This is a genomic window from Streptomyces sp. NPDC002825, assembly GCF_040295385.1.
Lineage (GTDB): Bacteria > Actinomycetota > Actinomycetes > Streptomycetales > Streptomycetaceae > Streptomyces.
Genome location: NZ_JBEOVH010000042.1, coordinates 1 through 56,797 on the forward strand (window position 1 = coordinate 1; position 56,797 = coordinate 56,797).

49 protein-coding genes and 6 pseudogenes (1 of these 55 cut by a window edge) are annotated in these 56,797 nt (G+C 71.0%); 25 read left to right on the top strand and 30 right to left on the bottom strand.

The window, feature by feature from the left end:
- On the bottom strand, nt 1–945 hold a 945-nt coding region (locus ABT041_RS35170), incomplete at its 3' end, for a formyltransferase family protein (RefSeq protein WP_351192252.1).
- 259 nt (nt 946–1,204) lie between these two features.
- Between ABT041_RS35170 and ABT041_RS35175 the strand changes: the two genes are divergently transcribed.
- The 3 genes and pseudogenes from ABT041_RS35175 to ABT041_RS35185 all read left to right on the top strand — a co-directional run.
- Nucleotides 1,205–1,588, top strand: coding sequence for a hypothetical protein (locus ABT041_RS35175; protein ID WP_351192254.1), 384 nt, complete (start codon nt 1,205–1,207; stop codon nt 1,586–1,588).
- A gap of 61 nt (nt 1,589–1,649) precedes the next feature.
- Entirely contained in the window at nt 1,650–2,189 is a 540-nt protein-coding gene (locus ABT041_RS35180; RefSeq protein ID WP_351192256.1) for a hypothetical protein, read from the top strand.
- 103 nt (nt 2,190–2,292) lie between these two features.
- Nucleotides 2,293–2,391: pseudogene (locus ABT041_RS35185) on the top strand (IS481 family transposase); the annotation flags it as partial.
- A gap of 71 nt (nt 2,392–2,462) precedes the next feature.
- Here ABT041_RS35185 and ABT041_RS35190 read toward each other — a convergent pair.
- Entirely contained in the window at nt 2,463–4,739 is a 2,277-nt protein-coding gene (locus ABT041_RS35190) for an MMPL family transporter (RefSeq protein WP_351192258.1), read from the bottom strand.
- Between the two features lie 175 nt (nt 4,740–4,914).
- Here ABT041_RS35190 and ABT041_RS35195 point away from each other — a divergent pair, with 175 nt between their 5' ends.
- Nucleotides 4,915–6,087 (top strand): sensor histidine kinase, encoded by a 1,173-nt coding sequence (locus ABT041_RS35195; protein WP_351192260.1) that lies wholly within the window; start codon nt 4,915–4,917, stop codon nt 6,085–6,087.
- Nucleotides 6,062–6,724, top strand: a complete 663-nt coding sequence (locus ABT041_RS35200) for a response regulator (RefSeq protein ID WP_351192262.1) — start codon at nt 6,062–6,064, stop codon at nt 6,722–6,724. Before ABT041_RS35195 ends, ABT041_RS35200 begins: the two co-directional genes overlap by 26 nt.
- A 321-nt stretch (nt 6,725–7,045) precedes the next feature.
- Here the strand turns inward: ABT041_RS35200 and ABT041_RS35205 are convergent, their stop codons facing one another.
- Together ABT041_RS35205 and ABT041_RS35210 are read right to left on the bottom strand one after the other, a co-directional pair.
- A complete protein-coding gene (locus ABT041_RS35205) occupies nt 7,046–8,110 on the bottom strand; it encodes a polyprenyl synthetase family protein (RefSeq protein WP_351192345.1) in 1,065 nt (354 codons plus the stop codon).
- 95 nt (nt 8,111–8,205) lie between these two features.
- Nucleotides 8,206–9,357: a tetratricopeptide repeat protein gene (locus ABT041_RS35210; protein ID WP_351192263.1), complete on the bottom strand. Its 1,152-nt coding sequence runs from the start codon at nt 9,355–9,357 to the stop codon at nt 8,206–8,208.
- Nucleotides 9,358–9,662: 305 nt separating this feature from the next.
- Between ABT041_RS35210 and ABT041_RS35215 the strand changes: the two genes are divergently transcribed.
- Nucleotides 9,663–10,238 (top strand): hypothetical protein, encoded by a 576-nt coding sequence (locus ABT041_RS35215; RefSeq protein ID WP_351192265.1) that lies wholly within the window; start codon nt 9,663–9,665, stop codon nt 10,236–10,238.
- On the opposite strand, the gene ABT041_RS35220 is transcribed toward ABT041_RS35215, so the two are convergent.
- The gene (locus tag ABT041_RS35220) at nt 10,228–11,214 is read right to left on the bottom strand and encodes an aldo/keto reductase (RefSeq protein WP_351192267.1); all 987 of its coding nucleotides are present in this window, start codon (nt 11,212–11,214) and stop codon (nt 10,228–10,230) included. The genes ABT041_RS35215 and ABT041_RS35220 overlap by 11 nt on opposite strands.
- 361 nt (nt 11,215–11,575) lie before the next feature.
- On the opposite strand from ABT041_RS35220, the gene ABT041_RS35225 reads away from it, so the two are divergent.
- The gene (locus tag ABT041_RS35225) at nt 11,576–12,178 is read left to right on the top strand and encodes a TIGR03086 family metal-binding protein (protein WP_351192269.1); all 603 of its coding nucleotides are present in this window, start codon (nt 11,576–11,578) and stop codon (nt 12,176–12,178) included.
- A gap of 284 nt (nt 12,179–12,462) precedes the next feature.
- On the opposite strand, the gene ABT041_RS35230 is transcribed toward ABT041_RS35225, so the two are convergent.
- From ABT041_RS35230 to ABT041_RS35250, 5 genes are all read right to left on the bottom strand, one after another.
- Nucleotides 12,463–14,049: a phospholipase D-like domain-containing protein gene (locus tag ABT041_RS35230; protein ID WP_351192271.1), complete on the bottom strand. Its 1,587-nt coding sequence runs from the start codon at nt 14,047–14,049 to the stop codon at nt 12,463–12,465.
- Nucleotides 14,050–14,825: 776 nt separating this feature from the next.
- Nucleotides 14,826–15,710: a 2-oxo acid dehydrogenase subunit E2 gene (locus tag ABT041_RS35235; RefSeq protein ID WP_351192273.1), complete on the bottom strand. Its 885-nt coding sequence runs from the start codon at nt 15,708–15,710 to the stop codon at nt 14,826–14,828.
- 73 nt (nt 15,711–15,783) lie between these two features.
- Nucleotides 15,784–16,203 (bottom strand): hypothetical protein, encoded by a 420-nt coding sequence (locus ABT041_RS35240; protein WP_351192275.1) that lies wholly within the window; start codon nt 16,201–16,203, stop codon nt 15,784–15,786.
- Between the two features lie 93 nt (nt 16,204–16,296).
- Nucleotides 16,297–16,425, bottom strand: coding sequence for a hypothetical protein (locus ABT041_RS35245; protein WP_351192277.1), 129 nt, complete (start codon nt 16,423–16,425; stop codon nt 16,297–16,299).
- A gap of 22 nt (nt 16,426–16,447) precedes the next feature.
- Entirely contained in the window at nt 16,448–17,122 is a 675-nt protein-coding gene (locus ABT041_RS35250) for an SRPBCC family protein (protein ID WP_351192281.1), read from the bottom strand.
- Between the two features lie 581 nt (nt 17,123–17,703).
- Here ABT041_RS35250 and ABT041_RS35255 point away from each other — a divergent pair.
- Nucleotides 17,704–18,369 (top strand): hypothetical protein, encoded by a 666-nt coding sequence (locus tag ABT041_RS35255; RefSeq protein ID WP_351192347.1) that lies wholly within the window; start codon nt 17,704–17,706, stop codon nt 18,367–18,369.
- A gap of 6 nt (nt 18,370–18,375) precedes the next feature.
- Here the strand turns inward: ABT041_RS35255 and ABT041_RS35265 are convergent.
- The 3 genes and pseudogenes from ABT041_RS35265 to ABT041_RS35275 form a co-directional block, all read right to left on the bottom strand.
- A pseudogene (locus tag ABT041_RS35265) lies at nt 18,376–18,964 on the bottom strand (winged helix-turn-helix domain-containing protein); the annotation flags it as partial.
- An 83-nt stretch (nt 18,965–19,047) separates the two neighbouring features.
- Complete coding sequence (locus ABT041_RS35270) at nt 19,048–19,860, bottom strand: hypothetical protein (RefSeq protein WP_351192283.1); 813 nt, start codon at nt 19,858–19,860, stop codon at nt 19,048–19,050.
- A 32-nt stretch (nt 19,861–19,892) separates the two neighbouring features.
- On the bottom strand, nt 19,893–20,108 hold the full coding sequence (locus ABT041_RS35275) for a hypothetical protein (protein ID WP_351192285.1): 216 nt from the start codon (nt 20,106–20,108) through the stop codon (nt 19,893–19,895).
- Between the two features lie 1,087 nt (nt 20,109–21,195).
- On the opposite strand from ABT041_RS35275, the gene ABT041_RS35280 reads away from it, so the two are divergent.
- Entirely contained in the window at nt 21,196–21,501 is a 306-nt protein-coding gene (locus tag ABT041_RS35280; RefSeq protein ID WP_351192287.1) for a putative quinol monooxygenase, read from the top strand.
- A 300-nt stretch (nt 21,502–21,801) separates the two neighbouring features.
- Nucleotides 21,802–22,023 (top strand): annotated as a pseudogene (locus ABT041_RS35285) (heavy metal translocating P-type ATPase); the annotation flags it as partial.
- 159 nt (nt 22,024–22,182) lie between these two features.
- Here the strand turns inward: ABT041_RS35285 and ABT041_RS35290 are convergent.
- The 3 genes and pseudogenes from ABT041_RS35290 to ABT041_RS39145 all read right to left on the bottom strand — a co-directional run.
- Nucleotides 22,183–22,431: pseudogene (locus tag ABT041_RS35290) on the bottom strand (ATP-binding protein); the annotation flags it as partial.
- Nucleotides 22,428–22,760 carry a hypothetical protein gene (locus ABT041_RS39140; protein ID WP_502976675.1) on the bottom strand — a complete coding sequence of 111 codons (333 nt, stop codon included), beginning with the start codon at nt 22,758–22,760 and terminating at the stop codon, nt 22,428–22,430. The gene ABT041_RS39140 and the pseudogene ABT041_RS35290, both read right to left, overlap by 4 nt.
- Before the next feature lie 88 nt (nt 22,761–22,848).
- Nucleotides 22,849–23,262: pseudogene (locus ABT041_RS39145) on the bottom strand (hypothetical protein); the annotation flags it as partial.
- A gap of 15 nt (nt 23,263–23,277) precedes the next feature.
- Here ABT041_RS39145 and ABT041_RS39150 point away from each other — a divergent pair.
- From ABT041_RS39150 to ABT041_RS35320, 5 genes are all read left to right on the top strand, one after another.
- Nucleotides 23,278–23,442: a hypothetical protein gene (locus tag ABT041_RS39150; RefSeq protein ID WP_502976676.1), complete on the top strand. Its 165-nt coding sequence runs from the start codon at nt 23,278–23,280 to the stop codon at nt 23,440–23,442.
- Nucleotides 23,443–23,815: 373 nt separating this feature from the next.
- On the top strand, nt 23,816–23,941 hold the full coding sequence (locus ABT041_RS35300) for a hypothetical protein (RefSeq protein ID WP_351192349.1): 126 nt from the start codon (nt 23,816–23,818) through the stop codon (nt 23,939–23,941).
- Nucleotides 23,942–24,450: 509 nt separating this feature from the next.
- Complete coding sequence (locus tag ABT041_RS35310) at nt 24,451–24,816, top strand: hypothetical protein (RefSeq protein ID WP_351192289.1); 366 nt, start codon at nt 24,451–24,453, stop codon at nt 24,814–24,816.
- A gap of 464 nt (nt 24,817–25,280) precedes the next feature.
- Nucleotides 25,281–25,496 carry a hypothetical protein gene (locus ABT041_RS35315; protein ID WP_351192291.1) on the top strand — a complete coding sequence of 72 codons (216 nt, stop codon included), beginning with the start codon at nt 25,281–25,283 and terminating at the stop codon, nt 25,494–25,496.
- A 250-nt stretch (nt 25,497–25,746) separates the two neighbouring features.
- Entirely contained in the window at nt 25,747–26,208 is a 462-nt protein-coding gene (locus tag ABT041_RS35320) for a hypothetical protein (RefSeq protein ID WP_351192293.1), read from the top strand.
- Between the two features lie 666 nt (nt 26,209–26,874).
- On the opposite strand, the gene ABT041_RS35325 is transcribed toward ABT041_RS35320, so the two are convergent.
- From ABT041_RS35325 to ABT041_RS35350, 6 genes are all read right to left on the bottom strand, one after another.
- Complete coding sequence (locus ABT041_RS35325; RefSeq protein WP_351192295.1) at nt 26,875–28,569, bottom strand: serine/threonine-protein kinase; 1,695 nt, start codon at nt 28,567–28,569, stop codon at nt 26,875–26,877.
- A 252-nt stretch (nt 28,570–28,821) separates the two neighbouring features.
- Entirely contained in the window at nt 28,822–29,148 is a 327-nt protein-coding gene (locus ABT041_RS35330; RefSeq protein ID WP_351192297.1) for a YdhR family protein, read from the bottom strand.
- 219 nt (nt 29,149–29,367) lie between these two features.
- On the bottom strand, nt 29,368–29,583 hold the full coding sequence (locus ABT041_RS35335; protein WP_351192299.1) for a DUF6243 family protein: 216 nt from the start codon (nt 29,581–29,583) through the stop codon (nt 29,368–29,370).
- A 286-nt stretch (nt 29,584–29,869) separates the two neighbouring features.
- On the bottom strand, nt 29,870–30,313 hold the full coding sequence (locus ABT041_RS35340) for a DUF2267 domain-containing protein (RefSeq protein WP_351192301.1): 444 nt from the start codon (nt 30,311–30,313) through the stop codon (nt 29,870–29,872).
- Nucleotides 30,314–30,376: 63 nt separating this feature from the next.
- A complete protein-coding gene (locus tag ABT041_RS35345; protein WP_351192303.1) occupies nt 30,377–30,772 on the bottom strand; it encodes a DUF2267 domain-containing protein in 396 nt (131 codons plus the stop codon).
- A 96-nt stretch (nt 30,773–30,868) separates the two neighbouring features.
- On the bottom strand, nt 30,869–31,300 hold the full coding sequence (locus ABT041_RS35350; protein ID WP_351192305.1) for an Hsp20/alpha crystallin family protein: 432 nt from the start codon (nt 31,298–31,300) through the stop codon (nt 30,869–30,871).
- Between the two features lie 128 nt (nt 31,301–31,428).
- On the opposite strand from ABT041_RS35350, the gene ABT041_RS35355 reads away from it, so the two are divergent.
- Complete coding sequence (locus tag ABT041_RS35355) at nt 31,429–32,052, top strand: type III effector protein (RefSeq protein ID WP_351192307.1); 624 nt, start codon at nt 31,429–31,431, stop codon at nt 32,050–32,052.
- A 60-nt stretch (nt 32,053–32,112) separates the two neighbouring features.
- Nucleotides 32,113–32,268 (top strand): annotated as a pseudogene (locus ABT041_RS35360) (protein kinase family protein); the annotation flags it as partial.
- Nucleotides 32,269–32,395: 127 nt separating this feature from the next.
- On the opposite strand, the gene ABT041_RS35365 reads toward ABT041_RS35360, so the two are convergent.
- A complete protein-coding gene (locus ABT041_RS35365; RefSeq protein WP_351192309.1) occupies nt 32,396–33,694 on the bottom strand; it encodes a cation:proton antiporter in 1,299 nt (432 codons plus the stop codon).
- A 730-nt stretch (nt 33,695–34,424) separates the two neighbouring features.
- On the opposite strand from ABT041_RS35365, the gene ABT041_RS35370 reads away from it, so the two are divergent.
- Together ABT041_RS35370 and ABT041_RS35375 are read left to right on the top strand one after the other, a co-directional pair.
- Nucleotides 34,425–35,267, top strand: coding sequence for a hypothetical protein (locus ABT041_RS35370; protein WP_351192311.1), 843 nt, complete (start codon nt 34,425–34,427; stop codon nt 35,265–35,267).
- Nucleotides 35,268–35,368: 101 nt separating this feature from the next.
- Nucleotides 35,369–35,956, top strand: coding sequence for a potassium channel family protein (locus ABT041_RS35375; RefSeq protein ID WP_351192313.1), 588 nt, complete (start codon nt 35,369–35,371; stop codon nt 35,954–35,956).
- A gap of 266 nt (nt 35,957–36,222) precedes the next feature.
- Here the strand turns inward: ABT041_RS35375 and ABT041_RS35380 are convergent, their stop codons facing one another.
- From ABT041_RS35380 to ABT041_RS35395, 4 genes are all read right to left on the bottom strand, one after another.
- Nucleotides 36,223–38,847, bottom strand: a complete 2,625-nt coding sequence (locus ABT041_RS35380; RefSeq protein ID WP_351192315.1) for an RICIN domain-containing protein — start codon at nt 38,845–38,847, stop codon at nt 36,223–36,225.
- A gap of 38 nt (nt 38,848–38,885) precedes the next feature.
- On the bottom strand, nt 38,886–41,249 hold the full coding sequence (locus ABT041_RS35385) for a non-reducing end alpha-L-arabinofuranosidase family hydrolase (RefSeq protein ID WP_351192317.1): 2,364 nt from the start codon (nt 41,247–41,249) through the stop codon (nt 38,886–38,888).
- Nucleotides 41,250–41,726: 477 nt separating this feature from the next.
- A complete protein-coding gene (locus ABT041_RS35390) occupies nt 41,727–43,307 on the bottom strand; it encodes a sigma-70 family RNA polymerase sigma factor (protein WP_351192319.1) in 1,581 nt (526 codons plus the stop codon).
- A 216-nt stretch (nt 43,308–43,523) separates the two neighbouring features.
- A complete protein-coding gene (locus ABT041_RS35395) occupies nt 43,524–45,914 on the bottom strand; it encodes a hypothetical protein (RefSeq protein WP_351192321.1) in 2,391 nt (796 codons plus the stop codon).
- A gap of 203 nt (nt 45,915–46,117) precedes the next feature.
- Here ABT041_RS35395 and ABT041_RS35400 point away from each other — a divergent pair, with 203 nt between their 5' ends.
- From ABT041_RS35400 to ABT041_RS39155, 6 genes are all read left to right on the top strand, one after another.
- Nucleotides 46,118–46,639 carry a hypothetical protein gene (locus tag ABT041_RS35400; RefSeq protein WP_351192323.1) on the top strand — a complete coding sequence of 174 codons (522 nt, stop codon included), beginning with the start codon at nt 46,118–46,120 and terminating at the stop codon, nt 46,637–46,639.
- A 465-nt stretch (nt 46,640–47,104) separates the two neighbouring features.
- Nucleotides 47,105–47,866, top strand: a complete 762-nt coding sequence (locus ABT041_RS35405) for a peptidoglycan-binding domain-containing protein (protein ID WP_351192325.1) — start codon at nt 47,105–47,107, stop codon at nt 47,864–47,866.
- Between the two features lie 17 nt (nt 47,867–47,883).
- The gene (locus ABT041_RS35410) at nt 47,884–48,642 is read left to right on the top strand and encodes a D-Ala-D-Ala carboxypeptidase family metallohydrolase (protein ID WP_351192327.1); all 759 of its coding nucleotides are present in this window, start codon (nt 47,884–47,886) and stop codon (nt 48,640–48,642) included.
- Between the two features lie 342 nt (nt 48,643–48,984).
- Nucleotides 48,985–49,341: a SpoIIAA family protein gene (locus ABT041_RS35415; RefSeq protein WP_351192329.1), complete on the top strand. Its 357-nt coding sequence runs from the start codon at nt 48,985–48,987 to the stop codon at nt 49,339–49,341.
- Nucleotides 49,342–49,619: 278 nt separating this feature from the next.
- The gene (locus ABT041_RS35420) at nt 49,620–52,052 is read left to right on the top strand and encodes a SpoIIE family protein phosphatase (protein ID WP_351192332.1); all 2,433 of its coding nucleotides are present in this window, start codon (nt 49,620–49,622) and stop codon (nt 52,050–52,052) included.
- A 9-nt stretch (nt 52,053–52,061) separates the two neighbouring features.
- Entirely contained in the window at nt 52,062–52,313 is a 252-nt protein-coding gene (locus tag ABT041_RS39155) for a hypothetical protein (protein WP_502976674.1), read from the top strand.
- Here the strand turns inward: ABT041_RS39155 and ABT041_RS35425 are convergent.
- The 3 genes from ABT041_RS35425 to ABT041_RS35435 form a co-directional block, all read right to left on the bottom strand.
- On the bottom strand, nt 52,286–53,344 hold the full coding sequence (locus ABT041_RS35425) for a hypothetical protein (RefSeq protein ID WP_351192334.1): 1,059 nt from the start codon (nt 53,342–53,344) through the stop codon (nt 52,286–52,288). The genes ABT041_RS39155 and ABT041_RS35425 overlap by 28 nt on opposite strands.
- A 145-nt stretch (nt 53,345–53,489) precedes the next feature.
- The gene (locus ABT041_RS35430; RefSeq protein WP_351192337.1) at nt 53,490–54,860 is read right to left on the bottom strand and encodes a DUF5685 family protein; all 1,371 of its coding nucleotides are present in this window, start codon (nt 54,858–54,860) and stop codon (nt 53,490–53,492) included.
- A gap of 175 nt (nt 54,861–55,035) precedes the next feature.
- Nucleotides 55,036–56,797, bottom strand: the 3' portion of a protein-coding gene (locus ABT041_RS35435; RefSeq protein WP_351192340.1) for an ATP-binding SpoIIE family protein phosphatase. The gene runs 47 nt beyond the window's last position; the window shows 1,762 of its 1,809 coding nt (coding positions 48–1,809); its start codon lies beyond the right edge, outside the window — the gene reads right to left on this strand; it ends in the stop codon at nt 55,036–55,038.

Genomic DNA, 56,797 nt, shown 5'->3' on the forward strand with positions numbered 1-56,797 from the left:
CCCCACGCTTTCCGTTTTTCCCGCGTTTACCACACCCACCCAAAACCCGGGCCCCCCCCCCTCCCCCCCACCCCCCGCCCCCCGCCCCCCCGGCGCCGGGTCGACGGGTGCCGGCAGTTCGGGGAGCTCCGGCAGCCGGCCCGCGAGGGCGAGGGTGGCGGGGAGCTTGCAGGCACGCGGCATGCCCGGGCCGGTGCGGGCACGGACTTCGGGGATCCACACCGCGCCGTCCACGGTGGCGCGGCAGACCGCGCCCGCCCGGGTGGCCAGCAGAGCACCGGGCCGCCCGCGCAGACCGTCCTCCGCGTGGCCGCCGTGCAGGAACCACTCGGCGCCGAGCAGCCGGTCCGGTACGCCGGGCTGCGAGTCGGCGGCCCGCAGGGTGCGCAGGACGGTCCCGGTGGTGTCCTCGCCCCACGAGATCCGGCGCTCCTCCTGGCGGAGAGCGGGTCGGGCGCGGATCTCGCCGGTCTGCGGACGCGGTGCCGCCCCGGCGGCGACCCTCTCGACGGCGCGGAGCACGGCGGCCACGGCGGCGTCGGACAGCTCGTTGCGGTACAGATCGCTCTTGCCGACCTCCGGCACGCGGAAGGTCGCGGATGCCCAGACGTCGCCCGCGTCCATCTCCTCGTCGGCCTGGAGAACGGTGACGCCCCACTCCTCGACCCCGTCGTGGATCGCGTGGTCCAGCGAGGACGGGCCGCGGTCGCCCACGGGTCCCGGGTGCACGATCAGGCAACGGTGCGCCGTCCACACATCGCGGGGCACGACGGCCTTCAACATGGGGGCCACGACCAGATCGGGCGCGTGGCGTGCCACGGCCTCGCGCACGGCGGCCCCGCCGGGGGTGACCTCCACGGGGACGGTGTGCCCGCGGTCGCGCAGCTCGACCAGGACGCGCTGGGTGAGGCTGTTGAAGCTGCTGGCGACGAGCAGGATGCGCATGGGCGGCCTTTCCGGGTCGCGGGAGGGGGTTCGGCCCTGGGAACCGCGGTCCACCAACCGCCTGCGATCATGGGGCAGCACGAGGGGGGCACCGGGGTGGCGGAGCCCGCACCTCACCCGTTCGAGGTGTGCGTCCGGCCGATTGGCGGCCCGATCGCCGCAGTGGGCCGTCCAGGAGACGCGCCATGTGCCTCGTGGGAAGATCGGAGTCCAAGGGTTTGCGAACGCATGCCCCTCGCACGGACAGGCAGGTCGGCTCATGGCCGAAACACCGAAGTCCTCCAGGCCCTCGCGCGGCGAGCCGAGCCGCGACGGTATGGCCGGACAGCACGGCTGGTCCCCTGATGTGGACGAAACGCGACAGCAGGAGAATCCGAGCGCTTCGCGTTCCTTCCACCCCGAGAAGCACGCGCCCCCGCCCGGCAAGGGACGGAAGATCGCCAAGGAGGAAGAACGGAACGTCCCCGGCGCCACCGTTCACAGCGACACGGCCAGAGGCGAGAAGCGAGGCCGCTCGTCGGAGAAGGGCGTGCGCGACACCGGCCGAAGGGGCCGGACACAGCGCCCCAGCGGCACGAAGGACGACTCGGCGTTCACCGGTGTGAACCCGGACGACGACTCCTCCGGTCCCCGCCCGGGCTGACACGACGCCGAGAACGGAAACTTTAGTTTACTTAGGCAGGTTCGGAAACTACAGTTGTCGCATGACAGCCGCTGAGATCACCCCAGAAGAGCAGGCAGAGCTCGACAAGGCCCTGTACGACGCCCTGAACCCCCTGGCATCGTCCATCCGCTCCCGGCAGACGGGGCTGCCCGCCGACCGTATGTGGGAGGCGGATCCTGTCGAAGTGGCGCTGTCCGTCCTGGCCGCGTGGAAGGTGATGGACGGGGAGGTCAAGCGACTCACGGAGCAGGCTGCAGCTACCGCCGGTTCCTACGGCGCGAGTTATGAGCAGTTGGGAGCTGTCTGGGGCATCACCCGGCAGGGCGCCCGCAAGAAATGGCCCGAGGCCGTCAGCCGCCCGGCACCCGCGACCGTGGGCAAAAGCACGCTTGCGCTGTTCGGAGGGAGTGCCGAGCTGGTGCGGTCGCCTTCCGGTGATTGGGGCTGGACCGGGCGAGGCGCTGACGGGGTGTCCGCCGCGGCCGCCGATGGGGAGCCGTACGCCACCGCCGAAGAAGCAGCGGCCCACGCGGGCGCATTCCTTAGAGAACACGCCCTCGACACCGGCGATCAGCCCTAGATGTATTGATCACGAGCGTTGTCGACACAGTCGTGGTCTTGAACATGGCGAAGACTTCCGGTGTGGTGGGAGCTGTCTGGGAACTCACCTCACGGAGGTCTTCGTGGCCCACCGTAACGCCCGGCTGACCGTCTTCGGTAGGAGACTGCTGGTCGCACGTGTCTGCTCAGGCCGTCCGGTCGCTCATGTGGCCGCCGAGATGGTGGTCGGCGACGTGCGGCGATGCCCGAGCCCACCGCGACGCGGCCGGGACGCACCTCGACGAGGACGTCGTCACCGCCCTGGAGAAAGCCGCGGCCGGGGGGAAGGCGGGGCCTCACCCGTGGATTCCGCGTCCGTGTCGTCGGTGCCGATCGGGCCGCGGGGAAGCATCCGGTCCAGCCACTTCGGCAGCCACCAGTTGGTCCGGCCGAGGAGTGTCATGGTCGCCGGTACGAGCACCATGCGTACGACCGTGGCGTCGATGAAGATCGCCGTGGCCAGGCCGAGCCCGAACATTTTGGTGGAGGGGTCGTCGGCGACGGCGAAGGACAGGAAGACCGCCACCATGATGAGGGCGGCCGAGGTGATGATCCGGGCGGTGCCCGAGACGCCCTCGACGATCGCCGTGCCGTTGTCGCCGGTGCGCAGGTACTCCTCGCGTACGTGGGAGAGGAGGAACACCTCGTAGTCCATCGACAGGCCGAACAGGATGGCGAAGAGGAACATCGGGATGAACGACACGATCGGGACCGTCGCTTCCAGCCCGATGAGTGCGCCTCCCCAGCCCCACTGGAAGACCGCGACCATGATGCCGTAGGCCGCGCCGATGCTCAGCAGATTCAGCAGTACCGCCTTGAGCGGTACGAGTACGGAGCGGAAGACCAGCATCAGCAGCAGGAACGACGTCGCCAGCACGGCGGCGACGAGCACCGGCAGGCGTTGGCTGGTGCGTCGGCCCACGTCGGACAGGCTCGCGGCGGCGCCGCCGACGTGGGCCCTGGCCGGTCCGTGCGCGATCGCCGTGGGCAGCACGTCGGTGCGCAGCCGGGCGATGGTGTCGGCCGTGGCCTTGTCCTGAGGGCTGGTCGTCGGAAACACCACGAGGGTCGCGATGCCGGTGGCCGGATCGATGTGCGTCGGCGCGACGGATGCGATGCCCGGATCCGCCGCGACCGCCCTGACGAGTCGGTCCAGCACTCCGGGATCGCCGGTGGGGTCCGCGGCGATGACGAGGGGACCGTTGGTGCCCGGGCCGAACCCCTCGGCGACGAGGTCGTAGGCCCGGCGCTCGGTACGGCCGTGGGGCAGTGAGCCGTCGTCGGGCAGGCCGACGCGCAGGCCGAGCACGGGCAGCGTCGCGGTCAGCAGCAGCCCCGCCGCCCCGACCGCGTACGGCACCGGGTGCCGGCTGACGTGCCCGATCCAGCGACGCCACCCGGCGGCGTGGGCGGCGCCCGCCGCCGGGTCCCGCCGTGCGATTCGGGCCGGCTTCCTGGTCTGCAGAGCCCGGCCGATCCGGCCGGGCCGGGCCAGGCGCGGGCCCGCCGCACCGAGAAGGGCCGGGAGCAGCGTCACCGACGCGAGCACCATCGTCAGAACGACGATCGAGACGGCAACCCCGCCCACCGTCATGAAGGGCACGTTCGCGACCGCCAGGCCGAGGATCGATACGACGACGGTGCCGCCGGCGAAGACCACCGGCCGCCCGGCCGTGGCCACCGCTCGCCCGGCCGCCTCGCGGGGATCGAGCCCGCGCGCGAGATACCCCCGGTGCCTGGCGAGCACGAACAGCGCGTAGTCGATGCCCACTCCGAGCCCGACCATGCTGCCCAGGACGGGTGCGAAGGTCGGGACGTCCGTCACCCCCGCCAGTACCGTCATCGTGGCGACCCCGACGGTCAGCCCGAAGACCGCCATGCCGATCGGCAGCGCGGCGGCGACGAGCGAACCGAACGCCAGGAACAGGATCGCGGCCGCGGCGAGGAGGCCGATCAGCTCGCTCACGCCGCCGCCGGGGTCGGAGAAGGCGTAGAAGAGGTTCCCGCCCATCTCGATGCGCAGGGGCAGTTCGGCGCGCAGCCGGTCGCCGAGTTCGACGAGGGCGTCGAGGTCCTCGGCCGACAGCCGGCTCTGGTCGGGATACTGCACCCGGACGACCGCGATGCGCCCGTCGGCCGAGACGAGGCCGCCGCCCACGGCGGTGTCCCCGCCCGCGTCGAGGGCCCCCGCCGGGTCGCTCGTGCCGAGCACGTGCGGCAGCCGCTTCACCTCGGCCCGCAGCCGCGTGAGAGCGGTACGCGCGTCGTCGTCGAGGAACGTCGCACCGTCGTCGAGGGGGGTGACGACCACTTGGGCGGTCATCCCCTCCTGGCCGGTGCCCGCCCGCTCGATCAGTTCCGCGGCCCGCTGGGAGTCCAGTCCCGGAGCGGTCATCGAGTCCGCGGTCCGCCCACCGAAGGCGACGGCGGCGAGGACGGCGAGCGTGGCGGCGATCAGCCATGCCGCGATCACCCGCCACGGATGGCGGGCGGCGCTTGCGCCCAGGCGCAACAGGGCTTTCGAGAGCATCGGGTCCTCCAACCACCTCGTCGGCCGTCCTTGTACGGCCGCCAAGATCGAGGCTCGTCGCCACGGCGCTCCGCGACATCGGCCCGCGGGCCGCGGATCCGTCGGCCCCGGGGCGGAGTGACGACCCGTCCTTTCGGCCGATGCGCGGCACGCCGCGGCCCCTAGGCTGAGAACCGTGCTCCGAGACGACCTGCGAACCCTGTGGACCGAACCCCGGCCGCCCGACGCGCCCGCCCGGGTGTGGCGGGACTGGGCGCTGCTCGCCGCGAGCCTGGGCGCTGTGGTGCTGGAGGCCACCCTGCGCGAGAACGTCGCGTGGCGGCCGGTGGCGGTGGTGTTCGCCGTATGGCTGTGCCTGCTGCCCTTGTGGCGCCGGACCCGCCCGCTGGCGATGGTCACGCTGGGGTTCGGCTCGGTGATCCTGCTCCAGCTGGCCTCGCTGGTCGCCGCACCGCGCGAGCACATCGGCCTGGACGCCAGCATGGTCGTGCTCGTGCTGGTGTACGCGCTGCCGCGGTGGGGATCGGGACGGGACGTCGTGCTGGGCGGCGCGGTGATCCTCACGGCCTTCGCGCTGGGGGTCGTCGCGGATGACACCCCAGCCGCCGAACAGGTCGGGGGCTTCGTCTTCCTGTCGCTGCCCGGCTTGATCGGGGCCGCCGTGCGGTTCTGGGGGACCGCTCGCGAGCGGCAGTTGGAGCAGGTACGCTCCCGCGAGCGTGAGCAGCTCGCCCGGGAACTGCACGACACGGTGGCCCACCACGTTTCGGCCATGGTGATCAGCGCCCAGGCGGGCCGGGTGCTCGCGGGCACCGACCCGTCCGCCGCCGTCGAGGCGCTGGAGGGGGTCGAGGAGGAAGGGGCGCGCACGCTGGAGGAAATGCGAGCCATGGTCGCCGCGCTGCGCAACCGCGAGGCCGGCGCCGAGCTGGCGCCGCCTGCCGGCGTCGCGGACCTGGAGCGTCTCGTGCGCACGCCGGGTGGTCGTCTCAGGGTCGACCTGGGTCTCGACGGCGAACTGGACGCGCTGCCCCCGGCCGTGGACGCGGCCGTCTTCCGCATCGTGCAGGAGTCGGTGACCAACGCCATGCGCCATGCGGTCAACGCGACCGAGGTCGTCGTCCGTGTCACCGCGGAACGGGACACCGTACGGGTGAGCGTGCGCGACGACGGCCACCGCACCGGCCGAGGCCGTGCCGGATACGGACTCACCGGACTGCGCGAGCGCGCCACGCTGCTCGGCGGCACGCTACAAGCCGGCCCCGGCGCCGACCAGGGCTGGCATGTCGAAGCCGAACTGCCGAGAGGGAGGACCGAGAACGGTGCCCATCCGCGTCCTCGTCGCTGACGACCAGACCATCATCCGCACCGGGCTGAGGATCATGCTGAACGCCCAGCCCGGCATCGAGGTGGTCGGCGAAGCCGCCGACGGGCGGGAAGCGGTACGTCTGGCCCACGAACTGCGCCCCGATGTCTGCCTGTTCGACATCCGCATGCCCGCACTCGACGGGCTCGAGGCCACCCGGCTGGTCGCCGGCCCGGGCGTCGCCGACCCGCTGGCCGTGGTCGTCATCACCACGTTCGACCTCGACGAGTACGTCTACGGCTCACTGCGTGCCGGCGCCCGCGGATTCCTCCTCAAGGACACGGGACCGGACCTTCTGGCACAGGCCGTACGGTCGGCGTCCGACGGTGAGGCGCTCATCGCGCCCAGCATCACCGTCCGTCTGCTCCAGGCATTCGCGGACCTGCCCGCCGGCCGGCCCGTGGCCCAGCCGGTCTCCCCCGTCACCGCCCGCGAGGAGCAGGTGCTCCTCGCCGTCGCTCGCGGGCTGACCAACACCGAGATCGCCGATGCACTGCACATCAGCCTCAGCACGGTGAAGACGCACCTGGCCAGCCTGATGGCCAAACTCGGCGCCCGCAACCGCGTCGAGATCGCGATGTGGGCCTACGAAACGCGCCGTATCCTCCCCGGAACCTGAGCCGGGCGCCGGACCGTGTCCCATGAGTCCCCGCCCGGACATCGGTGCACCGATCGGCTCAGGCTCGGCGACGAACAGCCGTCGCGGTCTTCGGTCACTTCCAAGGGCGACCGCAGCTCCCATGGGGTCGAGGATGTCGAGCCGACCGCGTCAGGCCGGCGGCCCCGGCGTCGCGTTCAGCCACTGCGCGGTATTGCTGACGTGCATCAACGCTCCGGCCTGGCTGACGACCACGCTCGGTCCGCCGTCCTCACGCGCTCCGCCGCGGGCCCCCGTCGTCCCGCCGTCACCGACGGGGTGATCACAAAGGCGGAACGGTGATCACCTGGTCCGGTCGAGCACGTACGTGAACAGCCGGTCCAATTGCTGTGCGGCGGTGCGCGCGAGGGACGCGTCGCGCAGCGCGCGGCGGGCGGTGTCCAGGTGCCGGCGTGCTTCGTCGCGGCTCGCGGTCCGCCCGCCCAGCTCCTCCACGAGTGCCGCGACGTGTGCGGCGGTCTCGTGGTCGAGCAGTTGGGGAGGGTCGAGCAGCGCCGCCAGTTCGTGCGCGGCCCTGCCTCCACCGGCCAGTGCGGCGAGCATCGGGTAGGTCTTCTTGCCCCTGCGCAGGTCGGCGTGGACGGGTTTGCCGGTCACGGCGGGGTCGCCCCATATGCCGAGGATGTCGTCCACCGCCTGGAAGGCGAGGCCGAGATGGCGGCCGGCCCGTTCGAGCGTGGTCACGGTCCGGTCGGGGGCGCCGCCAAGGACCGCGCCGAGTGCGACGGCGCAGCCCAGCAGGGCGCCCGTCTTCTGTTCGGCCATCGACCGGTACTGCTCAAGGCCGACTGCGCCGGGGCCGTACCAGGGACGGTGTTCAAAGCGCAGGTCCTGCGCCTGCCCCGACACCAGCGCGTTCAGGGTCCGGCACAAGCAGCGGACCGCGGACGCCGCGTACCGGCCCGGGGCCTCGGCCAGGGTGGTCACGGCCTGGGCGAGAAGCGCGTCGCCGGCGAGAACGGCCGGGCCGGTCCCGTATGCCTTCCACACCGCAGGCCGCTGCCGGCGCAGGGCGTCGCCGTCCATGATGTCGTCGTGGAGGAGCGAGAAGGTGTGCACGAGTTCGACGGCCACGGCGCCGGGAACGGCCTCCGCGCCATCAGCCCCGACCGCCTCCGCACCGAGCACGGCGAGCGCCTGGCGCACTCCCTTGCCCTCGGATCCGCCGGCATCCGGAGTACCGGCCATGTCGGACCAGCCCAGCGCGTACGCCGCCATCTCACCGGTCCACGGATGGAGGCTGCCCACCGCCTTTACCAGCGCAGGCCGGACGAGTTCACGACAACGCTGCAGGACACGGTCCGGAGCTGCGTCGTGATCGACGTCGCGTTCGACGTCGTGATCAATGTCGTGATCAATGTGGCGATCGATGTCGTGATCACGAGAGGAACGTACCGTGGTCACGACTGCGGCACCCGGCGAGAACGGTGTCGGGACGGCGCTCACCGCAGGCCCTCCACATCGGCGGCCTGAAGCGCCTCGGCCCCGACCGCCGGCAGCACGGGCCTCGCGGCGTCCTGCTCGTGGCCGCCGTGGTCCGGCAGCGGCCCCACCCCCAGTTCGGCAGCCGCCTTGTCCACCATGTCCCGGGCATGCCGCAGCCCGATACGGTCCAGCGTCGAGCGCAGTTCGGCCAGGTCCGCGGCAGTGTGCGCGGCGTCGCGGCCCAGATGGGCGGAGGCCTTGACCAGCCCCAGTCGCGACAGCGCCGTCCCGCGGGGCTCGTCCATCTCCTGGAACTCCTCAAGGGCCAGCGCGTACATCTCACGGGCCTGTTCGTAGCGGCCCGCCCGGTACAGCACGTTGCCGCGCATCTTGTGGTTGTAGGCGAGCGCGCTGGACAGCCGCATCTCCCGGCAGGCCTCCTCCGCCTGGGACAGCAGCGACAGGGCGCGTTCCACGTCGGCGTCGCGTACGGACACCACGTCCGCGATGCCGCGCAGCGCCCATGCCCACCCGCGCCGGTCCTCGGCTCGGAACGCCGTGTCGGCCGCCTCCTCGAACAGGGCCAGGGCCTCGTCGTATTCGCCGGTGTTGCGGTGCATCTGCGCGATGCCCTCCAGCGCCCACACCGTATGCCGGGCCTCGCCCCGGCGGCGGGCCTCGGCAAGCAGCTGCTCGTGCAGCCTCCGCACCGCGGCGTAATCGCCCTGGATGCGCCCGGTCTCGGCGAGCCCCGCCAGCGAGTAGCCGCGCACGACGACGTCACCACCCCGCTCGCCCGTCTCGGCGGCCAGCCTCAGCAACCGGTACGCCAGCCTGAATTCACCCCGCTGTCGGGCCAGCGTGCCGCCGCTCCACAGAGCCCACGCCATGGCCCCCTCGTGGCCTGCCGAACGCGCCGCCCGGTAGCTCGCCTTCCACGCCCGGTCGGCCTCCTCTATGCGCCCGAGCCTGCGGCACGCCTCCGCCACGGCCAGCCCGCAGCGCGCCTCCTCCCGCCGGTCCCCGTCACGTTCCGCCGTCCGCAGCTCCTCCACGGCCCGAGCCAGCACCTCGGGCAGTGAGGCGTTCACCGACAACGATTCGAGAGCACCCTGGTACTCCGGCGCCGAGGCCTTCGCCCGACTCTTCCCACGCACCTGACCTGCCATCACACCCCTCCTCGTGTCGACTCGACGATCAAGTCGACGCGAGAACCAAGACGGCGACCGCGCACCGGGGTTCCCTCTCGGCCGAGAAGTCCGCCTCCATACGGACGGGGGATCGTCCTCAAGTGCTACGCGGCCGTCGACAACTCGTCAGCGAGATGTACGCCAGAGCTCCCGGACCGGCAGGTCCGGTCAGCGCGAGGCCGGCTCGAACGGCGGACGACCAGTGCCGGCCGGAGCACACCACCCGGTCGTGGCGGTGGCCGTCCGCCTCACTGGTCTCCTCCAGGGGCAGCTCGGCCGCTCGCGTGCCCAGGGGTGACGGCCGGCCGCGACGGGCAGATCGTGAACCCGGGCTGCAAGGACGCGAGATCCAGGGCATCCACAACGCCCGCCACTACCGCGGCGACCGCCTCGGCCGCGCCGCCCTCCCCCACCGCCTCCTCGGCCCCGCCGCAGACCCCTCATCGGAGTCAAGCGCCACGTCCTCACCCGCGAGACACTCGGCCGCATCCACCGACCTCGGCGCCCGCACCCTCGCCGCCGACGACAAGATCCTGCTCGTCGAGCTCCGCGGTGCGAAGATCCCACTTCCCCAGGCCGTGCCGTCCGAGCGGGGCAAGCGCGGCAGGCCCCCGCGCCGCTCGGACACAGTCCTCGCCGACCGGGGCTTCGATCGCGACAAGTCCCGCCGCCTGCCCTGGGGCCTCGGGGTGACACCGCTGATCGCCCGGCGCGGCACCCAGCACGGCTCCGGCCCCGGCACCCAGAGGCCGCGTGCTGATGCGCGCAAAAGGCACCTGCAGTGGTCGGCGGACGGCACCCGGTGGCCGTACCGATGGTCTCCGTGGCCGGGGTCGGCGCCGTGGGCGCTCAGCCGTTGACGAAGGTGAGGCTCGTCGCGTCGTAGCGGGTGCCCGCGATCTGCTCGGGCGGGGCGGCGGCCTCGATGGCGGCGAGGTCCTCGGTGGAAAGCTCGACGGCCAAGGCCGCGACGTTCTCCTCCAGATACCGCTGCCGCCGGGTGCCGGGGATCGGCACCACGTCCTCGCCCTGGTGCTGCACCCAGGCGAGCGCGAGCTGGCCGGCCGTGACTCCCTTCGCCACAGCCAGCTCGTTCAGCTTCGCGACGATCGCCAGGTTCCGTTCGAGGTTTCCGTCGGCGAACCGCGGCTGACCGCGCCGCACGTCGGTCTCGGCCAGCCCCTCGACCGAGCTGTACCGACCGGTCAGGAAGCCGCGCCCGAGCGGGGAGAACGGGACCAGGCCGATTCCGAGCTCGCGGCAGACCGGGGCGATCTCCGCCTCGAGGTCGCGGGTCCACAGGGACCACTCGCTCTGCAGCGCGGCGATCGGGTGCACCGCGTGTGCCCGCCGGATCGTTTGCGCGCCGGCCTCGGACAGCCCGAGGTGGCGGACCTTCCCGGCCTGCACCAGCTCGGCCATGGCGCCGACGGTCTCCTCGATCGGCACCTGCGGATCGACCCGGTGCTGGTAGTAGAGGTCGATGTGGTCGACCCCGAGTCGGCGCAGCGACGCCTCGCACGCCTGTCGCACGTAGGCGGCGTCGCCCCGGAGCCGGGTCGGCTCCCCCAGGCGGTTGGCGAAGCCGAACTTCGTGGCCAACACCACCTCGTCACGGCGCCCGCCGATGGCCCGTCCGATCAGCTCTTCGTTGTGTCCGACGCCGTAGAAGTCGGAGGTGTCCCAGAAGGTCACCCCGAGATCGAGAGCATGGCGCAGTGTCGCGATCGATTGCGTGTCGTCGGTCGCGCCGTAGCCGTGACTCATGCCCATGCACCCCAGACCCTGCGCGGAAACCGCCAGGTTGCCCAGATTGCGGACGGGGAGGTTGGTCATGTCCTGTCTCCTGACTCGAATCATCTGCCCGGGACGCTAGGTGCTGGAGCGCACTCCAAGTCAACCGAGCGTGGTGCCTCGCGCCCGGAGAGACCGGGCAGCCCCCGGTTCTGCGGCCTGTCCGCGCCCAACTTCGCGGTGATGCTGTGTCGCGGTACTCGACTGTCTCCGTGCATGTGTACGCGGGCGATGGTGCACGGACAGCAGGACAGCCCCGCAGCTGATCGACCACCAGATCAGCCGGCGGCGGTGCCGGGCCAACCAGGACGGGAAATTTCGGGGAGTACGGGGAACAGATGGGCGCGGAGCGATGAGTTTCCGGTGATCCGGCGGTCCGCCCTGCATGGACGACACATCACGCATGACACCGATCGACCTGGGGGCGGCCGCGGAGCGCGTCGCCCGGCTCGCCGAGGGCATCGACGACGAGCGGCTCGACGACCCGACGCCCTGCCCCGAGTTCGCGGTACGGGAGCTACTCGCGCATGTCGCCGGGCTGAGCGTCGCCTTCCGCGACGCGGCCCGCAAGCAGTTCGGGCCGACGACCGGCACGCCGCCCGGCTCGTCCCGTCCGGTACTGGCGGACGACTGGCGGACGGCCCTGCCGAAGGCTCTGGACGAGCTGGCGGCCGCCTGGCGGGAGCCGGACGCATGGGAGGGGAACACGCAGGCGGGGGGCGTCGACCTGCCGGCCGCCGTCATGGGCCGGGTCGCGCTCGACGAGCTGCTGATCCACGGCTGGGACCTGGCGCGGGCGAGCGGCCAGAGCTACGAGGTGAGTGAGGAGGAGCTCCGGGTCTCCGAGGGTCTGCTGACTCCGGCTGATGGCGCTTCCGGCGAGGGGTTCTTCGGGCCGGTCGTCGCGGTACCGGACGGCGCGCCCCTGCTGGACCGGGTGATCGGTCTCAGCGGCCGCAGTCCCGACTGGCCCCGGCCCAGGTGCACTGACCCGCAGGGTTGCTGACGGGACTGGCTCTTGATCACGCGAAGACCTGCGGTGTGGTGGAGGCGTCCAGGACCACACCGTACGGAGGTCCTCGTGTCTCACCGCGATGCGCGCCCGCCCCTCCACGGAAGGCGGCTGCTGGTGGAACGGGGGCGGCTCCGGCCGCCCCCGACGCACGCATCGCCGCCGAGCTGGGCCGCGACGCCGGCAGCCGCGCGGGTCCCCCGGCCTCCGTGCGCAGAGCCGCGGGTGCACCTCGGGTCAGCGGACACGCTGACCCGAGGTGACCGGTCGGGCGGGCGTCAGCCCTGGCAGACGCCGCGCGTGTAGTCGTACGTCGCCGTCGCCTGCGAGTACTTCCACTGCGGCGCGAGCAGCCCGTCCGCCAGCCGGCGCGCGGCGGCGGGGCTTTCGATCACGTAGCCGAAGTCCTGGAGCCAGGAGGGGTACAGGTTCTTCGAGCCGATGTAGAAGGCCGAGTCGTCCACCGAGACCAGCTTGTGGTGCTGGGCGTACGGCTTGCCGTCCGCCCACGTCGGCTTGTCCGAGGCGCGGAAGGTCGCGAGCTGCAGGTTCTGGCACATCGCGGCCCTTGCCTTCGGCACGTCGCCGGTCAGGGCCGTGAGGCGGCCGCGCAGGGCGTCGCTCACCTCGGACAGCGACTTGATCTGCGAGTAGCCGCCGCTGCCGATGGTGCCCCGGTTGGCCGGGTCGCTGACGACGATGCGTACCTTCACACCGGCGGCGAGTTTCGCGGCGAGTGTGTCGTAGAGCCGGATGTCGTAGCGGGGAAGCGGCGGGCAGGTCGCGTTCATGTCCTGCTGCGAGATCTCGACGTGCTCGGTCGCGCTCGCGACCAGTGCCCGCAGGGCGCTCTCCTCCGGGTTGACCGTGTCGTAGTCGCGGTCGGCGTTGGTGTGGTCACGCACGCCGAATCCGCAGGTGGTGTCGGCGGCCTTCGGCAGGACGGGCTGGAACGACGAGGACGGGTCGCTCTGCCGGATCCCGACGCCGAGGCCGCCCACCGCGAGGGCGGCGATGTCACCGTCGGCGGGCGGGGCGGCAGGCCGGGGCAGGGTGGGCAGGCAGCCCGCGCCGTTGGAGGAGGCGAACCAGACGGTGGTCCAGTTGCTCTTGTTGCGACAGGTCCAGTCCCACAGCGTGTCGAGGTAGCGACCGGCGGAGCCCGCCGCCGGGCCGGACAGCGCGAGGTCGACGTCGTTCACCGGGTGGGTGGTGTCGAGGTAGTCGTCCTTCCAGCTGTTGATGCCGCCGGTGATCACCGAGTTCCCGTCCACCACGACCAGCTTGGAGTGGTTCCAGGAGAAGGCGGTCTTCGACGTCGTCATCGATGCCACGTTGAGGGTGACGCTCGCGGCCGCCGAGCCGAGCTTGCTCACCAGTTCGTCGCGGTAGGAGGACGGGACGACGTTGGCGTGGTAGACCGGCGCGGCGCCGACGAGGATGCGGACCTGGAGGCGGTTGCCCTTCTCCGCCGCCTCCTTCAGGCCGGCCACGATCGCGTCCTGGAAGCCGCCGTCGGGGAACGGGGCCAGCGTGGATATGTCCACGCTGTGCCGGGCGTTCGCGATGTCCTCGCGCACCTTCTCCAGCAGGCGTCGGGAGCCGGCGCGGTCGGCGCAGGTGGGGTCGCCCCAGCAGCCGGGGGTCTGGAGCAGCCAGTCGGAGGCGCCGGGGGCGGAGGCACCCAGCCGGTTCCCCGCCGTGCGCTCCCACACGGAGCCCTCCAGGCCGGGAGAGACCTGGCGCAGGGACTGCTCCACCGCGTCCAGGTGCGGGGTAGGAGCGTCGGCGAACGCTGGGGCGGCGGACAGCAGAAGGATGGAGAGGGCGAGCGGAAGGGCCGTCGTGCGGATGGTGCGGGCCAATGTGGTTCCTTGCTTGGGGGGGGTGGCTCGGGCCGACGGCTCGGTGAACGGGGCGTCGACCTTGATCAACTCCCGTAAGTTACCAGCGCGTATCTCCCGGTTCACCCCAACCCACACTGCTTTCAGCCGTCATCGCGCCCGGCACCGTCGTCGAGGCTTCCCCACCGTGGCCCGGTCATGGCCCGATCGCGGCGCGGCCGTCGAGCCGGTCTCAGGGGCGCCCGTGGTCCGGCAACGCGCAGACGAACTTCTCCTCGGTCACCCGCAGCCGGGTGAACAGGGCGGGCCGAGCGGGACCTGGCTGGTCACGGAAGCCGTGACGGTGCGGCGGCCGTCGGGCGTGGCTGCGGCGGACCGGGTACGGCCGGGCGCGTTGCCGGCGCGGCCGAGGACGACACCGCTCGGGGGGCGCAAAGGCCGAGCGGCCAGTGCACCAGGTCGCGCAAAGCGACTCGTGCGGACGCCCCATGGCCTGCTCGGGCATCAACACGACCGCGAAGTCGGCCGAATTCGATCAGCCGTGGCGAGACTGCCGGGCGGAAAGACGAGATCCTGGTCGGCGACGAACTCCAGCAGACGCCAGGAGAGGTGGGCGTCCTGTGCCCACTCCAGGCGTGCCTGCCGGTGGACCCGCCTCATGCCGTCCTCACGGCGATCGGCGCCGGGCCGCCCGCCCGGCCCGGCCACCGGGCCGGCCAGGGCACGTGAGGCGGGCTGACGTTGCGGCAATCACGCACGATGCGGAGCCTCGTGTGGTTCTGGGGCTCCGGTCGACCCTACTCAGTCGTACCAGTCGTGCGTCCATCGCTCGTGCCGACGGCGGGTGCACGCATCACCTCGGCGTTCTCGATGATGTGGCGCAGCTCCGCGACGAACCGGGCGGCGGGTGCGCCGTCGATCACGTTGTGGTCGAAAGTGATCGTCAGGTCGAGCACGTCACGGACCTCGATCCGTTCGTCCACGACACGGGGGCGCTGGGTCGCACCACCGATGACTACCTGGAGAGGCATCAGACTCGGCGGGGCGATGCCGAACCCGCCGCCGGCGCCGAACATTCCCACTGCTGTGACCGCGACCGTCCCGGTCAGTCGGCGGAGCCGGACGGACCTGGCCAGCACTGCGTACATCGTCGGCACGACGCCGGGGAGGCGGGTCATGGTGGTGCCGAAGCGGTCAAGCAGACGCCCGGTGTCCGTCGTGGCGTAGTCGCGCTTGGCGGCACGCAGTTCTGCCGTGAGGTCCCGTACATCGCGGATGTCGGCATCGTGCAGTACATGCGGGAGAGTGAAGAGGCCTTGCGGTGTCGTGACCTCCACGAGCGTGTTCACGTCGACATGACGGTGCCGGACCAGTCGGCCGCGCCAGTTCCGGTAGGCATGCACCTGCGGGTGCGCCGCTGCTGCGCGTGCGACGGACGCCACGATGAATGCGGTGAACGACGCCGGTTGCGTGGACCGCTCGAGCAGGATCCGCGCTGTCGTGACGTCCAGATCGACGAGGCTGTGCATGGCCGCCATGTGTCGGCCGGCCCGCACGGCCGCGATCACCAGCCGCCGATTCGACGGGAAGGGCCTGACGTCGACCCCGCGTGGCCGGCGCGCAGCAGCGGGGGGAGTCGGCCGGCGGACGCGGTCGGGTGTCATGCCGTGCTTGCGTCGCATCGAACGGCTCCTTGCTGTCGGTTTCGGTCGCCATCTCCCCGAGCTGTAGCCCAGGCCGCGGTCCCGTCACGCGTCACCGTCCCGGGCCGGGCCGAGATCCCTGTTCCGCAGCCGCCTTGACCGCGCGGAGCGTCCCGCGCAGAACGACGCCGACTCCTGCGGAGACGAGCGTCCAGTAGCGGGCGAAGCGGGCGGTGGATTCCGGGTCGGTGCAGGCGGTGCGCGCCTCGTAGGTGAGCAGCGACCGCTGGGCGCCGTACGGATGGACCACGAAGGCGGCCGCGATCTTCGCCCAGCCGGCCTCGTCGAATGACGGGAAGTGCTCCGGTTCGACCCGCCGCCACTCGATCGAGGGTTGCCACGGCTTCCCGACCGCCCCGAAGACGAGCTCACTGCCTGGACGCTCGCCCAGTGCCACCCAGGGCTGGTCCTCCCAGGCTTCTCCGACGGTGTCGAACAGGTCGGCCACCCGCATGGAGGGCGGGGTCGTCATGGGCCGGCGGCGCAGACGGTCGGGCAACCCGCGCACGCGCATGGCCGCGTCGAGGAGCGGGGAGTGGATCGTGAGCAGGTCCAGCCCGCGCGCTTACTCGTAGGCGGCGCGCGGCGCCGCGGTGATCGCCACACATTCGATTCGGGAGAACGCGAACGCGGGCAGCGCGCCGTCCAGGAGCAGCGGGCCTCCGGCGGGCTCGAAGGTCGAGTCGGCGCACATCACGGCCTCCCGGGGTGTGCGGTCACGCGGTCCGGCGTTGCCGCGCCCGGAGGTTGTGGAACTGGCGGGTCTGCATGATGAAGTGGGCGGGTTCCCAAAACATCAGGTCCATCGGACCGGTGAGCACGCGCGGGCGGCTTCGACCGAGGGTGCGGACGACAAGGCGGGTGCCCGTGCCGACCGGTTCGAGGTGGAAGCCCCAGACCGAGCTGATGAACGCACGGGGCGGGGGTCCATGGAACGGGTCGAAGGGGCGGCCTGAAGGAAGGCGGGTGTCGTCCCGCAGCACCAGGGTCCGTTCGGGTACGAGGATCGCGACGGTGAACCAGGCGCGGCCGCCGGGCACCGAGGCAAGCCGCTGCCCTTGCTCCAGGCTCTGCCACTGGGGAACGATGCCATTCGCGCTCGGTCGTCCACCGTTGTCCAGCCGGTCCCAGCTGTACCACCCGCCGCGGTCGCAGCCCATCTGGGCCAGCCAGGGCCAGACCCTCGACGGCGGCGCGGGCAGGGTCGTGGCCATCGTCGAGCTGCTGCCGGCACCGGGGATGAGCTCGTCCCCGGGATAGGAGCGTGCAGCCTCGTCGCGAGTCGCGCCCCAGGTCAGCATCCGTGGCCGCAGGATCAGGCCGTGCAGGGCCAAGGCGACCGCGGCGGAGGCGACGGCAGCCGGCCCGAGCGTGGCAAGGTGTGCTCTCACACTTCGAGCGTTACTCATCCGACTCCGTGGCGCCATGGGACTGCCGCGCTGCACCGGAGGTGGCTTCGAGGACGGACTTCACCGCAGCGCCGCTGCTTCCAGCGTCGCCTTCATGGCAGCGATGTCGCGTTCGAGTTCAAAAGTCGAAGACGTCCTCCGGTGACCTCGCGACGTCGACCTCCACCTCGATCACGGCGACGCGTCCGGGGCAGGGATAACGAAAGTCTCCATGCCCCTACTCCCACCCTCCATCACAGTGCTCGCACGCCGATCTCGCTTCGGTGCGGGCATGTCGGACTCTGTGGATGGCGCCGCAGTCGGTTCGGTCGCAGCGGGCACCCCTGCCTCGCTCCGAAGATCTGCGGACTTGAAGCTAGCAATCCGTTCGAGCGCGATCACGCCGAGTCGCAGTCGTCGGCTGCCAGCAAAAGAACGACGGCGATAACTACCGCTGGCCCGACGGGATGGAATCATCCTGCAGTTCGGGAGCGCTTTCCGCTTTCTCGACCCCCGCCGGGCAGCGCCCCTCGTGAAAGACCGAGACTGGACCGCGCCGTTACCGCGCTGTAATAATGAACTGCATGCGGGTGCCATCACGAAAGCTTGCCGCCTTGCCATGCCTGGCAGTGGGTGCCTATGCGATCGCCGTGCGCCCCCGGCTGGTCCGTTGGGGCGCCACCGACGAGGAGGTGGCACAGCCATACCCAGGCGCCGATATCGTTCCGAACGGCAACCGCGCCGCGACGATGGCGGTAACGATCGAAGCACCTCCGAGGCAGGTCTGGCCGTGGCTGGCACAGATGGGCTACGACCGCGCTGGCTGGTATTCCTGGGACCGCCTCGACAATGGGGGTCGTCCCAGCGCTGACCGCATTCATCCCCAGTGGCAGGAGATCAACCTCGGGGACCGGTTGACGGCATGGTCACCGGGGGGCCCTGTGAGCGCGTGGGAGGTGGCGGCGCTGGAGCCGGGACGTTTCCTAGGGTTGCGCGGGCTGAGCGACCTGCGCGGGCGCCAGCTCGACCCCGCAGGACCGCTGCCACGCGTCTATTTCCATGGTCTGTGGGGCTTCTTGTTGAAGGAACTGCCCGGCGACCGGACCCGGTTGGTGGTGAGCGGATACCAAGCAACTCGGCCACGCTGGCTTCAGGCCGTCGTGGATTTCTTCTTCTATCCACCCGTGCACTGGGCCATGCAGACACGCCAGTTCGCGAATATCAAGCGGCTCGCCGAACTCCAGCTGTAAATCACTCACCACCGGGGTCCGGCCGCGCTGCGACCAGGTCTTCGCCTGCGGCGGCGTCATGGAGAATCCGGCCTCGTCTTCGAAGACCAGCCAGGCTCCACGGGCCGCCGCGAGCCTTCCGCGCAGGGCCACACCTCCTTCACCCATCCGGCCACCGCGTCGTCGTCCCGCTCCATGGCACGTCGGACTGACACCTGGCAGGACCAGCCGTTGCGAACCAGGAGCCTGCGCACGCCCTGGACCGTGTAGGTCAGGTGGAAGCGCCGGCCGATCACCGTCTTCACACGACTCGGGGTCCACCGCCGGCCTTCCAGCCGTGCGCGGCCGGCCCCTTGGTCAGCTCCGCCTCCAGCTGTGCGAACTGCCTGTGACTCAGTCGCGGTAGTGACGCAGGCCCCTGCGGCCGCAGAGCCCTCGGACCACCGTCGCTCCACGTCCGCCGCCACCGCTGCACCGACCGGACACCGACCCGCAGGTCCGTGGCGATCGCCGGGCTGGCCTCGCCCAGGGCGAACCATTCCGCCGCCTGGAGCCGTAACCCTTCGCGGAACCGCTGTCGTTCGGCGGTCAGACCGCCTCCTTGCGGATATCGCATGCCCCGGTGGCAACACAGAGGACGACCAGCCGTCAGCCCCTACGACACCACGAGTCGAGCCTCCATAGCCATGCACGAGCTGGTTAGCCGTCGAGGAGGAAGACCACCGCCATCACGACGTGGATGACGGCCAGGAGGCCGCCGCAGACGACCAGGAAGGCGCCGGCGTAGGTGTCCACCAGGTGCGTGAAGGGGGCCACCGGAACCAGCACGTCCGCCGGGTCCCCCGGCGGGTGGGCCACGGTGATCGCGGGACCGGCCTCGCCGTGCAGGAAGCCGCGGTACGTGCCGGTCGCGTCCGGGTAGACGTATCCGCCGCGGGTCATCGTGGCCCGGGTGGCGGTCACCATGACGCCGTGTCGGTACAGCCACCGTTCCCGTCGTGCGCGGATCACCCCGTACAGGCCGATCCACAGGCCCAGCCAGGCCAGGCCGCCGACCGGGATCGTGAGGATGACCACGTCCCACTTGCCCAGCGCGCCGGCCACCACGCAGAGGACGACGAGCGCCAGCAGGTGCCACAGCGCGCCCCGCAGGATCCGGCGGTGGAACCTCGTCCGCCAGGTGGGGGCGAGCGAGCGGACCACGGCGAACGGGGCCCCGTCGACGTCGTCGCTGTCCGTCCGGTTCGCCAGGATCGCGTTGACCCCGTCGGCGAAGGCGGTCGCCGCCACCTCGTCCACGTCGTCGATGCGGTGGACACGCGGTGTCGTCCCGGCCTTCGCCCGCAGCTCGATCAGGACCGAGCGCCCCTCGGCGCGTATCCGGCCCAGCCCGTCGGGGGTGAAGGTGACCTGCTCGCGCGGGAGGTCGAGGACCAGTCCGATGTCCTCGGCGGACAGGACGGCCCCGCCCCGGCCTCGGAGCACCGGGAGGGAGGATATGGATGTCGACATGAGCATGATCGTAGAGCGGGTTTTCGCCCAGGTCAGCCTCCCGGATCCCCGTTCCCCCGGCCCTTGCGCGGGAGGAAGTCGGCGAGGACCGCCGCGATCCCCGGCCGGCGGCTCCGGCGCGACTCCGGGGCGCGGGGCGCGCTGGTCGTGACGAGTGCGGCGCCGTCGGGCGCCAGGGTGTCGAGAGGGGTGGCGGTGTCGACCTCCGCGAAAACGAGCGCCCCGCTCTCGTCGACATCGGCGAGCAACCGCACGACACCACGAGTTCAATCTCAGTAGTCACTACCGGCGGCGCTGTCGCACGATCGAGGGGCGGTCTCTTCGAGACCGCCTCTGACCGGCCACCGTCCCGCTACACTCAAGCCGCCCGGCATCGCCCCAGGTCAGACACCCAAGTTCTGCTGGAGCACTAGGGGCGGCGCTTCAGCTGAAGACCGGATGGAGGAGGACCTTGGTCCAGCCGTCGTCGCGCTGGTTGAAGTACTGACAGCCCTCGGGGGCCTGGGCCGGCGGCAGTTCGTGGGAGACGATCCTGGACGGCTTGGTCTTGCCCTGCTCGATCAGCTTGCACAGCTGCCGGTCGTAAGCCTTGACGTTGGCCTGCCCGGTGCCCCTGGACTGGCCTTGACCAGAAGTGGCCGTAGCCGGAGGCGACTTCGGCGTCCTTGTACAGCTTGCAGGGGCCTACGCGGTCCTGCGGGACGAAGACGCCGACCACTCCGGTGCTCACCGACCGCACCAGGCTGTTCAGCGTCTGATTGGGGTGCTCGTACCCCGAGTCGTCGCGGGCCTGGTATCCGAAGCACTCACCATCGCGGTCCGCGCCGCCACCGTTCGTGCGCTCGTTGACCTGATCGATAGGCGAGCCCTTGGAGTCGTCGACGGGGAGGGCACCGAGCTGTCCGGCCAGGGCCAGCCGGTCCGGCTGACGGTCGACGACCATGACCCATGCGGCGCCCTCGAGGTCTGTCGTATCCAGGCCCGCCCCGACCTCGACGACCTCGCCCATCTCCTCGTGACCCCGTCGGATGCTCGATACGCGCATCCGGCACGTCCTTCACCTGCACCTCACGCTGCCCGTCGTACACGAGCCTTTATCAGTCTCTTTCACTCTCAGCAAACGCTGAGCATGCCTCGGAAATGGGCGCTGCACGGAGTGCGGTACGGCCACTGAAAGTAGCCCACATTTAAAGGGTCCCATGCGTGCGAAAGGTGTCAAACTGGGCTCACCGGAGGGGTATCGACACGGCCGTACAGGAGACCCGGTCGACGCCAACCGTTCATTGCAGTGCCCGGCCGCTCCCGGGCGGCCGAGCACCGGAAAGGAGTCCCCTCATGGCCGACATCAACGTCGCGCTCCACGTACAGGTCGAGGCCCTGCCCGGCAAGGAGGAAGAGGTCGCCGCCTTTCTCCGCGAGGGCCTTGCCATCGTGCAGGAGGAGCCCAACACCGTGGCCTGGTTCGCCGTACGCCTGAGTCAGTCCACCTTTGCCATCTTCGACGCCTTCCCCGACGACGAAGCACGCCAGACACACCTCGGCGGCCGCCTGGGCAGCGCCCTGATGGAACGAGCCGGCGAACTGTTCGCCCAGCCCCCTTCCGTCGAACAACTCGACGTCCTCGCCCACAAACTGCCCTGAATACCAGACGGAGTGGTCCCGCCCGGCGCGTCGGACGGACCCCGACCCAGACCAAATGTGTCTTCCTGCAAGCGAATTGCAGGGAAGGCCGGCGACATGGCCGTAAGTGCCCGACGTTGTCGGGGATCTCGAAATCCGAAGGTGCCGATCGTGATGGACATTCCGAGTAGACGGCCGTTCTTCCTGCTCAGAGCGTCGGTGTCGGGCAGGTGTTTGGCGTAGAACACGTCGTTGTCCCGGTGGCCGTTACGCGAAGGCATCGTTCGTGCTCTCTGGTCTTGGTGAGGCGGTGATGGCTGGCGCGACGAACTGGCCACGATCCCCACGATCGTGCAGCTCTCGCGCACCGCACGCCGCCTCGTCATCCAGAACCTGGTCACCGCCGGGGCGTTCATCACCATCCTGCCGCTTGGGACATGATCGGCCCTTCCCCTCTTCCTCGGCGTCGTCGGCCCCGACGGCTCCACCGTCGTCGTCGGCCTCGACGGCCAGCGCCTGCTGCGCGAGACCGTCTTGCCCCGACTCACCAAGGACACCGCGCGAGCAAGCGCCGCGCCCGCACCAGGGGCTTCGCACGGCCCGCCATCACCGTTTGCCGCGGCTGCTGCTGCGGCACGCCCAAGGTCCCCGGCCTCGGCCACACCGCCCCGCTCCGCAACCTGCGCCAGGCCCTCGACGAAACGGCTGGAACGAGGAGTCGTACTCGTCGAGCGTTTTGTGGTGCGGCAGCTCGGACAGTCGCAGGCCCTGTCGGAAGCGCCGGTCGTCACGAATGGCGAGCTCCTCGGCCAGAACCAGGTCGAGGAAGTCGAGGTAGCCCATCGTGGCCTCGTCTGCCCTGCCGGCGTACTGGTTCAGGCTCTCTGCCCGGTGGGGCAGGCCGAGTTTGGCGGCTGTGGTGCGGATTCGGGTGCTGATCATCTCGCTCAACTGGGCTCCTCGGGCGTGGGGTGGGTGGTGAAGGGACGGGTTCCGGTCAGTTCGTCATAGACAGATGGAGGTCTGCGGGCGACGTCGACACAGACGGCCGCGGCCAGGTTCAGGAGAGCCGTCAGCGAGCCGGCCGTCTCCTCGCCGAGCGGGTGCTGATGACGGGGCCGCGGAGGAACGCCACCGGTGGTGGTCCGTCGGTTCCGGCCGTCTGGGAGGCCGTCCCAGTGCTTCTCGTCGACGACGCAGGCTCCGCGGCCGACGGCCCTTGGATGGATGGCCAGCAGGGTGTCGCCACTGGCGTCGGGGACGGTGGAATGCAGGGTCATCTGGGACTTGGTTGCCCTGATCTTCCACCAGCTGGCGCGGGCCGACCTTGCGGGCCGGCACCGAGTAGAGGTTTGCGTCGAAGGCGACCGGGCAGTCCTTGCCGACGTGGCGAAGGTGTCTCTGGGTGACGACGGAGGGTGTCGCCGGCAGCGGTCGCAGGGCCATGTGGTCCCGGATCGCACGGTGCCCGATGACTTCGCCGTAGGTGCCGTGGGACTTCGCCCGGCGCAGCGGCACCCTGGCGTTGAAAGCGGCGTCCAGCTCAGCGACGGACGAGAGGGAACGTCCCGCCAGGACGTGGTCGCGGACGATCAGGACTTGCCGCACGACCCGGTCTTTCCCCGTGGGCCGGTAGGCGGCCGGCACGTCGATGTCGAAGTCGAAGTGCCCGGCGAACCCGACTGCCTCCGGGTGCAGCGGAACTGCTCGCCCGGTGCGGCGTGGCGTGGCGTGGCGTGGCGTCGGACGACGGTATTGGCGCGGTCGTAGACGATCGAACATCGACACCCCGCGGAAGTGGGCGAACGCCTGCCGGTGGCAGTCGAAGAAGCGGTGCAGGCGGGCCAGCGCGCCAGGGCTGATGCCCAGTTCCTGCGCGATCCGCGGCCGGGCCTCCTGCATGTAGAGCTTGACCCGCTGGTAGTGCCGGTGAAGCCGTACTCGGCCGCCAGCCGCTCGTGAACCACGGCACCTCTGATCAAAATCTCGGACCGCAGCATCGCCTCGATCAGAGGTGCGACCTCATCCACTTTCCGCACGGCCATGTCCGGACGCAGCCCGACGAGGCGGGGCGACCGGGCCTTCCGAGGACAGGTACTCGCGGACCGTGCGGCGGTTGAGCTCTGTCTCCTCAGCGATCTCCGGGAGGCTCATCGCCCCGGACTCGAACAGCCCGCGGAAGCGTCGAAGCTCCATTCGTCGTTGCGGGTTCAAGACCTCGGTCAGCCACCCTCCGCCACCCTTCGCAGGCCGACAGCAGACTGCCCACGGTCCATCCTCGGTACGTCAGCAAGTGGGCACGTTCATCCGTACGTGACTGGGGACGTTCACTCACGTGTACGCCGACAACAGGCCGGCGGACGCAGCCGAACTCCTCGTGCCGGTCGCGGGAGTCTGGAAGTTCATCAGCTCCACGCACGTCAGCACGTACTTCCATGCCCACGCCCAGATCGTGCCATAGGCCGCTGGGTCCAGACGCCGGGTCTGCGGCGGAGCGTCCACTCAGGCTCCGATCGGTGGGACGGCGTGCAGCAGCGGCATGAGTCCGTGCGGCGCAGCTCGGCCAGCAGGGCGGCGTGCAGGCGCGGCCTGGCGTCGGCCACGGTCCAGTCCCGCAGCCGGCGGCAGGCCGTCACCCGTGAGCAGTCCACGGTCCCGGCGGGGACATCGCGTTAAGCAACGCCGGTCCGCAGTGCTGCCGAAAACGGTTCGCGTCCCGGAGTCCCACCTGCCCTCAGTGTCGCTGTACACCTCCTCGGCCACCCCAGAAAGGGGGCCAGGAGCGGTTGAAGCACTGAGCGCCGGAGGTCCTCGCAGGGCTGGCGTGAGGGCCAGGGGCGCTCTCGACTGGACCAGCCGTTGTCGTGGCCTGATCTCTGAGACCAGAAACAGGCTGTTACGGTCCGCCGACACACCGTAGAAACGGGCTGTCGTTTTCCGCTGATCGTTTTCCGATCCAAGGAGCTCACCATGACCCGTTTCCGCACCACCACCATGGTTCTCGCCGTTGCCGCGATGTCCGCCCTTGCCGCCGCGCCCGCCCAGGCGGCCCCCGGTGACGTGACGACCACCTGTGCGAGCACCGCCACCCCGTACGGCTACGTCGACGTCAGCTGGGGTTACAGCGCCAGCTGCGGCACCCAGAACTTCAACCCGAACATCAAGCAGATCAAGCAGCTCACCGGCCTGCCCATAGGCACCGTCGTCGAGGCCTGTGGGTCCACGTACTACCCGGCCGGCTGGGTCCAGACCAGCTCGTACTACTCCAGCTCCTGCGTCGCGTGGCCGAACTCCGGTTTCAACAACAACGCCTGGACCCTCAAGCGCGTCTCCTGATCGCACCTTCGGAAGGCGGCCCCGCCTCGCGAGTGGATCGAGCGAGGCGGGCGCACATGTCGATGTCGCCTCCAGGAGTCGCGTAATCGACTTTCGGAACCGACGATCCGGGGGTGCAGGGTGGCGCGACCGAGGCCATGGGATTCGACGACGAACTGTGGGCGGCGGTCGAGCCAGTGCTGCCGCAGGTCGAACGTCGGGCCCGGCGTCCCGCTCGCCGCTACTCTGACCGGCTGCAGCCGCAACGACGTCACCCAACTGGTCCCACGCCTCCGGGCCGTGCCGCCCGTGCGGGGCAAGCACGGCCGACCCCCGTGCCGCCCGGACACAGTCCTCGCCGACCGAGGCTACGATCGCGACAAGTACCGCCCGGTCTGGGGCCTGGGAGTGAGACCGCTGACCACCCGGCGCGGCACCGAGCACGGCTCCGTCCTCGGCTCCCAGCGGTGCAACGGTCCCGGCTGATGTACGCCATCCGCGAGTACCGCGGCCGCAAGGACGAGCCCCAGCAGATCCCGTTCCGCCCCCACCTCGTCGTCGAGGGCTTCCTCACCGGTACCGGCCTGACCGTGGTCAACGTGAGCCGCGCAGGTGATCGAAACTGCCCCGGCAGAGTGAACGTGACAGCTCAATTCCGATCCGTTCGACCAGAACCCCGGGATCCCACGCCGGCCTACTGATACCAGTCGTCGCCAGCGGCCGTCTGCCTGTTGGGGGAAGGTACCCGTCCCGCGCACCAAGCCGGGACCGCGGCCTGCCGCCAGATACTCCGCCAGCCTGCACCGAATCACGAGTTCGGCTTCAGTAGCTGACCCCAGGGTGTGACTGCCGCGGCCGTACGGAGTACTGGATGGTGTCGGCGCAGCCCATGTGTGATCACGTGGAACAGCTCTGCGATCCGACCGCATCCGCCTACCGGGAAGTGTGCCGATGGATCCTGCCAAGGTGCGCAAATCGCGCGAGGCGCTGGATCAGGCCCGAGCTGCCGCCGACACCGCCAGTGCGGCAAAGCTCAAAATCGCCTACGAGTCCGTGATCAAGATCATGGCGCAGCAAGACACCACGTTGGCCAACTACCGAAATCGGGCGACAGGGCTGTTTACAGTCGCTGCCTTGATCGCAACGTTCGCCTCGAACATCGGTTTCGTCGTCAAGGATCACCCGCCTCCACTCCCCTACCTCATCTGGATGATGGCGAGCCTGGGAGTGGTTCTCGTGTGCGCTCTCATCGTCTTGTGGCCGGTGAAGGACTGGTCCTACGCGGCTGCGCATCCGGTGAGCGTCCTTCTCCAGAGGGAGGTGACCGGGCGTGAGGAGCAGAGCCTCCATCGAGGCATCGTTCGCGGGAACGCGACCCTGGGGACGTGCCTCCCTGGACGGGAACGAACTTGAAGGCGGATGTGGGGCCTTGGAAAGGTGTCAGTGCGTCCGAGGCGGACCTCTTCGCCGAGATGGGCGCCGCGTGGAGGCCTGTACTCGTCGCCGGAGTCGCCGACCGGATCGGTAGCCACGAGCAGGCGGAGGAGGCGGTGGACGCGGTTCTGGAAGTGATCGCCGACCGCCTGGCGAGTCCAGGTCACGTGGAGACGGGGGCCGAGCCGCGAAGGCATGCGCGTCACCGGACTGTCCGGCGGTCAGATGGAAGACCAGGGGCCGGCAGTCGCGTCGTCCGTGAGATGGACCTTGGTGGTCAGCCGCCGGATGGCGTGATCGTCCGGCTCGCCGGCCGGGGCCCCTTTGCCCGCCAGTGGGCGACAGCCTCGTCCCCGGTCAGCTCCAGCCGCACGACCGCGCGGCCGGGGCCAGGCCGTCCGGCGTGCTCAGGTCGCCCTGCACCACCTTCACCCCGTCGATAACCGGGCAGTTTCCGCATCGCGGGTGAGCGTGCGGACCCGGTGGCCGCGGTGGAGCAGTTCGGTGACGCATGGGCGGCCGACGGTCCCGGAGGCGCCGGTGACCGGGATCGTCTGCCCATACGTATGCCTGCCTGTCCGTGGCTGCGCGTGCTCCGACCGTTGGAGCCCTTGCGGAGAGCGACGATCCGCAAGGGCGGTGACCTCAGGACGCGGGCAGTGTCGACACGACCTTGCCGGAGGCGTCGGCGGCGAGATAGCCGCTGGCCTGGTAGTCGTTGCTGAGGTAGAAGCGCAGTGTCGGACGGTCGTCGTTGAAGGTCCAGCGGTCGACGACGACGTAGCGCATCGTGGGGTCGTCCACCTTGAGGTCACGTTCGCCGCGCTTCATCAGCGCGGGAAGACTGTCCCAGGGCATCGTGGACACGTCGAAGGGCTGCTCGTCGGCGTCGTCGGCACTGATGGTGCCGCCGGGACCGGTCTTCCTGGCCACGCCGGCCCGGTACTCGTACGCGTCGTAGGTCTTCGCGCCGGGCCGGGTCGGGATGTTCGCCAGGGCGTACTCCTCATAGACCGTCAGGTCCTTGATCGTCGTGGTGCCGCTCACCCGACGGAACTCCGCGATGACGGCACGGACGTTGGCGGTGGTGAGGAGGCTGCCTCGCACCGCGGGCGCGGGCGCAGAGGCGGAGGGAACCGTGCCCGTGCCCGAGCCCTGGCCGGGGGTGCGTATGGCACCGGTCGACGAGGCGCCGCCCTTCGCCCCGGAGGTCCCGCCGCTGCCGTCGTCGCCGTCGTTGCCGCCGGGGAACAGGTTCACGACGCCGATCACCGCGGCAGCCGCCAGCGCGAGGCCGACGGCGACGCCTGCGGCGCGCTTGCGCGGGCTCGAGGGCGCCGGGGTGGGCAGCGTCGGTCGGCCGAAGCCCGCCGCCGGCGCGACGGGTGGGCCGTAGGCAGGGTGCGGGTACGGCGCGGGCGACGGCGCGTACGGGCCGGGCGCGGCCGGGACGGCGACGGGCGCAGAAGGCACGGCGGGAGCAGGAGCCGCGGCCGCGCCGCCCTCAGCCTCCGCCAACAGCCGGTCCAGGAGCGCCCCGTCCGGCCGCTGCGCCGGATCGCGGACGAGGAGCCGGGTCAGTACGGGACCGAGCGCGCCGGACCGCACCGGCGCGGGAATCGGGTCGTCGAGCACCGCGACCACGGTCGCGAGGCCGGTGGCGCGGCGCAGCGGGTGGTGGCCCTCGGCCGCCACGTACAGGAGCATGCCGAGCGACCACAGGTCGGAGGCCGGGTTGCCCTCCTCGCCACGGACCCGCTCGGGGGCGATGAACTCCGGCGAGCCGATCAGGTCGCCGGTGGAAGTGAGCCGGGAGGTGGCCCCGTCGAACGCGGCGATGCCGAAGTCGGTGAGCACGGCCCCGCCATCGTGGCGGAGCAGGACGTTGGCGGGTTTGACGTCGCGGTGCTGGATGCCGGCGGTGTGCGCGGCGCGCAGTGCGGAGAGGACCTGGCGGCCGAGGGCGAGCACCTCGGGGACGGGCATCGGGCCCGCGGCGAGCCGGTCGTACACGGAGCTGCCCTCGACGAGTTCCATCACGATCCACGGGTGCGAGCCGTCCTGCGGCTCGACGATGTGGTGGATCGTCACGACGTGCGGGTTCGACAGCCGGGCCAGGGCACGCGCTTCGCGGACGGCGCGTTCGCGCAGCTGCGCGGCGAATCCGGGGTTCGCTTCCTCGACGGCGGGGTCGGGCGGGCGGACCTCCTTGAGGGCGACGTCGCGGTCGAGGGCGATGTCGCGGGCGCGCCAGACGGTGCCCATGCCGCCGCTGCCGAGTCGGGAGATCAGTCGGAAGCGTCCGTCGACCAGGGGTCTTCGGTCGTCATTCGTGCTCATGGGCGGTCATCGTAGGCGGTCTCGGGTGACGTGCCGAAGCGGGCCCGGACTGTCACCCCCGGCGCGGGGTGCGGGGAAGCGGCTGCCGGCCGTCTCGTACGCGCCGCCGGACAGCGCCTCGCCGCGCTGCGAGCGCTCCGGGTCGACGACCGGGCTGCGGACCGCGCCGAGCGCTCACTGCTGCTGCGATAGGTGGTGCTGGGGAGGGGCCAACCGCGCCTCTCGTGGCGGGTCGTGACGACGTGGGGCGGGTCACGCCGCCGGGTGGTCGGACTCGGCGAAGGGCCCTCGGTCGGGCCGCAGCGAATAGAGCACCTCGTACACCTCGCGGCGGACCTCGACCGCTTCGTACGCGGCGGGGATGGTGCGGGCGAGCTCGGTCTCCCGGAACGCGTCGAGCGCCTCCTGGCTCTCGAAGAAGTAGATGCCGCACACGTCACCGGTTGCGCGGTCGCGCCCGTAGACCTTCTGCAGGAGACCTGGTACGTCACGGAAGCGGGGCCGCCGCTCCAGCAGGCGCCGCTCGAACTCCTGCGCATCGAGTCCAGATGTGATCCGGACGAAGAGGATGTCGGGCATGGAGTCACCTCCGCCCTTGAGATGCCCCTGGGTCGAGTCTAGCCAGTCGTCAAGCTGTGGATCGTGATCTGTTCGCGGGGAAGCGGAGCAGCCATCCGGTAGCACCGGATGGGCCGCAGCCTACGGCCGGCCGGGCCATACGCGCCCGGCACGACGGGGGGCCAGGACCGCGCGTCGCGGTCCTGGCCCCCTGCGGTGCCGCCCTGCAGCAGCGGTGCGTCAGCTCTGTGCGGTGTCGTCGGCCGTCTGTCCGGCGCTCTCGGCCGCGCCCGTCTTCTCGCGCATCTTGCGCACCAGCTCCGCCTTCTTGTCGGCCGCACTCTGGCGGTCGAGGTTGCGGTGCGGACCGTTGTTCTGCCGTTCGGCGCGGGACAGCCGCTTCCTCTGGCCGCCGCCCTGGCCCACGGGGTTGTTGATGTTCTTGCTGTCGGTCACGGGTTCTCCCGGTGGTGATGTGAAGTGATCTACGGATTCATCGGTGGGGGACGGGCGGCGACGTCGGAAGACGTCGGCAGGGCCCGTCACGCTCTCACTCGTAAATCGGCGTCTGGAAGAACATGACAAGGACGTTACCCTGTTCCGCCAGCCCCGCACACCAATCACCGAAGCGACGACCCCGTGACGGACAGGACGGAAGTCCCCGATCACGGTGGATCGGGGACTTCCGCCTTTACAGGCCCGGCCGGAGGGGATCTGGGCGGGCCCCGCCTGTCGGGTGCGCTTACGCGGCCCGGCTGAGTTCGGCGCGGCCGAACAGCAGCGCGTAGCCGGTGGGGAGCTGGTGCAGGATGCGGGTGATCAGGTCGGGGCCGGCGCAGGCCGCGACGGCGGAGAAGACGGAGCCGGTGTCCCAGCGCGTGGTGGCGAGGGAAGCGCCGGTGCGGGCGGCGAGGTCCTTGACGAAGGCCCAGCCGGTCAGCGGCTGCATGTCGGGGATCTGCGCTGTCAGGACACGTGCGGCCTCCAGGGGCAGCCGGGCGGCCAGGTCGACGCGCTCGTCGCCGGTCAGCGCGCGTCCCAGGCCCGAAAGGACCAGGCGGATGGCTTCGTCGGCTTTCTCGCGGGTGGGGTAGGCGCCTTCGTAGCGGACCTTTTCCAGCATCTGCTCATACGCCGTCCCGTATGACTGCTGGTGCTCAAGCGGTGCGCGCACGTCGGTGATCACTGCGGTGCATGCCTTTCGTGGAGCAGGGCGGGGTGGTGCCGGCGTGCGGCACCCCACCCGTGGTCAGGTGGGCTGGGGGCGGCCGAAGAGGAGGTCGTAGCCGGCGGGGAGCTGGAGCAGGATCTCCTTGAGGAGGTCGTCGCCGGCGGTGTCGGCGACCGTGGACAGCACCGCGCTGACATCCCACGTCGCGGTCTGCTCGGTGGCGCCCTCGATCCAGGCTGCGGTCGCCCGCACGAACCGCTCCGGCGACAGCGGTTCCGCGCTCTGGAGCGGGTTGAGGAGGATCAGGGAGAAGTCCTCCGGCAGGCGTGCCGCGAGCTGGGCGCGGACTTCGCCGACCAGGTGCGCGCCGAGCAGGGCGAGCACCACACGGGCCGCGCGCTCGGCTTCTTGCTCAGTGCCGTACTCACCGCGTTCCTTCACATGGTCGAGGAACGCCTCGCGTCGCAGAGCCATCTCGGCCACCACCCCTTGTTCTTCGGACTGCCCATGGGGGTGCGGAGGGCGGTATGAGGGGGAGATCAGCTGCCCTCCGCACCTGTCCGGCCGGTGTCAGCCGGAGATCTGCTTGCGGCCGGATCCGACGCCGATGGAGATCTTGCGGGGCTTGGCGCGCTCCGCGATCGGGATCCGCAGGGTGAGCACGCCCGCGTCGTAGTCGGCCTGGATGTGCTCGGTGTCGAGGGTGTCGGCGAGCACGATCTGGCGGGAGAAGACGCCCAGCGGCCGCTCGGACAGCTCCATCTGCACGTCGTCGGACTTCGCGACCGGCCGGCGCTCGGCCTTGACGGTCAGCATGTTCCGCTCGACGTCGATGTCGATCGCGTCCGCGGCGACGCCGGGAAGGTCGAAGGCCACTACGTACTCGTCACCCTCGCGGTAGGCGTCCATCGGCATCGCCGACGGCCTCGACCAGGTGCCCGGTCCCATCAGCTGCTGCGCCAGCCGGTCCAGCTCACGGAAGGGGTCAGTGCGCATCAACATCGTGAAAACACCTCCAGCAGGTTCAGGCAGTTACTGCCAATGCGCCTCACTGACACCGTTGTAACATGTCATCCAATGGATGACAAACACGATGTCGTCAGCATGATGACAACCCGAGGGAGGTGTCCGTGACCCCGGCCGACCAGCCGTCTCCGTCCCGTACCGACGCCCACAGCCCGGTGTCGTTCCTTGCCGCGGCGGCGGCCCTTGATGCCATAGACGCCGCCCTGCGCGAAGCCCAGGTCGAGACCCCGAACGCCCCGGCCCCCGGTCCGGAACAGGCCCTGGCCTCCTTGTCGCTGCTGCGGCAGGTGCGCGAGCAGCTCGCCGGGTGGGAGACCGGCCTGATCGAAACGGCCCGCGACGCGGGCGCCAGCTGGGCCGACCTCGCCCACCCCCTCGGCGTCGCCAGCCGCCAGGCCGCGGAGCGCCGCTACCTGCGCGGCCGCCCCGGCCCGGCCGGGACCACCGGCGAGCAGCGTGTCCAGGCCACCCGTCAGGCCCGGGCCGCCGACCGCAGCACCGCCGCCTGGGCCCGTCGCAACGCGGCCGACCTGCGCCGCCTCGCCGGCCAGATCACCGCACTCACCGACCTTCCCCCCGCGGCCGGCCGCCCGATCAGCGAGCTCCACGCGGCCCTCGCGCACGACGATCCCGCCGACCTCATCGCCCCCCTGACCGCCGCCCGCCCGCATCTGGCCGCCGCACACCCCGACCTCACCGCCCGGCTCGACACCCTCACACCTCCCTGACCCCGCCCGGCGCACCAGGAGATGATCAAAGCCCCTTGTTCCTGGCACGAGGAGTCGTCCATGCACCACCTGGACCCGCGGCATGCCTCGCGGGTGGCCACTTACGGGATCGCGGCCACGCACCTGTCCCTGCTGAGCGACCGCCGGCTCGGCGAGGTCGTGGCCGCCGCCGACCCGCTCGGATCCGGCATCGGCGGAAGGTCGGCAGAGCTGGACGGGCCTTCGGCAGGCGATCGCCGTCAGGACGTCTCGTGACGGGTGGTGCGCCGGGGGCCGGGGCGACGCCGCAGTTCGAGCTTCTCGCTCCGGGTGGAATTCATGCGACTCCGTCGTCGTCCCTGGCCTACGACGTGGTGGACGAGGCCCCGGTCTCCGGTGTCTCGGCCGGCCCCTCCCGCAGGTCCGGCCGTCGGGCGGCCGCCTTCCTGTGCCAGGCTCCGTACCGCCCCGCGAGGAAGACGGCCGACCCGCCGTGCAGCAGAATGCTCAGCGCGATCGTCACGGCGACCACGCGCCCCAGGAGCTGCACTCCCGGTACATGCTCCTCCACCACGAGCAGACCGAAGACCACGGAGGCGAGGCCGCGCGGCCCGAACCAGCCGACGTAGGCGATCGTGGGGAGGGCCAGGCCGCTGCCGACCAGGGAGAGAGCGACGGGCAGCATCCGGACGACGGTGAGGCTCAGCACGGCGTAGGTGATGACCCGCCAGTCCAGCTGCTCCAGCGCCGGACCGAGCAGGACGGCTCCGAAGACCAGGAAGCTCAGACAGGCGAGCAGCTCCGCGAGGTGCTCGGCCAGGTCGGCGGTGTCGTCCGCGGCCAGCCGCGGCGTGTCCACCGTCGTCTCCTGCCGGAGAGAGACACCGAACGCGAAGCCGGCCACCCACGCCGCGATGAACCCACTCCCGTCGACGGCGACCGCGAGCGTGTACGAGCCCGCCGCCACGGCCAGGACGAACACCTGCCGCCAGCCGTCCTCGACCCACCCCTGCTCGCGCGCCCGGCGCAGCACCCACCCGCCGACGCCGCCGACGGCCAGGCCCAGCGCGGTGCTCAGCACGAGCGCCCGCCAGAAGACCCCGGCGGTTCCCTCCTCCGCGGCCGTCGTGCCGGGCAGGCCCGCGAGGAAGAGGACGAAGAAGGGCAGCGCCATGCCGTCGTTGAGGCCGCTCTCGACGTTGAGGCCGTTGCGGACGAGCGGTGGAACGCTCGGACTGGACACCGCCGTCTTGCCCAGTGCAGCGTCGGTCGGGGCCAGGATCACGCCGACCAGGGCGAGTTCCCAGGCGGTCAGGCCGGGCAGCAGGGGCCAGGCCAGGAGCCATCCGGCCCCGATGGTCAGCGGGAGGCCGATCCCCAGCAGGCGGCCGGGCAGGAACCTGCCGAGGCTCAGATCCCTTCGGTGCACCGCCATCGCGTCGGTGAGCAGGACGAGCGTCAGGGTGGCCTCGACCAGGGGCAGCACCCGTCCCGCATCATGTCCCAGATCGAGTAGATCGAGCCCGAGCGGGCCGATGGCCACTCCGCAGCCGGTGAACACCATCGGGGCGGACACGGCGGTGGTGGACAGCCGTCGGGAGACGAGCGCGTACGCGGCCGAGACGGCGGCCAAGGCGGCCCCGGTCCACGCGCTGCCGCTCACCGCGCCCTCCCCTGTGCTGGCGAGCGCCGGTCCGCCCACCGCCCCCTCACCGCGCCGCACCTGCCGTACGGGCCACTCTCGGCGGTTCGGCCTGGAAACGACGTACGGCAGGATCCACCTGACAAGGTTTCTGGCACTCGACGACCCATCGGTGAGGAACTCGGCGGGCCACTCATCATCAAGCACCGGCTGTTCCGTGCGCGGCAGCGACATTCCACCTCGGTGCGCCAGAGCCGTCGCACCGTCCTTGGAACCGACTGCCGGAGCCGAGGCGCTGCCTCGGTGGCGGACGACGACGCGACGCCTGTGGAAGTGCGCCATCCCGGGGCAACGCCACCATGGCCCTTCGAGGCGGCTGATGTACGAACACTCGGCCGATCGGACCAATCCACACTCCGGCACCGGGCCGCCTCCGAGGCGCTTTGGCAGAGTCGAGGAGTGTCCAGGGAGCCGTGGTCGACGGTGCCCGAACCCGGTGAACTGGGGAAGCCATGAGTGAAGCAGCGGACGGCACCCGCCCGAACCCGAACGGGATGGCCGGCGGCAGGGCGGCTCCTCGTACGCCTGCACCTCCGGGAGGACCGACCACGACACGGGGCACCGACCTGGGCCCCAGGCGGCCGTCCCGGCGTGCGCCGGTCTCGGGCCTGCTGGTCCCCCTCGTGACGGCCACGGCGGTGGTCACGACGCGCGCGTCGGCGCCGCACGCCACGGCCGCCCTCCCGCCCGCATGAGGCAGCCCGAACAGCGCGCCGAGGGCGCTGGACCGTTCACCACGCGGCTCACCTGGCGGCCTCCCGACGGCGGTACCGCGGTCTGGGAGTCCCGGCTCGCCCGGCGTCGCGGACTCATCGCGGTCCGCCGGCCCGGGGCGGCCACCGCCCACCGCGCGGGCGCGGACGGCACCGCGGTCGCCCGCCTGCGCAGACTCAACGCTGTGGCCGCCACGTCCTTCATCGTCGGTGGCCTCCTCTTCGCGGCGGGCGCCGCCGTCGCCCAGTTCGGCTCGGGCGACGCCACCACCAGCGCATCTATCTACTTCGCCGGCGGGCTGTGCTTCAACACCGGCGGCTACGTCTCCCTGCTCCAGGTGATCAACGCCCCGCGCCACACCCCCGGAGGCGAAGGTGCCCTGATCACCCCGCGCCGGCGGTGGTGGAGCTACGAGCCCACCCGGGTCGACTGGCTGAGCACGTTCGTCCTGTTCGCCGGCACGTTGGTGTTCGCCGTCAACCTGCTGGACTCCTTCCTGCAGGGCCTGACCGTGCAGCAGACCAACCGGCTGATCTGGGCACCCGACGTGATCGGCTGCGTGCTCTTCCTGATCTCCGGTCACCTCGCCCTCGTCGAGGTCTCCCACGGCCGGCCGCGTCTGCTCCCCCATGACCTCGGCTGGTGGATCGTCGCGGTCAACCAGTTCGGCTCCGTTCTCTTCATGGTCTCGGCACTCGCCGCCTTCACCCGCCCCGCCACGGGCAGCCTGATCAACGCCGACATCGCCAACTGGGGCACTCTCACCGGCGCTCTCTGCTTCTCCGTCGGCGGCGCGCTTCAGTTCTTCGAACGGCCGTGACCCGTTGAGGTGACCGCGAGGCCGCAAGCACGCGTGACGCTTCCGCACAAGGGTTTCCAGACGCTCATCGACCCGGGTGGTCATTGCCGGAAGGATGCATCATGACCCGTGACGCCGGCGCAGCGCGCCAGAACCGAGCCGGCGCCCGGCCCCCGTTCCGCCGCGTCGCCTGGACCGTGCTCCGCGTCATCGGCACGGTTTCGCTGCTCGTCGCCCTCTATTACCTGCTGCCCCTGGACCACCCCTCCACGGCCTCCGCCCTCGCCACCCTCCTGACCGGGCTGGTCGTATTCGTCGCCCTGGTCGCGGAGCAGGTCCGCACGATCCTGCGCTCCCCGCACCCGGGGCTGCGCGCCGTCGAGGCGTTGGCGACCTGTGTCCCGTTCTTCCTGTTGCTGTTCGCGGGCGCCTACGTCTCGCTGGCATCGCTGTCGCCCGGGAGCTTCGGCGTGCAGCTCTCCCACACCGACGGGCTCTACTTCACCGTCACCGTGTTCTCCACCGTCGGCTTCGGCGACATCACCGCCAAGAGCCAGACGGCGCGGCTGCTGGTCACCGTGCAGATGATCACCAACCTGATCGTCCTCGGGCTGGCCATCAAGGCCATCCTGGCCGCGGTACGCCGCGGCCAGGATCGCAAGGCATCCACCGCCCCTGACGGTCCCCGGCCCGGCGCGCCAGGACGCTGATGCCGGGCCGGAGCGCGCAGGTTCAGGCCGGGTTCACGGTTCTTCGGGCCCGAAACTTCCTCCCGGATCATCCAGAGCCGTGAAGAACAGGCCGAGCAGCGCGCTGAGGAGATGCTCCGAGCGCCCGGGTGCTGGAGCCCCCGGGCGCTCGTGATCGGTGACGGCAGTGCCTGGGCGGAGCCCGGCGGGCGGGCGGCGACCGTCCGGCGCAGTGCGGCCGGCGCGCCCGCCCGGACGTCAGCCGTGTGTCCGCTCCGGTGGCGGCGTCAGGACGGGTCGCCGTACAGGAGGCCGCGTCCGTTGGTGCCGACGTAGACGCGGCCGTAGGTGTCGGGGTCGCCGGTGATGACGCCGACGCCTCCGATGGCGCCCCACTGGTGGGCGTCGTCGTTGACGCGGAGCCAGGTGGCTCCCTTGTCCGTGGAGCGGAAGACGCCGGTGACGTCCTTGACGGTGCCGATCAGGTAGAGCGCCTGGTAGGAGGCGCCGGGTGCGGCCTTGCCGAAGCCGAGGGCGGAGGCGGACTGCACCGTGGAGAGCGTGGTGAAGGTGCGGCCGCCGTCGGTGGAGTGGAGGAGTCCCTTGCCGCCGCCGGCGATCCACAGGTCCCCCGCGACGCCGGGGACGGCGGTGAGCCGGCCGGCGGGCAGGTTCGTGGCGCGGGCGGTGAAGGCCGCGCCGCCGTCGGTGCTGGCGTAGAGCGTGCCACCGGACAGGGAGTAGAAGGTCCTGGCCGAGGAGCGGTCGGCGACGACGACGGCGTCGGTGCCCAGGCCGCTGACCCGCGACCAGCTCGCCCCCTTGTCGGTCGAACGGTACGGGGCCTGACCGGCCTGGGTCCAGACGATGCAGGAGCCGTCGGCCGCGAGCGCGACATGCCCGTCCTGGGCGCCGGCCACCGGCTCGGCCTTGAAGCCGTTCCAGCTGATGCCGCCGTCGGTGGAGTAGGCGCCGTCCTGCGCGCCGCCGCGGCCGACGCGGACCATCACCGAGGGGTTGGCCTGGGCGAAGTCGATGTCCGTGCTGTTGGCCATCATCGGGTTGCCCAGCCGCCCGGCCGGGACCTTGGTCAGGTCGTCGTGGCGGAAGCCGCCCTGGTCGCCCATGGAGGTGATGACGGTGGCGCCGCCGGGCGGGGCGATCGCGTCCATCAGCGCGGTCTCCTCGAGCCCCCGCGCCCCGGCGGTCCAGTGGCTGGTGCCGCCGCTGTCGGTGGCGGTGGCGTCCTTGCTGCGCCAGATGCCGTTGCCCGTGCCGTACAGCACGTGTCCGGAGTCGAAGGGGTCGATGGCCAGGGCGGTCATCCAGTGCCCGGTGTGGGTGCCGATGTACGGGGCGGCGGCGGCGTTCCGTACCGACTTGTCCGCCAGGGCCTTCCAGGTCGTGCCGCCGTCGGTGGTGCGGTAGATCTCGTCCTCGGGCCACCAGCGGTCGAGGGTGGTGACCATCACCGTGGACGGCTTGCGCGGGTCGACTGCCAGTCCGGAGAAGCCGTAGCCGCCCTGGGAGGGGGAGACGTTCTTCCAGGCCCCGCTGCTCGGCGTGTGCTTCCACACGGATCCGGCCGTCACGCCGTTGGGGCCGAGGGCGTTGGTGTACGTCAGGTAGAGCGAGCCGTCGCCGGAGACGACGGCGTGCTGCGGGAACTGGCCGGTGGGCTGTCCGGGGACGGCCTGCCAGGTGGTGCCGCCGTCGGTGGAGCGGTACAGGGAGGTGGACTTGTCGGCGACGCCTACGTAGACCGTCTTGCTGCCGGCCGGCCCGTACGTCACGAAGGAGATGCCCGCGCCGCTGCTCGCCCCGTCCTTGACGGGGAACGAGGAGACCTGCGTCCATGTCACACCGCTGTCCGTGCTGCGCCACAGGCCGTTCTTACGGGTGCCGAGCAGCAGGGTGCGGTTGTCCGAGGGGTCGATCACGAGCCGCTCGCCCGCCCCGCGGCCGTCCTCGTTGCCACCCAGCTTGAACGGCAGGTCGGTGCGCTGGAAGGTGCGGCCCCGGTCGGTGGAGCGCAGGATCGCGCCCTTGCCGGCCCACTCGTTGGTGTAGGTGCCGGCCGCGAGGTAGAGCCGGTCGGGGTCGACGGGGTCGGTGGCCAGCGCGTCGATGCCCAGCAGGTTCCAGTCCTTCTCGCCGAGCCAGTCGGTCAGCGGGACCCACTGCTCGGCCGCGCTGTCCCAGCGGTAGGCGCCGCCCATGTCGGTACGCGCGTACAGCAGGCCCTGCGCCCGCGGGTTGAAGACCAGACCGGTGACGTAACCGCCGCCCACCACCTGGGCGTTGTTCCACACGTACGGTCCGGTCCCGGTGGCCGGGGTCTCGGCCGTCCTCACCAGCTTCCACTGCTGGTTGGTGCTGCCGTGGCCGGGATACTGGATGACTGCCGCACCGTCCGCCGTGGAGCCTCCGGACACGTCCAGGACCTGGCCGCTCCTGCGGGAGGTGAAGGTGACGGCGTCGGAACCGCTCACCTCGTCGATCCGCCACTCCTGGGAGGCGGAGGAGCTGTCGGTCTGCTGCTCGGCGGCAGCCGCCTGTGCAGTCGAATCGCCTGCTATGCCCAGCACTTTGCCACTGTTGCGGTTCACCAGCTCGTAGTAGCCGTCGCCGGTGGACCGCAGCCTCCACTGCTGGTTGGCGGTGTTCTGGTCGGTCCACTGCTGGATGCGGGTGCCGTCGGCGGTGGAGAAGGCGTTGACGTCCAGAGCCTTGCCGCTGCGTACGGAGACGAGCCGGTAGTAGGCACTGCCGTCGACCGTCGCGGCCTGCGAGTCGTCCTGCACGAACAGGAGGTACGGCACGACGGTGGCGGGCACACCGAGCAGGAGGGCGGTGGCGGTGCTGCGACGGCGGTGGCGTCCGCGGCGCCCGGCGTTGGTGGGGTTGTTCATGGGGGGTGTTTCTCCTTGTGTAACCGTGGATCGGCGGGTCAGCGCTGCAGGGTGAGGACACCCGGCCGGTACGGCAGTCGGTCGTAGGGACCGTCCGCGGTGGGGGACTTGCCCTGGTACAGGAACTGCAGGTGGCAGGGGTCGATGGTCATGGTCTGGTCGGGGGTGCTGCGGACCAGGTCGCCGTGGCTGATGTCGTCGGTCCAGGTGGCACCGCTGTTGGCCTTGCCCGCGAAGGGGTTGGTTTCGCCGGCGGCCTGCGGGGTCCACGCACCGCTCAGGCTGGAGGCGGTGAACGAGCGGAAGTAGCGGCGCTCGTTCGCGCCCCGGGCCTCGACGATCATGAGGTACTGGTTCTGGCCCTTGACCTTGTAGACCTGCGGCGCCTCGAAGAGGTTCTTCACCGTGTCGCTCATGACCGTCGTGTACGACGAGCCGAAGCTGCCCGGGAAGTTTCCGATCGGCATGCTCGCCCGGTAGATCTTGCCGTTGTCACCGGCGAAGAACAGGTACATGTTCTTCTCGTCGGCGATCAGGGTCTGGTCGATCGGGCCGGTGCCGGATTCGGTGCGGGGGATGCTGCCGGTGAACAGCGGCTGTGGCGCGGACCAGCCGCTGGGGTTGGTGGGGTCGGTGGACGTCCGGTAGCTGAAGGGCGACGCGCCCCACTGGTACGCGAGGACCCAGATCTTCTTGGGCGCGAAGTAGAACAGGGTGGGTGCCACCGCGTTCTGGCTCATCTTCGTCTGGCCGGCCGAGGCCATGTCGGACCAGTTCGTGAAGGGGCTGAACGCCATCGAGCCGTACGAGGTTCCCGACGCGCTCGACGCGTAGACCAGGTGCTTGCCGCCAAGCAGCACGTGGGTGAAGTCCTTCACCGCGGCCCACCCGTTCGACGGCTGTGCGAGGGGACCCGTCGAACTCCACTTGTACGTGGACGGAAGGGCGCACGTGCCGGCGCCGGTCGGGGTGGGGCCGGTCCACTTCTGGTTGCCGACGGACGCGCAGGTGTACAGCTGGATCCTGGTGCCGTTCGCGGTGGCAGCACCGACGGCGTCGAGGCACAGCCCGGACTGGACGCCGGTGATCGTCCCGTCGGCGTTGACGGTCCACTGCTGGTTGGCGCCGCCGTTGCAGTCCCAGATGACCACCGGGGTGCCGTTGGTGGTGCCCTTGCCCCTGGCGTCGAGGCACTTGTCGTCGTACACCTTCAGCTGCTTCGCGGCGGTGTGGGTCCAGCGCTGGTCGGCCTGTCCGCTGCAGTCCCGCAGTTCAGCCGGGGTGCCGTTGGCCGTGGCGGAGCCGGGGAAGTCCACGCAGCGGCCGGAGGCCACGCCCCTGATCTCACCGGTGCCGCCGTTCGGCTCGCCCGGGCCGGTGCCGGAGCCGGAATGGAGGGCGCTCATGACGGCGCTGTAGGCGGGCTTGGGCCTGCCGTCGTTGTCGAACAGCAGGGGGCTTTCGCCGCGTCGCCAGGAGTCGCTGTCGCGCACGCCCCACACCGTGATGCCGGTGCACCGGGCAACGGACAGGCAGGTGCTGACCGCGTTCGCATAGTGGGTGGGGGACGCCTGGGCGATGTCCAGCTCGGTGATCTGGACGTCGACGCCCAGCGCCGCGAAACCGGCCAGGGTGGTCTTGAAGCTCGCCGGCGGGCCGCCCGCCCCGAAGTGGCTCTGGAACCCGACGCAGTCGATGGGCACGCCGCGGGACTTGAAGTCCTTGACCATGCGGTGGACGCCCTGGGTCTTGGCGTCCGACCAGTTCTCGATGTTGTAGTCGTTGTAGCAGAGCTTGGCCGAGGGGTCGGCCGCGCGGGCGGTGCGGAACGCTTCCTCGATGAAGCCGTTGCCCAGCACCTTCTGGAAGACCGAGTCCCGCAGCCCGCCGCTGCCACCGTCGGCGAACGCCTCGTTGACCACGTCCCAGGCATAGACCTTGCCCTTGTAGTGGGTCATCTCGGTCGTGATGTGGTGGTTCATCACACTACGCAGCGTCGTCGCGTCGTGGATGGAGCCGACCCAGGAGGGGAGCTGCGAGTGCCAGACCGTGGTGTGGCCGCGTACGCGCTGGCCCCGTGCCAGGGCACGGTCGACGATCCGGTCGGCGGGGCCGAAGTCGAAACGGCCGCGGGACGGCTCGATGGCGTCCCACTTCATCTCGTTCTCCGGGGTGATCATGTTGAACTCCCGGTCGGCGATCGCCGTGTACGCGGAGTCGCCGAGCCTGCCGGCTGCCACCGCGGTGCCGAAGTACCGGCCCGAGGGGGCCGCCTGGGTCCCCAGGCCGGCGGCTCCGGCGGAGCTGGGGAGGAGCGTCACGACACCCGCCACCACTGCCGCGGCCGACAGTCCTACCGCCGCCGTCCGGCGACGCCGGCGGAGCCGGTGCAGGCCCTTCATGACTCTCCTCGGGGGTCCTGCGTACCGGTCGCCCGGAGCTGGTGGATGCGCTGCGTCATGGGAGGAACTTTCTTCAGGGGATACGTCGGTGGGGGAAGTCCGCCTGCCGCGCCGGTACGTCATGGCGGGCAGCGGGAAGAACACCCTGAAGTGGAGGCTTCCGAGCGCGCGGGCTCGTAACAGAAAAGTCGCGCCGCCCGCAGGATTGCCCCGTGATGCATCTCGCAGGCAGAAAGCGTTATGCGGGCGCCTCGGCCCGGTCGCGCCCGCGGAGAGGGGACGGCCGGACCGATCAACGGTGAACGCGGGTCACGGCGTGGTGCAGGAGTCGTGTCGGATCGTGCTGGAGGACCACCGGCCGTCACTACGTGCCTCGGCCGGATCGCCCGAGGAGCGGGTGCTCAGGCCCAGGTCGGACGTGCTGGAGGATCACCAGCCTCAGTGCGGAATCGGCCGGATCGGCCGAGGAGCCGGTGCTCAGGCCCAGGCACCGCGCACGATGAAGGAGGCCTGGCCGGCGAAGGCAGGTGTGCCGTCGGAACCGTCGAGCCAGATACCGCCGTCGCGGTGGCGCAGGACCGAGCCGGGATAGTTGTGCGCGTGCAGGGTCACCGATCCGGCGACCGCCCCGGGACGGGGACAGAAGGTCGCGTCCTCACGGAACAGTGCGCTGCCGTCGTCGGTGCTCAGCCGCAGCCGCAGGTAGTGATGGCGAAGATAGCGGCCGTCCGCGGCCCGGAAGGTGACGCACCGTGTGTCCGCCAACCCTCGGATGACCGTGAAGGTGCCTCGCTGTCGTGCCTGCGCGCTGCTGGACGCGGAGACGGGACCGAGCGTCACGAAGTCGCCGTCGTAAGTGGCGAACAGCCCCGCTCGGTCCGCGGACTCGAGCGACCGCGCGCCCAGCGGAACGGTTCCCGCAGCGGCGGACGGGCTCGTCGGGGAGGGCCTCGGCGAGGCCGGCTTCGTCGGGGACGGTTCGGCCGACTCGGTGGTGCGCAACGGGGTCGGCGCGGCATGGCCGGCCGTGGGAGCGGCCATGACGCCGGGCTCCCGGGGCGCCGGTTCGGGCCAGGCCGCGTAGGTGACGGTCCCGGCGATGAGCACCGCGCCGGCGGCGAGGCTCACCATCGGATGAGCGGTCACCGCGTGGAGTTTGCCGAACAGCACGCCGTGCAGACCGCCTCCCCCGGTGGACGCGCCGACGGCGACGGGTGCCGTGGCCAGCCCGGCGGCGCCGGCGGCCGTACCCGACAGCAGGCCCTTGGCGGCCAGCGCGGCCATGAGGCCTGCCGGGACGGCCAGCGTCATGAGGCCGAGCGGCAGGAGATCGGCCGGAACCCGTTCCGTCGACGCCGCCAGGCAGACCGGGCAGTCACGGGTGTGCCGCGCGATCCGCTTGCGCCACACCGACGCGGGGTGACCGTCCCAGCCGACGACGCTCTCGTCCAACTGCCGGCAGCGCGGGTCGGCCTCCAGCGCGGCGACGATCGTCCGGCACGACTCCAGCTGCTCGCGCATGCGCTGCAGGCGCACGCCGACGTGGGCGACCGTGAGCCCCGTCGCGGCGGCGATGTCCTCCCGGCTCAGCAGGCCGGCGCACTCCTGCCACCACAGCGACAGCAGCACCCGGTGGTCCGGGTCGAGCCACCGGCCGGCTTCGACCACCCGGCGGCGCTCGTCCGACACATGCAGCCGCAGAATCGTCACGTCCACCGGTTCGGCGCCGGCGTCCGGTATGCGGTGTGCCTCGTCGATGCCCGTGGTCCGGTCGGCGAACACGTGTTGCCGCTGCCAGTGGGTGTTGATCTGGCGGAGCGTGATCGACACCAGCCAGGACCGGAAGCTCTCCGGGGCACGCAGGGCGGGCAGGTCGCGCACCACGCGCAGCAGCGTTTCCTGGACGACGTCGTCGACATCGGCATGTCCGCTCAGCGCTCGCCCGGCGATGTTGTAGACCAGCGGCAGGTACGCGGCGATCAGCTCCTCGCGCGCCCGATCGTCACCGGCCTGCGCCGCGACGACCAGTCCCGCGTGGTCTGCATGAATGAGCCCCATTCCCACCTTCTCCAGGGGAGCGATCCGCCGAGTAGGCGGCACACCCTAGCCTCGACGAAGGCATACGGCCAAAGCCTGGACCGCGGGCGGTCGGTGCGGCCCGTGCCGACGGGAACGGTCGAGGTACCTGGTCCGGCACCCGGAGCACACAGGGGAAGGGCCCCACCCCGGGGCGAACCGGGATGGAGCCCTTCCTGTTCGTGCTGCTCGTTCGTGCTACTCCTGGACGGTGCGGCGACGCCGCATCCACCACACCAGGGCCGCGCCGGTGGCGGCGATCGCCGCGGCGATGCCGGAGATCAGGCCGATCGGGGTGTCCGATCCGGTGTCGGCGAGGCCGCCGTCCGGGTCCGGCCGGTTCGCCGGAGGCGTCGCGCCCCCGGTGCCGCCGGTGTCACCGTTGCCGGGCTTGGTCGGGTCCGGGCCCGGCGACGTGGGCGGATCGGTGGGGTCGGTCGGCTTCGGGGTCGGCTTCGGCGTCGGGTCGGGCTTCCCGTCATCCGTCACGGCGGCGCCGTTGCCGCCGAGGAACGCGGTGTCGCTGTCGCGGGCGGAGGTCTCCGTGCGCACGGAGTCCTGCGTCGTACGGGGCAGTTCACGGTGCTGCGCCGTGAACTCGACGCCGGTGATGTTCCGCTTGGGAACCTTTGCGAAGTCGACGCCGCCGACGAAGAACGTGTAGATCCGGCCGTCGCCGAGGGGCCATTCGTAGGTGAACTCGCCCTTGGTGAAGGACTTCACCATCTCCTGCCACACGGTCCGCTTGTCCCAGTGGGCGTTCTCACCGCGCAGCGGCCACCGCTTCAGGTTGTTGCTGTTGATGATGGGACGGAAGTCGGTCGCCTTCTTCGCGTCCTGCTGCCGGATCCACTCGGCCGCGACACGGGACTTGTAGACGCGGCGCAGGTCGGCGTACTTGGGGTCGGTGTTGATCTGCTTCTCGACGTGCGGGACGAGGTACTGGGTGATCAGCCGGTGGCTGCGCTCCTTCTCCTCCTTGCTGAGCTTCTTCGAGCAGTCCTCTCCCTGCACGGGGGTGGCGAAGTCCATCGCCGCGTGGTTGACCTCCAGCGGGGCGTCGAGGATGTAGATCCCGCCGTCCTGCTCGCGGACCTTCGCCCGGCCGGGAACGATCCAGTTGCGTCCCGATCCCCAGCACGGCACCCCGTCGACCTTGGGGGCGGCGTCCATGAACTCCTTGCCCGGGGACTTCTTGGGGTCCATGGCGCGGGAGAAGTCCCGCTTCATCTCCATGTCGGCCACGAGGAGGACACGGCCGGCGTCGGTTTCACCGAACGCCTTGTCCATGATGGTGTCGGGCTGGTCGGGGTTGAGGTTCACCCACTGCCGGTCCGGGGTGAGCGCCAGCCACGTGAACAGGGCGTCGGAGGCCAGTTCGAGCTTCGCCTGTCCTCCCCAGCCCGGGTTGTCGTCCTCATCGGGCATGAGGTCGGCCTTCATGGAGTAGTCCAGGGCCTTGCCCTTGACCGGGTTGCCGACGTACTGGAGCTCCAGGGTGGAGAAGTCCACCCCGCCCGGGCCCCGGCCGAGTGCGGACCGGGCGTTGTTCGCCAGGTACTGGTTCTGCAACTGCCGGGCCTGGGCCGGGTTCTGTCCCGAACCGTAGGCCATCGAGGCGCCCGGGCCCTGGGTGCCGCGGTTCGGCAGCGGGTTGAACACGTTGTACGTCTTCGTGTACTTCGTCTGCGGCCACAGGCCCTTCGCGGTCGCCCGGCGCTCCGCGATCCGGATCGGGTTGTTCCCGGTCCCCCGCTCCGCCCGGAGCTTGTCGTTCTCGGCCTTGTAGTCGCGGAGGGTGGCCCCGTTCGGCTTCTCCGAGGTGAACATCGTCAGGCGGTGCCGGGTGAAGTCGTACTTCGCGTCCTTGTGCCGCAGGATGATCCTGTCGGCCCGGAGCTGGGCCGGCTTGCGCTTGCCGTCGGACTTGAACTCCCCCAGCTCACCGGTGCGCTGGTTGTAGGAGTCGTACCGGCGGGAGGCGATCTTGTTGCCGTCCTTGTCGAAGATCTCGATCGTGACCTCGCACAGCCAGTCGGGGCCGACCATGTTGAAGTCCTGAACCGCCTTGACCTCGAACACGCCCCCCTTCTGCTTGCTGACCTGTGCGCTGATCAGGTTGACCTTCCAGCTGCCGAACGGCTTGGGGTTGTTCGACTCGTTCCGGTGCCGCTTGTAGCGGGAGTAGATCGCTCTGCGCATGTCCTCCGGGTCCTTGGAGGCCGCGTACGCCTGGTCCCACTTGTCGATGTCCGCGCGGCTGCCGGTGACCTGCCCCAGCTCGGCCGCCGTGGGCGCGGGAACGTTCTCGAAGCCCTTGAAGGCGTTGTTGTAGTAGTACTCCTCGTCCGGCCCGGACTTCGTCCAGTACTGCTCCCCCGTCGGTGCACCCGAGTTGTTCGGCGTACGCGGGACGGTCCTCTTCAGGTGCAGCTGATCGCACCGCTTGCCGCCGGTGATCTTCGCGTAGTCTCCGGGCGCGGCCGACGCCACGGACGGCAGACCGAGCAGCAGCACCGCCGCCGAGGAAACGACCGCCAGCGCGGCAGAGAGGCGCCTTTTCAGGCGCTGTCGTATAGGTGTGCTCACGTAGTGTCCCTGGTCGTGGGGGCCACGGGACTCAAGACTGCGAGGGCAGGCCGGACAAGGGGCCCCCGTATCGTGCCCGCTCCTGCCGCTCCACCACCCTAGAGGCCGTCAACACGCCACGTACAAGCGGTTGTTGCCGTGCCGTGTGATGACTCCGCGAAGATCCTGCGGGGGTGGCAGCACGGTTCGGTAGGTTCTGGCCCATGACCACACCCCACTCCGACTACGACTCCACCCGCCACCCCGACCTCCTGGTCTGGCTCGCCGAACGCCAGGCCGCCTTCGAGGACTGGGCCCGGGAAGCCGGCGGCGTCGGCCGGTTCGACTTCTCCGACGCGTCCCTCGATGCCCTGGAAGACCTCGTCAGGGAGACGTTCGCCGAGTCGGAGGAGATCACCGCACAGCGCCGCTCCCCCTTCGTCCAGGGCGCCGCGTGGTACATCGGCGAGACCCTGCGCCGACGGCGCGCGGGCTGGGTATGGAAGTTCGAACCGGACGTCGCCTTCGGCCTGCTCCCGGCGTTCTATCCGGCGGTCCCGGATCCCGTATACCTGGACACCCCCTGTGTCGGCGCACCCGATGCCAAGCCCGGCGAACACTGGTACCCCCTGAACACGCTGCGTCGACTCCTCATCACCGAGGACGAGTTCGACAACCCGGTCGACGAACGGCTCGTCGGCATGATCGAGGGCTGGTACGACGAAGACGAGGAGGACGACGAGTGACTGGCGCCGGCAGTGCGGGCGTCTGGCCCTTCTGCTGAATTGATGCGCTGAGGACGGCGTCGCGAACCGCTTGGCCGACTTCGACATCATGGTCGGCCAAGCCGTCGGACAGCCCGAGCCGGCCTGTGGGCCCGCGGCGCAGGCGCCACCCGAAGCGACTTCAAGATCCGGACCTTGTCCGGTCCACGCACCCGTACCGCCATGCCGACTGGCGTTCGTGCCGGCCGGAAGGACGCCGAGCCTGCCACGGGTGGCGGCTGTCGCCGGAATCCGTCCCGCACTTTCCCGTCCCGTGCGCACCGAACGTCCCGGCCCGTCCCGTACCGCTGCCAAGGGACTCCCGCATCACGAACCCCGACGGCACCATGGCTTCAGCATCAAGTCGCCTGCACAACAAACGACTTGGCCATCTCGGCATGCGTCCGTCGAGACATCGGCATCAACCCGCGAAGACAAGGAATCGGAGTGATACCCATCGGTACGACCCTTCCCGCCTCCCGGGTCCCGGCCCCCTTGCCGTCCCTCGCCCGCGCGGCACTCGTGCTGTTCGCCGTCCTGCTCGCCACGCTGGTTCCTTCCGCTCCCGCACACGCCCTGGACTCCACCACCTGGCTCCAGCGCAATCTCGCGGGGATCGGTTACCTGCCGTCCAGCGGCATCGACGGCGTCTACGGCTCCCAGACCAGCTCCGCGGTCCGTTCCTTCCAGCACGACAACGGTCTGGCCGAGGACGGCGACTACGGCAGCCGCACCGAACTCGCCCTGCACAACAAGGTGATGGAGGTGCAGCGCAAGGTCGGCACCACCGCCGACGGCGCCTACGGCGACGGCACCAAGTCCAAGGTGACGGCCTGGCAACAGGCGAACGGCCTGTCCGCCGACGGCATCACTGGCCCCGCGACCATGAACGCGATGCACATCGCCCGCACCGTGAAGATCACCGGCCAGTGGAAGATCACCGAGCACGGCTGGTCCGTGAGCAGCCAGTTCGACTGCCTGGACAACCTCTGGATCCGCGAGAGCAACTGGAAGGTGTACGCGACGAATCCCTCGTCCGGCGCATACGGCATCCCGCAGGCCCTGCCCGGCGACAAGATGTCCGTGGCGGGAGCGGACTGGCAGACCAACCCGGCCACCCAGATCGAGTGGGGACTCGACTACATCAAGTCGCGGTACGGCACCCCGTGCGCGGCCTGGTCCTTCTGGCAGTCCCACAACTGGTACTAGACGAAGAGGAGTTGACCATGACATCCGACCTCTCCCGACGCTCGCTGCTGCGCTACGGCGCCGGCGCGGTGGCCGCCACCGGCCTGGCCGTCGGCACCGGCCTGGCCCTCGCCGGCCCGGCCGCCGCCTACAGCTGGCCCTCACAGCTCTCCCAGGGCTCCAGCGGTGCGGCCGTCAAGGAGCTCCAGATACGGATCGCCGGCTGGGCCGCCGGCTCGGCCCAGCAGACCTACGTCTCCCTGGACGGCGAATTCGGTCCCGGCACCGAGGCGGCGCTCCGTCGGTTCCAGGCCGCCTACGGACTCACCGTGGACGGTGTGGCGGGGTCGCAGACGTTCAGCCGGCTCAACGCCCTGGAGAACTCCGACGGATCGACCGCGCACTTCGACTTCTCCGAGTTCGAGAGCAAGGACGGCTCCGGCTTCTCGGGCGGCAAGGTGAGCGCCACGACCGTCCAGGAGAACGTGCGCCGCAACATGTACAAGCTGGAGGCGCTCCGCAAGAAGTGCGGCGACCTGCCCGTCACGGTCAACTCCGGCTTCCGCAGCATCTCCCACAACGCGTCGGTGGGTGGCGCCTCCAACTCCATGCACCTGTACGGCATCGCCGCGGATGTCGCCATCTCGGGCCTCTCCACGAAGAGCATCTACCAGAAGGCCGAGACCTGCGGCTACTCGGGCCTGGAGACGTACACGGTCTCGTGGCAGCACGTCGACTCCCGGGTCGAGTACCCCTACGGGTCGCAGTCCTGGTGGTGGCAGGACGGCGTGGTCTGACCCTCCCGCCCCGTACCTGCCTTCCGCACGGCATCGCGGAACTCGGCCAGGGCCCGTGCGGGGCCGACCGGGTCGTCCCGCCGCCACCGGTCACGCGCCTTCTCGCCGAGAGCTGAGCACGGACCGAGGACGGCTTCAGGGGGGCGATCCGGTCGGGCCAGGGACTCCCCGGCCCGGACCCCGCACGTCCTCGCCACTGGACCCCTCACGGTTCACCTGTTCGGGCGCTCCGCGTGTCAGGAGAGACGAGCGGCCCCGAGACTGGAGAGCGGCCGCGCCTGCGCCCGTACCGCGTTCGGGCTCCTCAAGGCACCGTGGGCCCGACCGGAACCGGAGGCATCAATGATCAAGAAGCTCGAAGGAATGCCCGCGGGCGTCATCGGATTCGAAGCATCCGGCAAGCTGTCCGCCGAGGATTACCGCGACACGGTGCTCCCCGCGCTCGTCGAGGCCGCGGGGACGGGTGAGGTCCGGTTCCTGATCGTCGTGCGCGACTTCGACGGCATGTCGGGCGGGGCGCTGTGGCAGGACCTCAAGGTCGGGGTCGAACACCTGCGCGCCTGGAAGCGGATCGCACTGGTCACCGACATCGAGTGGATGACGCACGTCACGTCGCTCTTCGGCTGGATGACTCCCGGAGAGACCAGGACCTTCCGCACCGACCAGAAGGAAGAGGCGGTCACCTGGGTCTCGGGGTGACCAGGGTCCTGTCGAGCCCGGCCGTGGGGCAGTGGCCGGCCGCCGGACGGGCCGACGGCGCCCCTCTACGAGAGATCGACGGCTGACCGTATACGTCCCCGACGTCCAGGCGTTCAGCAAGGCCTGCCGCCGCGAACTCGACCGACGGTCACACCACGTGTGTCACCCGATACGACACGTGACCGGGGCGGCGTACCGGACGGCGCGGACCTAGGCTGGAAGCAGCCGCTGGGCACCGGCCCTGGCGAGCAACGCTGTCCGGACGGAGGCGTGGCGCGATGGCTGCCGAGCAGGATGCCCCGACCGCCGCTCTCGTGGTCGACCCTGACGGCACCGTGAGCGGCTGGAGCGAGGGCGGGCGGCTGCTGCTGGGCTGGACGGCGGAGGAGACCGTGGGGCGGCCCGTGTCCGACCTGTTCCATCGCCCATCCGACTTCCTCGAGAGCCACGGCACCGGCTCCGGCGGCGCGGGAGTCGTGCCGCTGCGCCACCGGGACGGTTCCACGGTGGACGCCGTGCTGGCGACGCATCCGCTGCGCGGCCCGGACGGGCGAGTGCTGGGCCACGTGGTGACCGCCCAGCCATGGGGACGCCGCCCGGTGATCGCCGATCGGGCCTTCGAACAGTGCCCCTTCGCTCTGGGCGTCTACGACCCTGAGCTGCGGTTCCTCTGGGTCAACGCCTCGGCGTGCCGGGTGATGGCGCACTCCGAGGAGCAGGTGCTCGGTGAGAAGTACCGTGAGCTGTTCCCGGAACTGGACGACATGGCCTACACCAACCAGCTCGCCGAGGTGGCGAGGACGGGCGAGCCCGCACGTCTCATCACCGTCTTCCGCCCGCTCGGCAGCAACTACGCCAATGCGTGGGCCACCAGCATGTGGCCCGTCCGAGATGCCGAGGGCCGGGTCCGCGCGGTCGCCAACTGGGGATTCGACATGAGCGCCGAGTACTGGGCCCGGCAGCGCCTGCTCATCCTCAACGAGGCTGGCGGCGGCATCGGCCGGACACTCGACGTGATCGGCACGGCCCAGGAGCTGGCCAGGACTCCGGTGCCGGGATTCGCCGATTTCGTCAGCGTGGACCTCTTCGACGAGGTGCTGCGGGGAGAGGAACCGCCTTCCGCGGCCGCGTTCAGCCCCGGCGGGAGCATCGAGCTCAGCCGTGCGGCGCAGTGCAGCGCGACGCAGGAGGCGGACCGGGCATCCGGGTCCGCGACACCCGTCAGCCATGCTCGCGGTTCCGTCGCCGCCCGCGCCATGACCACCGGCGTGTCCACGGTCGAGCTCGCCGCCGATCCCGGCCAGGGCGGCGAATGGGCCTTCGGGCCGGGACTGGCCGCCGACCCCGCCCACTGGCCACCGGGCGCGCCGTCGGTCGACGCGTCCATCGCCGCAGACGGGCTCACCGGCCGGATCACCGTGCCCCTGCGGGCGCGCGGCGCGCTGCTCGGTGTCGTCGCCTTCTCCCGTCGCGACCGGCCCGAGGCGTTCACCGCCGACGACCTGATCCTCGCCGAAGAGCTGGCCACCAAGGCGGCCGTCGCCATCGACAACGCCCGTCGGTACTCGCGCGAGCGCACGACCGCGCTGACCCTGCAGCGCAGCCTGCTGCCGCAGGGGCTGCCGAGCCAGGAGGCGGTCGAGGTGGCCTCCCGCTACCTGCCCGGCGGGGCCGAAGTGGAAGTGGGCGGTGACTGGTTCGACGTCGTTCCGCTGTCCGGCGCGCGGGTCGCCCTGGTCGTCGGCGATGTCGTCGGCCACGGCCTGCACGCCGCGGCCGGCATGGGCCGACTGCGCACGGCGGTCCGCACCCTCGCCGACGTCGACCTGCCGCCGGACGAGCTGCTGACCCACCTGGACGACCTGGTCCTCCACCTCGGCAGCGACCTCCGGCCGGCCGACGCCTTCCAGCCGACCGGCGAGTCCGGGGCCACCTGCCTGTACACCGTCTACGACCCCGTCTCCCGGCGCTTCACGCTGGCGAGCGCCGGCCATCCGCTGCCGCTGATCGTCTTCCCGGACGGCACCAGGACCCCCGTGCACGCACAGCCGGGCCCGCCGCTCGGCATCGGTGGGCTGCCGTTCGAGGCCACCGAGCTCGAGCTTCCGGAAGGCAGCCTGCTCGCCCTCTACACCGACGGACTGGTGGAGAACCGCGAGCGCGAGGTCGACCAGGGGATCGTCGAGCTGCAGCGGGTCCTGTCACACTCGGCCGGCTCGCTGGAGGCCCTGTGCGACACGGTGATGGACGTCATGCTCCCCGAACGCCGCACCGACGACGCCGCCCTGCTGCTCGCTCGCACCCGCGCGCTTGACCCCCACCACGTCGCGGACTGGGAGGTCGAGCCCGACCCCGCGCAGGTGCCGCGCGCCAGGAACTTCGCCGTCGACCAGGTGGACGCCTGGGGTCTGGAGGAGGTGTCGTTCGTCACCGAACTGGTCGTCAGCGAGCTGGTCACCAACGCCATCAGATACGGCGAGCCGCCGATCAGACTGCGGCTGATTCGCGATACCTCGCTGATCTGCGAGGTATCCGACGCGAGCAACACAGCTCCGCACCTGCGCCGGGCCCGCATCTTCGACGAGGGCGGCCGGGGCCTGTTGCTCGTCGCTCAGCTCACTCAGGGGTGGGGCACCCGGCACACCACGTACGGCAAGACGATCTGGTGCAGGCAGGCCCTTCCCCACGGGGTGCCGGGTGCACCGGTGTGAGTCCTGCCGATGACACGGTCGTGCCACCCGGTCTCGGCCTGGGCGGACGGCGTGGAACCGCGGGTCCACGCCTTCGCCGACGGAGCCGGGCGCACCGTCGTCGTCCCCGAGGCCGACGGCGCCGGTGGGACCGCCCGTTTCCACCATCCCCGACAGCGACGGCGCCGGTGGGACCGACCGTTTCCACCAGCGCCGTTGCCCGCACCGCTCCCGGTCGTGACCGGCCCTTCCGGTCAGCCGGTCGGCAGGCCCAGCCCGTAGTAGGTGACGTCGTAGCCGTCCACGTACCCCGCCTCGCCGCCGACGATCAGGTCGGTGGGATCGCTCGCGCCCGCCGCCCTGGCCGTGGCCACGAGCATCTCGGCGAGGGCACGGCCCTTCGGCTCGCCGGGGCCGCCCGCATCCACGCGCCACACCGGATCGTCGTCGCCGAAGACGGACGCCGTGTCCGGGAATTCGGCGACCGTGCCCCAGCCGAGTGCGGCCGGATCGATGTGGTCCGGGGCGAAGCAGGCGATCGAGAGCCGGTCGCCGCACACCACGTCGAAAAGGAGGGGCGCGCTTCGACCGTCGCGCCCGTACAACGGCATCCCGATCCGGATCCCCAGGGCCGTGGTCTCGGCAGGCAGCGCTCCCAGGAAATCTCCCAGCGACCGGGTGACGGTCTCCCAGCTACGGGCGGTCCAACCGCCCGGGAAACCGAGGCCGGCGTTGGCCTGATCCCGGTTGCTGCCGAAGAAGCCGCTGATCGCGTGCTCCTCGCCGTGGCCTTGACGCCAGAACCAGTTCTCCGCGGGGTCGGTGGGTTGCAGGACCAGCTCCGGACCCGACTTCCCGGCACGCAGTTCGAGCGTGTCCGGCCTGCCGCGCCAGCGCAGGAAGGGGGCGCCCCAGAGCGGCTCGCTGTCGTAGAACGGCCCCATCTCACCGTGCGAGCCCATGATGGACGGCTTGCCCAGGGCCGCGGTCAGTTCTTCCTTCGCGGCACGGAAGGCCGCCGCCTGCGCCGCGGCGTCCGGTGCGGGCACCGCCACCGGGACCGCGAGCTCCACGTACGACTCGCCGTCGACGTAACGCTTCTCGTAATCGCCGACCGGCCGCAAGCGGGCATCGCCCGAGGACCGACCGGTGATCAGCACGGGAGCGTCCGACGTCCCGCCCCAAGCCCAGCCCAGCCCGGCCGCCACGGCCCTCACACCCTCCGGCGTCCATCCGTCCGTGTCCACCGCGAGGAGTCGCCGGGCGAGCTCCCCGACGGACTCCTCTGCCACGCTTTCCTGTTGTACGTTCATCGGGCCATCCTGCCGCATCCTGGGCTGGATTCGCGCAGGTCGCACGCCGGTGGCCCCCGCAGGCCGCATGGTCCTGCCGCCGGCGGGAGTCGAAGCCCGGCTTCGCCGCACGGATCCGGCACGCCCGTGCGCGAGGCCGGTCCGTTCAGTCGCAGCAGTCGCAGCAGCACTTGCACGGGTTGCAGCAGCCACCGCCCCCGCCACAACCGTCACCGGAGCCGCCACCGGATCCGCCCGAGCCACCGGACCCGTGGCCGCCGCCACCCCAACCACCGGAGGAGCCGCCCGAGTTCCCGCCGCCCTGGCCGCCGAACCACCCGTCGCCCCCGGAGCCTTCCCGGGCCGAGCCGCCGTCGCGGTTGCCGCCGCCGAACTGCCAGGGCTCTCCGTCGTCGCCGGTGTCCGCGTCACAGCGGCAGCAGTTGAGGCACAACCCGCAAACGCCGCACAGTCGACGCCACTCGCGGCATCGCCGGCACTGTCCCTCCACCGGCCGGCCCGACGCCATCGACGCGCCCTCCGGGGCCGCGCCGGCGAGCGCCCCGACGCCGCACGTCGCGCCCGTGGCGGTCTCCGAGGGTGTCGCCGTCGCCGTACGGCGCCCCAGCCAGGGCAGCATGCGCAGGCCCTTCGCCTCGTGGCGGTGCTGGTGGTCACGGTGCCGAGGGTGGAAGACCCGGTCGACGGCACGCTCCAACTCACCGCCCAGAAGCGCACGTACCAGCCGATCGTCGACGAACACGGCATCGGACAGGGCGAGTCGGATCCCCTGGACGGCGTCGTCGCAGAGCCGGCGCACCTCGGCCCGGTCCGCGCCGGTCACGGCGATCGGGTTCCACGCGCCGGACGCCTCGTCCGCATCCAGGTCCTCCACCGCGTCCAGCAGATGCGCCAGGCGGCCGAACAGTCGGCCGGCCTCCGCCAGCGGTTCGACGTTGCCCGGTCGCCCGGTGAGCACCGCGGTGTGAGCGAAGGCGGCGGCGGTCGCCGTCTCCGTGGGCTCCGTGACCGTCAGCAGCGAGCCACCAGGACCGGTCAGCCGCTCGACCTCCGGCTGGCGCTCCACCGCCCCGATCAGCACCGCGGTGTCGAAGCCGAGCCGTTCGCCGCCCGCGGCGCCCGCGCGGTCCCAGCCCTGGGCGATCCGGCGTGCCGCAAGCGTCACCGGGCGGCGCCCCAACAGGCTGTCGCCGTCGGCGACATGGTCACGTATCTTCGCCGCGGCCAGCACCAGCGAGACCGTCGCCGCCAGCCGCGCGCCTTCACCCTGCGCCACGTCCGCCGACCGCATCCCGCGTAGCGGGCACGGACCGGCGCCTCGCCGCCAGTCGCCGGTCCGCTCGGACTGCGCTTCGGTCAGCACCGAGACGATCAGGCCGTCGTAGTTGGTGGCCACCCTCGCGAACTGCCCGTACTCGCTGCGCAACGCCAGGCACAGACCGCACAGATGCGCCATCCACTCGGTACGCAGACCCTCGCCCAGGCGATGACGGCATGGCCTGATGATTCCGAACACCGAAGTTTTCCCCCGTTACGCACAACAACCCGGTACACAGCCTGACGGGCGGCCCACGGCCGCACGACCGCGCGTGACGTCAACCGCATGTGACATGGACGCGCGGCCGACATCCTAGATGGTCCCCTCCGTGGGGTGCCCATGGAGCTGGGAACGCTCCCCCTCGCGGCCGTCCTCAGGAGGGCAGGTTGTGTTCCGCCCAGACCACCTTGCCGGTCACGGTGCGACTCGAGCCCCATCGACGGCACAGCATGTTGATGAGCTGGAGGCCCCGGCCGCCTTCGTCGCTGAGATCCGCGTGCTGGATCTGGGGCAGGTCGGGCCCCGTGTCCGACACCTCCACGACGAGGCGCTCGCCGCGCAGCAGCCGGAGCCTGCCCGGGCCGTTGCCGTAGCGCAGGGCGTTGCCGACGAGTTCGGACACGACGAGTTCGAAGACGTCGGCGAGCTCCGTCAGATCCCAGGCGGCGAGCTGGTCCGTGACCAGGCCCCGGGCCACGGACGCCGCGCGCCCTTCCTGCGGCAACTGCCACTCGCGCACGTCGGCCGGGCCGTCCGAGGCGGCCGGCGCTGTCGTCGCGACGAGGAGCACGGCCTCGTCGAAACGGGCGGCGTCGGCGGGAGCGCACCCGATCAGGCCGCCGCCTTCGAGGGCCTCGGGTGCCAGGGCGCGCGCCGCCGAGCGCAGACCGTTCAACTGGTGGTCCACGTCCCTCTGCCGGGACTTGACGAGACCGTCGGTGTACATGACCAGATTGCCGCCCGCCGGGACTTCCAGACGGACCGGGTCGTACGGGATCACTCCCGCGCCGAGCGGCGCGCCGACGGGTACGTCCACGAACTCGGCGGAGCCCCGCCCGTCGAGGAGCAGGGGTGGCAGGTGCCCGGCGCTGGCCAGCGTGTAGGTGGAGTCGGCCGGGTCGAACACGGCGCAGAGGAAGGTGGCGACCTGCTCGTCCTCCAGGTCGCGCGTGGCGAGGTCCAGGCGGGCCAGGACGCGCTCCGGAGCCATGTCCAGGGTCATGAGGGTGCGGGCCACCGCCCGCAGACGCCCCATGGTGGCGGCGGCGGGCAGCCCGTGCCCCATGACGTCGCCCACCATGAGCGCCGTACGTCCGCCGGGCAGGGCCATGACGTCGTACCAGTCCCCGCCCACTCCGTGGTGGGCGGTCGAGGGCGCGTACTCGGCCTGGACGCGCAGCCCGGGTGTCAGCGGGGTCGTGCGCGGCAGCAGAGTCCGTTGCAGCGAGACGACGTGCTCGCGCTCGCGCCCGTACAGCCGGGCGTTGTCGATGTAGACGGCGGCCTGGGAGGCCAGCTGTTCCGCCAGGGCGAGGTCGGTGGAGGAGAACGGTGGTGTTCCGGGGCCGCGGACGAAGTCCGCGCTGCCGAGCAGCAGCCCGCGGGCGATCAGCGGCACCGCGAGATAGCTGTGCACGCCGGCGGCTCGCATCTTCGCCGCGGCGCTCTCCGTCGGCGCGACCGTGCTGAAGTCGTCGTTCCGCATGCGGCTCACCAGCACCGGCTTGCCCTGCCGCAGACAGTAGCGATGGAGCAGCGTCTCGTGCTCCTTCTCGGCGCGGCCGAAGGTCTCGCCCACAGGAGTGGGCTCCAGCGAGGAGAGCTCCTCGACGGCGCACACCGCGATGGCCCGCATGAGCGGAACGCCCGCGCCCGTCCACCGTGAGCCTTCCTCGCCCCGCAGGACGCTCTCCAGGATGTCGACGGCGGCTCCGTCGGCGAAATCGGGCACGGTGAACTCCGCCAGCTCCTGGGCGGTGCGCTCCAGGTCAAGGGTGGTGCCGATCCTGGAGCCGGCGGAGTTCAGCCAGGCGAGCCGTCCGCGTGTGGTGAGCCGGTCGAGGGGGACCTCGCGTCCGGTCCGTCCGAGCCGCCTGCGAGCAGCGGCCGAGCGGTGCGCCGCGGCACCCCTCCCG

What these genes read in the sequence shown, in the direction of transcription:
- ABT041_RS35175 (WP_351192254.1), top strand. Translation starts at nt 1,205, where the DNA reads ATGGCCGAAACACCGAAGTCCTCCAGGCCCTCGCGCGGCGAGCCGAGC.
- ABT041_RS35180 (WP_351192256.1), top strand. Translation starts at nt 1,650, where the DNA reads ATGACAGCCGCTGAGATCACCCCAGAAGAGCAGGCAGAGCTCGACAAG.
- ABT041_RS35190 (WP_351192258.1), bottom strand. Translation starts at nt 4,739, where the DNA reads ATGCTCTCGAAAGCCCTGTTGCGCCTGGGCGCAAGCGCCGCCCGCCAT.
- ABT041_RS35210 (WP_351192263.1), bottom strand. Translation starts at nt 9,357, where the DNA reads ATGGCAGGTCAGGTGCGTGGGAAGAGTCGGGCGAAGGCCTCGGCGCCG.
- ABT041_RS35220 (WP_351192267.1), bottom strand. Translation starts at nt 11,214, where the DNA reads ATGACCAACCTCCCCGTCCGCAATCTGGGCAACCTGGCGGTTTCCGCG.
- ABT041_RS35225 (WP_351192269.1), top strand. Translation starts at nt 11,576, where the DNA reads ATGACACCGATCGACCTGGGGGCGGCCGCGGAGCGCGTCGCCCGGCTC.
- ABT041_RS35235 (WP_351192273.1), bottom strand. Translation starts at nt 15,710, where the DNA reads ATGCGACGCAAGCACGGCATGACACCCGACCGCGTCCGCCGGCCGACT.
- ABT041_RS35240 (WP_351192275.1), bottom strand. Translation starts at nt 16,203, where the DNA reads ATGACGACCCCGCCCTCCATGCGGGTGGCCGACCTGTTCGACACCGTC.
- ABT041_RS35245 (WP_351192277.1), bottom strand. Translation starts at nt 16,425, where the DNA reads ATGTGCGCCGACTCGACCTTCGAGCCCGCCGGAGGCCCGCTGCTCCTG.
- ABT041_RS35255 (WP_351192347.1), top strand. Translation starts at nt 17,704, where the DNA reads ATGCGGGTGCCATCACGAAAGCTTGCCGCCTTGCCATGCCTGGCAGTG.
- ABT041_RS35270 (WP_351192283.1), bottom strand. Translation starts at nt 19,860, where the DNA reads ATGTCGACATCCATATCCTCCCTCCCGGTGCTCCGAGGCCGGGGCGGG.
- ABT041_RS35280 (WP_351192287.1), top strand. Translation starts at nt 21,196, where the DNA reads ATGGCCGACATCAACGTCGCGCTCCACGTACAGGTCGAGGCCCTGCCC.
- ABT041_RS39140 (WP_502976675.1), bottom strand. Translation starts at nt 22,760, where the DNA reads ATGACCCTGCATTCCACCGTCCCCGACGCCAGTGGCGACACCCTGCTG.
- ABT041_RS35310 (WP_351192289.1), top strand. Translation starts at nt 24,451, where the DNA reads ATGACCCGTTTCCGCACCACCACCATGGTTCTCGCCGTTGCCGCGATG.
- ABT041_RS35315 (WP_351192291.1), top strand. Translation starts at nt 25,281, where the DNA reads ATGTACGCCATCCGCGAGTACCGCGGCCGCAAGGACGAGCCCCAGCAG.
- ABT041_RS35320 (WP_351192293.1), top strand. Translation starts at nt 25,747, where the DNA reads ATGGATCCTGCCAAGGTGCGCAAATCGCGCGAGGCGCTGGATCAGGCC.
- ABT041_RS35325 (WP_351192295.1), bottom strand. Translation starts at nt 28,569, where the DNA reads ATGAGCACGAATGACGACCGAAGACCCCTGGTCGACGGACGCTTCCGA.
- ABT041_RS35330 (WP_351192297.1), bottom strand. Translation starts at nt 29,148, where the DNA reads ATGCCCGACATCCTCTTCGTCCGGATCACATCTGGACTCGATGCGCAG.
- ABT041_RS35345 (WP_351192303.1), bottom strand. Translation starts at nt 30,772, where the DNA reads ATGGCTCTGCGACGCGAGGCGTTCCTCGACCATGTGAAGGAACGCGGT.
- ABT041_RS35350 (WP_351192305.1), bottom strand. Translation starts at nt 31,300, where the DNA reads ATGTTGATGCGCACTGACCCCTTCCGTGAGCTGGACCGGCTGGCGCAG.
- ABT041_RS35370 (WP_351192311.1), top strand. Translation starts at nt 34,425, where the DNA reads ATGAGGCAGCCCGAACAGCGCGCCGAGGGCGCTGGACCGTTCACCACG.
- ABT041_RS35375 (WP_351192313.1), top strand. Translation starts at nt 35,369, where the DNA reads ATGACCCGTGACGCCGGCGCAGCGCGCCAGAACCGAGCCGGCGCCCGG.
- ABT041_RS35380 (WP_351192315.1), bottom strand. Translation starts at nt 38,847, where the DNA reads ATGAACAACCCCACCAACGCCGGGCGCCGCGGACGCCACCGCCGTCGC.
- ABT041_RS35385 (WP_351192317.1), bottom strand. Translation starts at nt 41,249, where the DNA reads ATGAAGGGCCTGCACCGGCTCCGCCGGCGTCGCCGGACGGCGGCGGTA.
- ABT041_RS35390 (WP_351192319.1), bottom strand. Translation starts at nt 43,307, where the DNA reads ATGGGGCTCATTCATGCAGACCACGCGGGACTGGTCGTCGCGGCGCAG.
- ABT041_RS35400 (WP_351192323.1), top strand. Translation starts at nt 46,118, where the DNA reads ATGACCACACCCCACTCCGACTACGACTCCACCCGCCACCCCGACCTC.
- ABT041_RS35410 (WP_351192327.1), top strand. Translation starts at nt 47,884, where the DNA reads ATGACATCCGACCTCTCCCGACGCTCGCTGCTGCGCTACGGCGCCGGC.
- ABT041_RS35415 (WP_351192329.1), top strand. Translation starts at nt 48,985, where the DNA reads ATGATCAAGAAGCTCGAAGGAATGCCCGCGGGCGTCATCGGATTCGAA.
- ABT041_RS35420 (WP_351192332.1), top strand. Translation starts at nt 49,620, where the DNA reads ATGGCTGCCGAGCAGGATGCCCCGACCGCCGCTCTCGTGGTCGACCCT.
- ABT041_RS39155 (WP_502976674.1), top strand. Translation starts at nt 52,062, where the DNA reads ATGACACGGTCGTGCCACCCGGTCTCGGCCTGGGCGGACGGCGTGGAA.
- ABT041_RS35425 (WP_351192334.1), bottom strand. Translation starts at nt 53,344, where the DNA reads ATGAACGTACAACAGGAAAGCGTGGCAGAGGAGTCCGTCGGGGAGCTC.